64 protein-coding genes, 3 riboswitches and 2 other annotated features (1 of these 69 running past the window's edge) are annotated in these 57671 nt (G+C 36.1%); of the genes, 17 read left to right on the top strand and 47 right to left on the bottom strand.

The genetic code is table 11. The annotated features are described in order from the left end of the window. The 3 genes from LOK41_RS12670 to gltP all read right to left on the bottom strand — a co-directional run. On the bottom strand, nt 1-1140 hold the 5' portion of the coding sequence (locus LOK41_RS12670) for a Na+/H+ antiporter NhaC family protein (protein WP_241816820.1). It extends 177 nt beyond the left edge of the window; 1140 of the gene's 1317 nt are visible here — the first part of the coding sequence; its start codon is at nt 1138-1140; the stop codon falls past the left edge of the window. A gap of 95 nt (nt 1141-1235) precedes the next feature. After that, nucleotides 1236-1340: riboswitch (SAM riboswitch) on the bottom strand. A gap of 146 nt (nt 1341-1486) precedes the next feature. After that, on the bottom strand, nt 1487-2008 hold the full coding sequence (locus tag LOK41_RS12665; protein WP_241816819.1) for a ribonuclease FAU-1 family protein: 522 nt from the start codon (nt 2006-2008) through the stop codon (nt 1487-1489). A 67-nt stretch (nt 2009-2075) separates the two neighbouring features. Next, on the bottom strand, nt 2076-3347 hold the full coding sequence (gene gltP, locus LOK41_RS12660) for a glutamate/aspartate:proton symporter GltP (RefSeq protein WP_241816817.1): 1272 nt from the start codon (nt 3345-3347) through the stop codon (nt 2076-2078). Between the two features lie 418 nt (nt 3348-3765). On the opposite strand from gltP, the gene LOK41_RS12655 reads away from it, so the two are divergent. Continuing rightward, the gene (locus LOK41_RS12655; protein ID WP_241816815.1) at nt 3766-5058 is read left to right on the top strand and encodes a murein hydrolase activator EnvC family protein; all 1293 of its coding nucleotides are present in this window, start codon (nt 3766-3768) and stop codon (nt 5056-5058) included. Between the two features lie 193 nt (nt 5059-5251). On the opposite strand, the gene LOK41_RS12650 is transcribed toward LOK41_RS12655, so the two are convergent. The 12 genes from LOK41_RS12650 to LOK41_RS12595 all read right to left on the bottom strand — a co-directional run bounded on the left by LOK41_RS12650 (nt 5252) and on the right by LOK41_RS12595 (nt 16425). After that, nucleotides 5252-6610, bottom strand: coding sequence for a sodium-dependent transporter (locus tag LOK41_RS12650; RefSeq protein ID WP_241816813.1), 1359 nt, complete (start codon nt 6608-6610; stop codon nt 5252-5254). 111 nt (nt 6611-6721) lie between these two features. Continuing rightward, nucleotides 6722-6968 (bottom strand) — a binding site (T-box leader). Between the two features lie 66 nt (nt 6969-7034). Next, on the bottom strand, nt 7035-7646 hold the full coding sequence (locus tag LOK41_RS12645; protein ID WP_241816811.1) for an NAD(P)-binding protein: 612 nt from the start codon (nt 7644-7646) through the stop codon (nt 7035-7037). After that, on the bottom strand, nt 7621-8373 hold the full coding sequence (locus LOK41_RS12640; RefSeq protein ID WP_241816809.1) for a sirohydrochlorin chelatase: 753 nt from the start codon (nt 8371-8373) through the stop codon (nt 7621-7623). The genes LOK41_RS12645 and LOK41_RS12640 overlap by 26 nt, the downstream gene beginning before the upstream one ends. A gap of 1 nt (nt 8374) precedes the next feature. Then, nucleotides 8375-9151 (bottom strand): uroporphyrinogen-III C-methyltransferase, encoded by a 777-nt coding sequence (cobA, locus tag LOK41_RS12635; protein WP_241816808.1) that lies wholly within the window; start codon nt 9149-9151, stop codon nt 8375-8377. A gap of 232 nt (nt 9152-9383) precedes the next feature. Continuing rightward, complete coding sequence (locus tag LOK41_RS12630; RefSeq protein ID WP_174099554.1) at nt 9384-9596, bottom strand: DUF3906 family protein; 213 nt, start codon at nt 9594-9596, stop codon at nt 9384-9386. Nucleotides 9597-9607: 11 nt separating this feature from the next. Beyond that, on the bottom strand, nt 9608-11230 hold the full coding sequence (locus tag LOK41_RS12625) for a nitrite/sulfite reductase (RefSeq protein ID WP_241816806.1): 1623 nt from the start codon (nt 11228-11230) through the stop codon (nt 9608-9610). An 11-nt stretch (nt 11231-11241) separates the two neighbouring features. After that, the gene (cysC, locus tag LOK41_RS12620) at nt 11242-11835 is read right to left on the bottom strand and encodes an adenylyl-sulfate kinase (RefSeq protein WP_241816804.1); all 594 of its coding nucleotides are present in this window, start codon (nt 11833-11835) and stop codon (nt 11242-11244) included. Between the two features lie 12 nt (nt 11836-11847). Continuing rightward, on the bottom strand, nt 11848-12984 hold the full coding sequence (gene sat, locus LOK41_RS12615) for a sulfate adenylyltransferase (RefSeq protein WP_241816802.1): 1137 nt from the start codon (nt 12982-12984) through the stop codon (nt 11848-11850). A gap of 45 nt (nt 12985-13029) precedes the next feature. Next, complete coding sequence (locus LOK41_RS12610) at nt 13030-13734, bottom strand: phosphoadenylyl-sulfate reductase (RefSeq protein WP_241816800.1); 705 nt, start codon at nt 13732-13734, stop codon at nt 13030-13032. A gap of 85 nt (nt 13735-13819) precedes the next feature. Then, nucleotides 13820-13963 (bottom strand): YezD family protein, encoded by a 144-nt coding sequence (locus LOK41_RS12605; RefSeq protein WP_003196202.1) that lies wholly within the window; start codon nt 13961-13963, stop codon nt 13820-13822. 70 nt (nt 13964-14033) lie between these two features. Beyond that, nucleotides 14034-14141, bottom strand: a riboswitch (SAM riboswitch). A gap of 115 nt (nt 14142-14256) precedes the next feature. Next, nucleotides 14257-15573 (bottom strand): diaminopimelate decarboxylase, encoded by a 1317-nt coding sequence (gene lysA, locus LOK41_RS12600; RefSeq protein WP_241816799.1) that lies wholly within the window; start codon nt 15571-15573, stop codon nt 14257-14259. Nucleotides 15574-15755: 182 nt separating this feature from the next. Next, a riboswitch (Lysine riboswitch) is annotated at nt 15756-15938 on the bottom strand. An 88-nt stretch (nt 15939-16026) separates the two neighbouring features. Further along, entirely contained in the window at nt 16027-16425 is a 399-nt protein-coding gene (locus LOK41_RS12595; RefSeq protein ID WP_241816797.1) for a DUF3888 domain-containing protein, read from the bottom strand. Nucleotides 16426-16703: 278 nt separating this feature from the next. Between LOK41_RS12595 and LOK41_RS12590 the strand changes: the two genes are divergently transcribed. Both LOK41_RS12590 and pssA read left to right on the top strand, forming a co-directional pair. Further along, on the top strand, nt 16704-18590 hold the full coding sequence (locus tag LOK41_RS12590; RefSeq protein ID WP_241816796.1) for an LTA synthase family protein: 1887 nt from the start codon (nt 16704-16706) through the stop codon (nt 18588-18590). Between the two features lie 416 nt (nt 18591-19006). Continuing rightward, on the top strand, nt 19007-19714 hold the full coding sequence (gene pssA / locus LOK41_RS12585; protein ID WP_241816794.1) for a CDP-diacylglycerol--serine O-phosphatidyltransferase: 708 nt from the start codon (nt 19007-19009) through the stop codon (nt 19712-19714). A 31-nt stretch (nt 19715-19745) separates the two neighbouring features. Here the strand turns inward: pssA and LOK41_RS12580 are convergent, their stop codons facing one another. The 20 genes from LOK41_RS12580 to ilvE form a co-directional block, all read right to left on the bottom strand. Then, nucleotides 19746-20717 (bottom strand): 2-hydroxyacid dehydrogenase family protein, encoded by a 972-nt coding sequence (locus LOK41_RS12580; protein ID WP_241816793.1) that lies wholly within the window; start codon nt 20715-20717, stop codon nt 19746-19748. Nucleotides 20718-20868: 151 nt separating this feature from the next. Continuing rightward, nucleotides 20869-21033, bottom strand: a complete 165-nt coding sequence (locus LOK41_RS12575; RefSeq protein WP_241816791.1) for a DUF4025 domain-containing protein — start codon at nt 21031-21033, stop codon at nt 20869-20871. A 68-nt stretch (nt 21034-21101) separates the two neighbouring features. Then, the gene (locus LOK41_RS12570; protein WP_241816790.1) at nt 21102-22124 is read right to left on the bottom strand and encodes a histidinol phosphate phosphatase domain-containing protein; all 1023 of its coding nucleotides are present in this window, start codon (nt 22122-22124) and stop codon (nt 21102-21104) included. 12 nt (nt 22125-22136) lie between these two features. Then, entirely contained in the window at nt 22137-22460 is a 324-nt protein-coding gene (hisE, locus tag LOK41_RS12565; protein ID WP_241816789.1) for a phosphoribosyl-ATP diphosphatase, read from the bottom strand. 13 nt (nt 22461-22473) lie between these two features. After that, nucleotides 22474-22779, bottom strand: a complete 306-nt coding sequence (hisI, locus tag LOK41_RS12560; protein WP_241816787.1) for a phosphoribosyl-AMP cyclohydrolase — start codon at nt 22777-22779, stop codon at nt 22474-22476. Next, entirely contained in the window at nt 22776-23534 is a 759-nt protein-coding gene (gene hisF / locus LOK41_RS12555; RefSeq protein WP_241816786.1) for an imidazole glycerol phosphate synthase subunit HisF, read from the bottom strand. The genes hisI and hisF overlap by 4 nt, the downstream gene beginning before the upstream one ends. Continuing rightward, on the bottom strand, nt 23528-24247 hold the full coding sequence (gene hisA / locus LOK41_RS12550) for a 1-(5-phosphoribosyl)-5-[(5-phosphoribosylamino)methylideneamino]imidazole-4-carboxamide isomerase (RefSeq protein ID WP_241816785.1): 720 nt from the start codon (nt 24245-24247) through the stop codon (nt 23528-23530). Before hisA ends, hisF begins: the two co-directional genes overlap by 7 nt. Beyond that, the gene (gene hisH / locus LOK41_RS12545; RefSeq protein ID WP_241816784.1) at nt 24220-24849 is read right to left on the bottom strand and encodes an imidazole glycerol phosphate synthase subunit HisH; all 630 of its coding nucleotides are present in this window, start codon (nt 24847-24849) and stop codon (nt 24220-24222) included. Before hisH ends, hisA begins: the two co-directional genes overlap by 28 nt. After that, on the bottom strand, nt 24850-25434 hold the full coding sequence (hisB, locus tag LOK41_RS12540) for an imidazoleglycerol-phosphate dehydratase HisB (protein WP_241816783.1): 585 nt from the start codon (nt 25432-25434) through the stop codon (nt 24850-24852). Continuing rightward, nucleotides 25434-26723: a histidinol dehydrogenase gene (hisD, locus tag LOK41_RS12535; protein ID WP_241816782.1), complete on the bottom strand. Its 1290-nt coding sequence runs from the start codon at nt 26721-26723 to the stop codon at nt 25434-25436. The genes hisB and hisD overlap by 1 nt, the downstream gene beginning before the upstream one ends. Nucleotides 26724-26739: 16 nt before the next feature. Next, nucleotides 26740-27375, bottom strand: a complete 636-nt coding sequence (gene hisG / locus LOK41_RS12530) for an ATP phosphoribosyltransferase (protein WP_241816780.1) — start codon at nt 27373-27375, stop codon at nt 26740-26742. After that, nucleotides 27351-28613: an ATP phosphoribosyltransferase regulatory subunit gene (gene hisZ / locus LOK41_RS12525; RefSeq protein WP_241816779.1), complete on the bottom strand. Its 1263-nt coding sequence runs from the start codon at nt 28611-28613 to the stop codon at nt 27351-27353. The genes hisG and hisZ overlap by 25 nt, the downstream gene beginning before the upstream one ends. Before the next feature lie 351 nt (nt 28614-28964). After that, on the bottom strand, nt 28965-29543 hold the full coding sequence (gene leuD, locus LOK41_RS12520; protein WP_241816778.1) for a 3-isopropylmalate dehydratase small subunit: 579 nt from the start codon (nt 29541-29543) through the stop codon (nt 28965-28967). Then, complete coding sequence (leuC, locus tag LOK41_RS12515; RefSeq protein ID WP_241816777.1) at nt 29521-30915, bottom strand: 3-isopropylmalate dehydratase large subunit; 1395 nt, start codon at nt 30913-30915, stop codon at nt 29521-29523. The genes leuD and leuC overlap by 23 nt, the downstream gene beginning before the upstream one ends. Beyond that, nucleotides 30915-31979 (bottom strand): 3-isopropylmalate dehydrogenase, encoded by a 1065-nt coding sequence (leuB, locus tag LOK41_RS12510; protein ID WP_241816775.1) that lies wholly within the window; start codon nt 31977-31979, stop codon nt 30915-30917. Before leuB ends, leuC begins: the two co-directional genes overlap by 1 nt. An 81-nt stretch (nt 31980-32060) precedes the next feature. Then, entirely contained in the window at nt 32061-33581 is a 1521-nt protein-coding gene (locus LOK41_RS12505; RefSeq protein ID WP_241816774.1) for a 2-isopropylmalate synthase, read from the bottom strand. Between the two features lies 1 nt (nt 33582). Then, nucleotides 33583-34593 carry a ketol-acid reductoisomerase gene (gene ilvC, locus LOK41_RS12500; protein WP_174099530.1) on the bottom strand — a complete coding sequence of 337 codons (1011 nt, stop codon included), beginning with the start codon at nt 34591-34593 and terminating at the stop codon, nt 33583-33585. A gap of 27 nt (nt 34594-34620) precedes the next feature. Further along, nucleotides 34621-35133: an acetolactate synthase small subunit gene (gene ilvN, locus LOK41_RS12495; protein WP_241816773.1), complete on the bottom strand. Its 513-nt coding sequence runs from the start codon at nt 35131-35133 to the stop codon at nt 34621-34623. After that, nucleotides 35130-36830, bottom strand: coding sequence for an acetolactate synthase large subunit (gene ilvB, locus LOK41_RS12490; protein ID WP_241816772.1), 1701 nt, complete (start codon nt 36828-36830; stop codon nt 35130-35132). Before ilvB ends, ilvN begins: the two co-directional genes overlap by 4 nt. Before the next feature lie 71 nt (nt 36831-36901). Further along, nucleotides 36902-37129 (bottom strand) — a binding site (T-box leader). A gap of 24 nt (nt 37130-37153) precedes the next feature. Continuing rightward, nucleotides 37154-38050, bottom strand: a complete 897-nt coding sequence (gene ilvE, locus LOK41_RS12485; RefSeq protein ID WP_241816770.1) for a branched-chain-amino-acid transaminase — start codon at nt 38048-38050, stop codon at nt 37154-37156. Nucleotides 38051-38465: 415 nt separating this feature from the next. Here ilvE and LOK41_RS12480 point away from each other — a divergent pair, with 415 nt between their 5' ends. Both LOK41_RS12480 and LOK41_RS12475 read left to right on the top strand, forming a co-directional pair. After that, nucleotides 38466-38705 (top strand): DUF3911 family protein, encoded by a 240-nt coding sequence (locus LOK41_RS12480; RefSeq protein ID WP_174099526.1) that lies wholly within the window; start codon nt 38466-38468, stop codon nt 38703-38705. 382 nt (nt 38706-39087) lie between these two features. Next, on the top strand, nt 39088-39327 hold the full coding sequence (locus LOK41_RS12475) for a YkuS family protein (protein ID WP_241816768.1): 240 nt from the start codon (nt 39088-39090) through the stop codon (nt 39325-39327). 384 nt (nt 39328-39711) lie between these two features. Here the strand turns inward: LOK41_RS12475 and LOK41_RS12470 are convergent, their stop codons facing one another. Together LOK41_RS12470 and ytfJ are read right to left on the bottom strand one after the other, a co-directional pair. Continuing rightward, complete coding sequence (locus LOK41_RS12470; RefSeq protein ID WP_000608217.1) at nt 39712-39801, bottom strand: hypothetical protein; 90 nt, start codon at nt 39799-39801, stop codon at nt 39712-39714. A 115-nt stretch (nt 39802-39916) separates the two neighbouring features. Next, nucleotides 39917-40318: a GerW family sporulation protein gene (ytfJ, locus tag LOK41_RS12465; RefSeq protein ID WP_174099524.1), complete on the bottom strand. Its 402-nt coding sequence runs from the start codon at nt 40316-40318 to the stop codon at nt 39917-39919. 233 nt (nt 40319-40551) lie between these two features. On the opposite strand from ytfJ, the gene LOK41_RS12460 reads away from it, so the two are divergent. Continuing rightward, on the top strand, nt 40552-40914 hold the full coding sequence (locus LOK41_RS12460) for an imidazole glycerol phosphate synthase (protein WP_241816767.1): 363 nt from the start codon (nt 40552-40554) through the stop codon (nt 40912-40914). Between the two features lie 33 nt (nt 40915-40947). Here LOK41_RS12460 and LOK41_RS12455 read toward each other — a convergent pair whose 3' ends face one another. The 3 genes from LOK41_RS12455 to LOK41_RS12445 all read right to left on the bottom strand — a co-directional run bounded on the left by LOK41_RS12455 (nt 40948) and on the right by LOK41_RS12445 (nt 44126). Then, on the bottom strand, nt 40948-42288 hold the full coding sequence (locus LOK41_RS12455; protein ID WP_241816765.1) for a TrkH family potassium uptake protein: 1341 nt from the start codon (nt 42286-42288) through the stop codon (nt 40948-40950). Between the two features lie 946 nt (nt 42289-43234). Beyond that, entirely contained in the window at nt 43235-43390 is a 156-nt protein-coding gene (locus LOK41_RS12450) for a hypothetical protein (protein WP_000184937.1), read from the bottom strand. A gap of 316 nt (nt 43391-43706) precedes the next feature. After that, nucleotides 43707-44126, bottom strand: a complete 420-nt coding sequence (locus tag LOK41_RS12445) for a MarR family winged helix-turn-helix transcriptional regulator (protein WP_174099521.1) — start codon at nt 44124-44126, stop codon at nt 43707-43709. Nucleotides 44127-44492: 366 nt separating this feature from the next. Between LOK41_RS12445 and LOK41_RS12440 the strand changes: the two genes are divergently transcribed. Both LOK41_RS12440 and LOK41_RS12435 read left to right on the top strand, forming a co-directional pair. Beyond that, nucleotides 44493-44936 carry a YrvL family regulatory protein gene (locus LOK41_RS12440; protein WP_241816764.1) on the top strand — a complete coding sequence of 148 codons (444 nt, stop codon included), beginning with the start codon at nt 44493-44495 and terminating at the stop codon, nt 44934-44936. 66 nt (nt 44937-45002) lie between these two features. After that, nucleotides 45003-45557 (top strand): thioredoxin family protein, encoded by a 555-nt coding sequence (locus tag LOK41_RS12435; RefSeq protein ID WP_241816763.1) that lies wholly within the window; start codon nt 45003-45005, stop codon nt 45555-45557. 27 nt (nt 45558-45584) lie between these two features. Here LOK41_RS12435 and uppP read toward each other — a convergent pair whose 3' ends face one another. Beyond that, entirely contained in the window at nt 45585-46379 is a 795-nt protein-coding gene (uppP, locus tag LOK41_RS12430; protein ID WP_174099518.1) for a bacitracin resistance undecaprenyl-diphosphatase, read from the bottom strand. 193 nt (nt 46380-46572) lie between these two features. Between uppP and LOK41_RS12425 the strand changes: the two genes are divergently transcribed. The 3 genes from LOK41_RS12425 (at nt 46573) to LOK41_RS12415 (ending at nt 48352) form a co-directional block, all read left to right on the top strand. After that, nucleotides 46573-47931: an MATE family efflux transporter gene (locus LOK41_RS12425; RefSeq protein WP_241816761.1), complete on the top strand. Its 1359-nt coding sequence runs from the start codon at nt 46573-46575 to the stop codon at nt 47929-47931. Between the two features lie 74 nt (nt 47932-48005). Then, nucleotides 48006-48185: a 2-isopropylmalate synthase gene (locus tag LOK41_RS12420; protein ID WP_241816760.1), complete on the top strand. Its 180-nt coding sequence runs from the start codon at nt 48006-48008 to the stop codon at nt 48183-48185. Between the two features lie 17 nt (nt 48186-48202). After that, nucleotides 48203-48352: a hypothetical protein gene (locus LOK41_RS12415; protein WP_241816758.1), complete on the top strand. Its 150-nt coding sequence runs from the start codon at nt 48203-48205 to the stop codon at nt 48350-48352. A gap of 76 nt (nt 48353-48428) precedes the next feature. Here LOK41_RS12415 and LOK41_RS12410 read toward each other — a convergent pair whose 3' ends face one another. Further along, nucleotides 48429-48698, bottom strand: a complete 270-nt coding sequence (locus LOK41_RS12410; RefSeq protein WP_241816757.1) for a BlaI family transcriptional regulator — start codon at nt 48696-48698, stop codon at nt 48429-48431. 340 nt (nt 48699-49038) lie between these two features. Here LOK41_RS12410 and LOK41_RS12405 point away from each other — a divergent pair, with 340 nt between their 5' ends. Then, nucleotides 49039-49947 (top strand): aminoglycoside phosphotransferase family protein, encoded by a 909-nt coding sequence (locus tag LOK41_RS12405; RefSeq protein ID WP_241816755.1) that lies wholly within the window; start codon nt 49039-49041, stop codon nt 49945-49947. Here the strand turns inward: LOK41_RS12405 and LOK41_RS12400 are convergent. From LOK41_RS12400 to LOK41_RS12380, 5 genes are all read right to left on the bottom strand, one after another. Continuing rightward, nucleotides 49944-50105 carry a hypothetical protein gene (locus LOK41_RS12400; protein WP_241816752.1) on the bottom strand — a complete coding sequence of 54 codons (162 nt, stop codon included), beginning with the start codon at nt 50103-50105 and terminating at the stop codon, nt 49944-49946. The genes LOK41_RS12405 and LOK41_RS12400 overlap by 4 nt on opposite strands. Nucleotides 50106-50204: 99 nt before the next feature. Beyond that, nucleotides 50205-50978: a hypothetical protein gene (locus LOK41_RS12395; protein ID WP_241816751.1), complete on the bottom strand. Its 774-nt coding sequence runs from the start codon at nt 50976-50978 to the stop codon at nt 50205-50207. A 23-nt stretch (nt 50979-51001) separates the two neighbouring features. Next, the gene (locus LOK41_RS12390; RefSeq protein WP_241816750.1) at nt 51002-51448 is read right to left on the bottom strand and encodes a flavodoxin; all 447 of its coding nucleotides are present in this window, start codon (nt 51446-51448) and stop codon (nt 51002-51004) included. After that, nucleotides 51441-51599 carry a hypothetical protein gene (locus tag LOK41_RS12385; protein WP_241816748.1) on the bottom strand — a complete coding sequence of 53 codons (159 nt, stop codon included), beginning with the start codon at nt 51597-51599 and terminating at the stop codon, nt 51441-51443. The genes LOK41_RS12390 and LOK41_RS12385 overlap by 8 nt, the downstream gene beginning before the upstream one ends. Before the next feature lie 244 nt (nt 51600-51843). Further along, nucleotides 51844-53022 carry a M20 metallopeptidase family protein gene (locus LOK41_RS12380; protein ID WP_174099510.1) on the bottom strand — a complete coding sequence of 393 codons (1179 nt, stop codon included), beginning with the start codon at nt 53020-53022 and terminating at the stop codon, nt 51844-51846. A gap of 312 nt (nt 53023-53334) precedes the next feature. Here LOK41_RS12380 and LOK41_RS12375 point away from each other — a divergent pair, with 312 nt between their 5' ends. From LOK41_RS12375 to dltD, 5 genes are all read left to right on the top strand, one after another. Beyond that, nucleotides 53335-53481 carry a teichoic acid D-Ala incorporation-associated protein DltX gene (locus tag LOK41_RS12375; protein ID WP_003206349.1) on the top strand — a complete coding sequence of 49 codons (147 nt, stop codon included), beginning with the start codon at nt 53335-53337 and terminating at the stop codon, nt 53479-53481. Between the two features lie 12 nt (nt 53482-53493). Further along, nucleotides 53494-55008 carry a D-alanine--poly(phosphoribitol) ligase subunit DltA gene (gene dltA / locus LOK41_RS12370; RefSeq protein WP_241816747.1) on the top strand — a complete coding sequence of 505 codons (1515 nt, stop codon included), beginning with the start codon at nt 53494-53496 and terminating at the stop codon, nt 55006-55008. Further along, complete coding sequence (dltB, locus tag LOK41_RS12365) at nt 55005-56171, top strand: D-alanyl-lipoteichoic acid biosynthesis protein DltB (RefSeq protein WP_241816745.1); 1167 nt, start codon at nt 55005-55007, stop codon at nt 56169-56171. Before dltA ends, dltB begins: the two co-directional genes overlap by 4 nt. 70 nt (nt 56172-56241) lie before the next feature. Then, nucleotides 56242-56481, top strand: coding sequence for a D-alanine--poly(phosphoribitol) ligase subunit DltC (gene dltC / locus LOK41_RS12360; RefSeq protein WP_174099507.1), 240 nt, complete (start codon nt 56242-56244; stop codon nt 56479-56481). Then, nucleotides 56478-57653 carry a D-alanyl-lipoteichoic acid biosynthesis protein DltD gene (gene dltD, locus LOK41_RS12355; RefSeq protein WP_174099506.1) on the top strand — a complete coding sequence of 392 codons (1176 nt, stop codon included), beginning with the start codon at nt 56478-56480 and terminating at the stop codon, nt 57651-57653. Before dltC ends, dltD begins: the two co-directional genes overlap by 4 nt. Nucleotides 57654-57671 lie beyond the last annotated feature (18 nt).

Below are 57671 nucleotides of genomic sequence, written 5' to 3'. Positions count from 1 at the left end.
AACTAATCCTTGTATGCAACATGAAAAAAGATCTAACACACTTGCTGATTTTCGTGGATCAATTTCATATTGATCAGCAATATTTTTTGCAAGCGGACCAGTAAATATAATAGAAATTGTGTTATTCGCTGTACAAATATTCGTCAGACTAACTAAACTAGCGATTCCGAATTCTGCACCTTTTTTCGAACGAATATTACGTGTTAATGTATTCATTAAATATTGAATACCACCATTATATTGAATGATTTCAACCATTCCACCGATTAAAATTGCCAGTAATACAAGCTCCATCATTCCATTTATCCCTGTTGTAACACTTTTAAAGAAGCTAGCTAATGTATAGCTTCCATCAATAAGACCAATAAAACCGGCTAGAACTGTTCCGCCTGCTAACACAACGAGCACATTCCATCCAAGTAAAGCTGTGATAAGCACAACCGCATACGGCAATATTTTCACCCAATCAAATGTGTGAGCTTTGATTTCCGTATGATTTCCTAATGTAAGGAAAACCAATACTATAATTGTAATAATTGCGGCTGGTAAAACAATTAAAAAGTTTGTTTTAAACTTATCTTTCATTTCCGTACCTTGTGAACGAACAGCTGCAATTGTCGTGTCAGAAATAAACGATAGATTATCACCAAACATCGCTCCGCCAACAACAGTTGCCATCGTTAACGCAATAGAAATATCTGTTTGCTGGCTAATCCCGACTGCAATTGGTGCTATCGCTGCAATAGTCCCCATCGAAGTTCCCATTGCTAGTGAAATAAAAGCACCTATAACAAAAATTCCCGCAACAATGAACCCTTGCGGTAAAATAGATAGCGCTAAATTAACTGTAGAGTCAACTCCGCCCATTCCTTTTGCTGTTTCAGAAAACGCACCAGCAAGTACAAAAATCAACACCATAATCATAATATCCGGATTACCAGCCCCTTTGGCAAACCGTTCTACTTTTGATGTAAAGCTTTCTTTCCTGTTCATCACTAATGCAGTCCCTACAGCAATTAAAATAGCGACAAGTATCGGCAATTTATAAAAATCCCCTGTAATAATTCCAGAACCAATAAATAGCGCTAAGAATATTCCAAGCGGTAATAATGCTAAGCCATTCCCTTTCGTTTGTTTCAAAATAACATCTCTCCCTAGTTCTAAAACCTTTTCTATCTCATAACAAAAGACCTCTTCCGAAAAGAAGAGGTCTTATATACTTATAAGAAACACTCTCCTCATCTGTCAAGCACATGCTTGCTGGATTTGGCACAGCACTCTATTATGAGTCCGCTGCCGAGGCATCGTAGGGCCAGTCCCTCCGCCTCTCTTTATAAGAAGGTTTCATATTTTATTTTTAATAATAATTTCTTCCCTAACTTTACTCGCTTACAAATCAAAAGTCAATTATTATTTGTATGAAAATAATTGGTATTTTTTGATATTTATAAAAAATTACGAATAAATCCGCATAACGAAAAGAAAATCAACATTTTAACTTTCGAATTTCTTTTTCTAAAATTGTAATCCAAGGAAACTTGTCCTTTCCAATTACTTCGATAAGCCATTTTGCTGTATCCCACGCTTCATTATATTCCTCTTTAGAAATAGCTCCATCTATATAAGCCTCTTCTAATTCATCTTCATCCAACAAATATACATCACCATTCGGTAATAGCACTACATCTAAATATAAATCATCAAAATACGGCATACCTCGTTCATCTATTTTATATTTTTTCGCCACATCAATATAATACTGTACTAATTCCTTTTTTTCATTTAACATAGCTGTAATCGCAAAGTTCTTATCACTAATAAAATACTGCACCCATATATATCCATCATTTACAATACAAAGTTTTTGGTTGTTATATTGCTTGTAACTGGGCTCTTTCACTTTTTGCATACACAGCACACCTAACATCCCTTGCTCAATTGTCTTCACTTCATATGTTTTCTCTATCAACCGTTCCCAAGTAGAGCCATCGCCATATTTTCGTTTCATTATTCTTTAACTCCTTTTCTATACAAAAAAGCCCCCACATCTTATGCGAGGGCTCTGCCAATAGCTATTAAGCTGCCTGTTTTTCGGAAAGCTCTTTTAGATAAGCTTGTCCTTTTGCATCGTCATATTGACCTTCCCACTTAGACATAACAACAGCTGCTAAAGAGTTACCCACTACGTTAACTGCCGTACGTGCCATATCTAAAATGCGGTCAATACCTGCGATAAATGCTAATCCTTCTGCCGGAATACCTACTGTACCTAATGTTGCTAATAATACAACAAATGATACACCCGGTACACCTGCAATCCCTTTAGATGTAACCATTAATACAAGCAATAATGTAATTTGCTGCGTAAGAGATAAATCAATACCATACATTTGCGCTAAGAAAATCGCTGCAATAGCTTGATATAACGTAGATCCATCTAAGTTAAATGAATAACCTGTTGGAATAACGAAAGATGTAATTGCTTTCGGACAACCGAACTTCTCCATTTTCTCCATGATTTTCGGTAAAACCGTTTCTGAGCTTGCAGTAGAATACGCTAAAATAAGCTCGTCTTTTAAGATCTTAAAGAATTGGAAAATGTTAATACCAAATATTTTCGCTGTAAGTCCTAATACTACTACCACGAAGAAAATCATGGATCCGTAAACAACAATCACTAGTTTACCTAATGGAATTAATGAAGCAAGACCAAATTTAGAAACCGTTACACCAATTAAAGCGAATACACCAAACGGCGCGAATTTCATAACTTGGTTTGTTACATAAAACATTGAATCCGCTACACCTTGGAAAAATTGAAGAACCGGTCTTCCTCTTTCACCGATTGCTGCAATCCCTAAACCAAATAGTACAGAGAAGAAAATAATAGCAAGCATATCACCTTTTGCTAATGATTCTACAATATTTGTCGGAACAATGTTTACAAATGTATCCGCAAAAGAGTGACTCTGCACTTGCTCTGTCGTTTGCGTATATTTAGAAATATCTGTCTTCGTTAACTCATCCATATTTACGCCTTTTCCTGGTTGGAAAATATTCGCTACCAGTAGACCAACAACAATTGCAACTGTTGTAATAATTTCAAAATAAAGAATTGTCTTTCCGCCTAATCGTCCTAGCTTTTTCACATCACCAACGCCAGCAACACCAACAACGATGCTCGCTACGACAATCGGTACAACAATCATTTTAATTAATCGGATGAAAATATCACCAATTGGTTGTAAGTATCCTGCAACTGCTGCATTGCCATAAAAAATCGCCCCTACTGCAATACCAAGCGCAAGTCCTATTAAAATTTGCCATGCAAGTCCTATCCTTTTCATACTTGCTGCAACCCCCTTCTTAGATACTCTAACTCTGCATTTCTCTTTTTCTATAAAACTAAGAAATTAAGAGTATTACATATTATTCGACAATTCACTACATTTTTGTCCCTGTTAAAAATGATAAATCAAAAAATGAAATCTGACAACAAAATAAGTTTGCGTGAACACAAATAATTTTCTTGACAAAAACAAAACCCATGTCAGAAAACCTAACATGAGAACGATTCCTTAAAGTGTTTATCGGTGTTCTCTCTCCTTTATTTTCATTACATCCAACGAAATAATATACAAAAATTACCTTATTCCCGACAATTCATAGTACATTTATAAAACTTTCGTTACATTATGATTACAATAATAGACAGTATTCTTCCAATTATGATATATACATCATAGGGAAAGGAGCTAAACCACTATGAAAAAGAAATACGTCGCTTTCAGCGTATTAACAGCAAGTGCTATTTTTGTTTCTCCATTGCAGTCAGTTACATATGCAGAAACAAGTCAAGATAAATTATCTAATATTCAATCCGAATTAGAGGGTAACCAACAAGAATTACAGAACAAGTCAGCAGAAAAAGAACAGATGGAAAAGGAAATTCAAGACTTACAAAAAAAGATTGATGAGTTAACAGCTTCTATTAATAAAAATGAAGCTGATTTAAACGATATAAAAACAGAGATTAGTAAAGCACAACAAACAATTGAAGAACAGAAAAAACGTATTGCGCAATTGCAAACAAATATTGCCACTCGTCAGGACGTCATTAAACAACGACTTCAATCCATGCAAGAAAAACCTCGAACAAATATCGTAACTGAAGTATTAATGAGCTCAAACAATTTTGCAGATCTTATCGATAATATGTATTCTGTTAGCTTGATTTTAAATAACGATACAGAGATTGTAAAAAAACAAACAACTGATCAAGAAACTGTAAAAACAGAAAAAGAAGCTGTTGAAAAGAAAGAACAACAATTAAACGAATCAAAACAAAAATTAGAACAAAAGCAGCAAGAACTTCAAAAGAATCAGCAAGAACAACAAGCACTTATTAGCGATTTACACGCTAAAGTATCAAAGGTAGATTCTGAGATTGAAGGTTTAGAAGAATCTAAAAGCATTTTAGAAAATCAACGCCTGGCTGTTCAAAAAGCGATTGAAGAAGAAAAACGAGCAGAAGAAGCTCGTAAAGCTGAAGAAACACGAAAGGCAGAGGAAGCTCGTAAAGCTGAGGAAGCACAGAAACAGGCTTCACAAACCGCTTCTGCTAAGGAAGGTATACAAGTTGCTCCAACACCGCAAGATATAAATAAAAACGGCTTTATAAAACCAGCAACTGGAAGATTCAGTTCAGGATTTAACGATCCTTCACGAGGTCACCACGCTGGTTTAGATATCGCAGCTTCTGGTACAGTACCAATTGTAGCAGCCGCTGATGGTGTTGTAATTCGATCTGATATGTCATCTAGTTATGGAAATGTTGTCTATTTATCACATCGTATGAACGGCAAAACATATACAACAGTATACGCTCATATGAGCAGCCGCTCTGTATCTGTCGGACAAACTGTAAAACAAGGGCAACAATTAGGTTTCATGGGAAACACCGGGCAATCTACTGGTCAACATTTACATTTTGAAATTCATATTGGTGAATGGAATGTAGGTAAAACAAATGCAGTTGATCCAGCACCTTATATTTAACGGCAAAAAAACTCGGCGTATGCCGAGTTTTTTATATAAATAATACATAATATACATAACCTAAATGTAGTTATACTGTCCCGCCTATCATTATTTAACAATATATATTCTAAAACATACCTTTTACCTAGCGATTAAAATGAATAAAAGCAACAAAACTAAAATTAAATTAAAAGCAGGGAAAGATCCCCGCTCATTTTGTAAACATTTTAAATACACCAATTGCATTTAAAAACACAATCACTACCGTTACCGGAATAATGTAGCGTAGCAAGAAAAACCATACGTTAAATAATGTTTTTCCTTTCGTTTCTGTAACTTCTAATTCTTTCATTAATAAATCTTTACTCATTTTATTCGGTACAAACAGTGAAATTGCTAGTACTCCTAACGGGAGCAACACATTACTTACTGCAAAATCCACTAAGTCAAAAAATGTTTTTCCGAAGACTTTCACATCACTCATAACTCCAAATGATAAAGCTGATGGAATTCCAACCGCAAAAATGAGTAATCCAATAATAAATGATGCTGAAGGACGTTTTTTCTCATTATCTTTCGCTACAGATGCAACAACAATTTCAAGCATTGAGATTGCAGAAGTTAACGTTGCAAAGAAGAATAAAATTAAAAACATAATAAAGAAAAATTGTCCGAATGGTATTTTCGCAAATACAGCTGGAAGAATAATAAACAATAAACCCGGTCCCTCTGTTGGTTTAACCCCTAATGCAAATATCGCCGGAAAAATCGCTAATCCTGCAAGCACTGTAACAAAAACTGTTAAGCTTACAATCGAGGTTGCGGATTTCGCTAAATGCTCTTCTTTTTTTAAGTATGAGCTATATGTTACCATTACTGAAGCACCTACTGTTAATGAAAAAAAGGATTGTCCCATCGCATACAAAATCGTATCAGCTGTTAATTTTGAAAAATCTGGTTTTAAGAAAAACTCAACGCCAGCCCATGCCCCATCAAGTGTAAGAGCACGAATAATGATAGCAATAAATAAAATAAATAATAGCGGCATCATATATTTACTTGCCTTTTCGATCCCTTTTTCCACACCTTTACTCACTACATAAATAGTGCAAAGCATAAAGATTAACTGAGCACCTACTGCACTAGCAGGATTCGAAATTGTTTGCTCGAACAATTTTCCGTATTCCACTGCACCATTCCAAAAGTTACCAGTCACACTATAATATAAATATAATAAAATCCATCCACCTACAACACTATAGAAGGATAGTACACTAAAACAAGTAACAACTCCCATACGACCAATCCATGGATATAATTTACTATTTGGTACTAGCAATTTATATGCAGTAACCGCTTCTTTTTGTGTACTGCGGCCAATAACAAACTCCGCTAAAAGAAGAGGCATACCAATAAATAACGTTAATAATAGGAAGACTAGGAAAAACGCTCCTCCCCCTCCATTACCTGCAACGTATGGAAACTTCCATATCGCTCCAAGTCCTACTGCAGCTCCGGCTGCTGCGAGTATAAAACCAATTTTCGACGTCCATTGCTGTGTTTCTTTCATCGTAAATTCTCCTTTTCTGAATATTTATATTTTTCTTAATTATACACTTTCATTTCATACTCGCCCACCTCCTTTAGAAAATAAAAAAGTCCCCTACATGCTACTATGCATGTAGAGGACGATATATGTAATAGAATACCGTGGTACCACCTCAATTGGATCAACAATCCCACTTGTTCAGGTACAGGAAAAATTCCGATACCCTATCCTTGTAACGGCGGAACCCGGGTTGCCTACTAATCTGTTCAGCATACCTCTCGCAAGCCCATTCTGTATATTTTATCGTACCGGGCTCACACCTTCCCCCAGCTCTCTGAACGCATCAAATATACGTACTCTTCTTGCTCATCGATTTCATCTATTGAAGTTACTTGTGATTATAGAGTAGATTGCTATATTTGTAAAGAAGAATTTAATTTATTCTTTAATAGACCCTTTCATCTAACTCTTGTAAAAACCTTTCCCTTTTCTGCTCGTTTTGAATATACTCAAGCTTCAATACTTCTTGTAATAAAATATTCTGCCTTCTTTTTTCTAATGGCAATTGTTTCACTTTCATTCTCACTTCATATAAGAAATCAAGATATTTTTCATATGTCTCATCATATTTCGCAGCAATATCATCCCGAATCTTTTTCGCAAGTTTCGGACTTGCACCTCCAGTAGAAACAGCAACATTGAGCTTCCCTCGATGAATAGCTGCCGGAAAATGAACATTTCCACTTTCAGGATTAGTAATTACATTAACAAGCTGGTTTAATGATGCATCTTTTGCAATGGATTCATTTAATATTGAATCATTTGTAGCTGCCACTACTAAAAAAGCACCTTCTACATCACTTTTTTCATAATCTTTTTGAAACCAACGAATTTGCTTCGATTCTACAAACTTTACTAAATTCGCATCTAATTCACGACTCACTACAACTATATCCGCTCCTGCTTTTAATAAAGGGGTGATTTTAAATGATGCCACTTTCCCACCGCCAATGACAACAACACGTTTCTTTTCAATTCGTACTGTAAGTGGGTACATACTCATCTCCCCTTAATATTTCTTCCGTTTTCTGGATTAACATTTCTTGAAATACACAGTTTTTTCCTAAATAAGGACTTACATATATATTTGTAGAATGGTATCCGCGTACTTCCTTCTCAATGTGTCTCATTAATAAGCCTGTAAATAGCAAATAAGGTAGAATGACAACATTCTCCTCTTTTCGTTCTACAACTTCTTTTAATTTCTCCTCAAACCTAGGCTCTGCCGCAGCTAAATAACATACTTCTACCTTTTTTACTTTCTTCTCTTTTTCAAACAGAGAAGCAATACGTTTCATATCTTGTAACGTCTCAAGATCACTACTCCCCCTTGCAACAAGCAACAGGGTTACCCCACTTTCATACTCTTTAATACCGCTTCCCTCATACGTAGCGGACACGAGTGATTCCGAAACACCAAACGGATTTCCGTAAGTAATTGCAATGTGAGGATATTTATTTTGCATTTTTTGGAGTTCATTTGGGATATCTTCTTTCATATGCCCTGCCGCTAATAAAAAGACAGGAACAACGACAATTTCTGTTGCTCCTCTTCTTACGCAATTAGCAAATCCCTCTGGAATATCAGGCTGTGCTAATTCTAAAAAACATAGTTCTTGAATAGGAGCTGATACACGGTTCATACAAGCAGAAACAAAACCTACTGCTTCCTCTTTCGCCTCTTTCAGCCTACTTCCGTGGCATATATATAATACAGCTTTCATTTTATAACACTCCGCTTACAGGATACGTAATGTCCGCCTGTTGTTCAAACCAATGAATTTTTTCACGGAAACGAACAACTTCCCCGATTACAATCATACTCGGATTTTGGACCTGCTCTTTTTCAGCAATCGTTACAATTGTTCCTAACGTTCCTGTAATGGTTCGCTGAGATGATGTAGTTCCCCATTCTACAATAGCAACTGGCGTATTTTCTCCTTTTCCATGTTTCAGAAGTTGTTCACATATATAAGGAAGATTACTTACTCCCATATAAACAGCAAGCGTGTCAACACCTTTCGCTAAGTTTTCCCACTTTACTTCTTCTTCAGCACCTTCTTTTCGATGCCCTGTCACAACCGCAAAACTTGCACTCGCATCTCGATGCGTTACGGGAATCCCCGCATATGCAGAAGCAGCTATCCCTGCTGTAATACCAGGTACAATTTCAAACGGAATACCATGCTTCGCTAACGCTTCTGCTTCTTCACCACCTCTTCCAAATACAAACGGATCTCCACCTTTTAATCGCGTTACAATTTTTCCTTTTTTTGCATATTTAACAAGAAAGGCGTGAATAGTTTCTTGTTTCATTGTGTGATAGTTTGGGAGTTTTCCGCAATATATTAAGTCAGCATCTGGCTTCGCATAAGAAAGTAACTCTTTATTTACAAGACGATCGTATAAAATAACATCCGCCCGCTCGATACACTTTACTCCTTTTACAGAAATTAAATCCGGATCTCCCGGCCCTGCACCAACAATATATACCTTTCCCATCATCTCTCCTCATTTCTACTATAAAGTGAAACTTCCATCAGTGGGGAGTTTCATCCCCCACTGATGGTTAGTTGAACCAATCGGGCACTTACGGACAGTTATCCTCCACCTAACTTCTTCGATTTCCTAAAATCCTAAAGTGAGGGTATTACTGCCCGTTAGTGCGGGGTAAAGTGAAACTTCCATTCCTATTACGAATGGAAGTTACTATTCAAATCGGTGTCATTTTGTATTACAATGTCTCCTGCTCATGAATAACAAATGCTGCACCTTTGCGGATCTTCTTTTTTTCATGCAGAGAGATTTCCTTCACTTCTGGCAACGGTAAAAAATACTTCTCCAATTCTACCTCAACAAGTCTAAATGCCTGTTCCTCACTTTGTGCAACAACTACTACAGGAACAACACCATTTGCCAACACTGCTTCAAAACGATACAAATCCATATTGCTCCCCCCTAAGATGCAATCACTTCTTCTAAAATTGTATTTAACGCGGATTGTAAATTTTCTACTCCAACGCGTTCTGCAAACTCATAAAAAGTTTCAGCTGGCAGTTTATGTTCTTTAAAGTATGTTAAAAACGATACAAGAACATCCGGAAGGTCTTCCCCATCAATCTTCCCTTTTAATTTTTGGTTATAAACACCACCATCTAATAACGTACCACCTACATAAATTTCAAACGCTTCAACAATTCCTTTTTCTTTCGTCTTCAATTTCACGCCTTGTAATCCGATATCCGCAATCTGCCTTTGACCACATGAATTTGGACATCCCGTCATATGAATACGAACTGGTACATCAAGTACAAGTTGTGTATCTAAATAGTCTGCAATATTTCGTAAGCGCGCTTTTGTTTCTACCAATGCGAGATTACAATACTCAATTCCCGTACAAGAAACTGCATATCCAATAAATGATTTTGGTTTTGCTGAAATCGATTCAAACAATGGTTCTTGTAAAAGTGCCTCGACGTTTTCTTTAGGAACATTGGGAATAATAAAATTTTGCGAATTACATGTGCGAATCTCGCCATTTCCATACTGCTTCGCAATTCTAGCAAGTTCAAATAACTCCTCAGAATGTAAACGTCCAACAGGTACGTTAAAACCAACGTATGATAAATCACCTTGTTTTTGCTTATGAACACCGTAGAAATAACCTGCATTCCATCCTTTTAAAGCATCGTTTCCTTTATCGTGCAAAGGATCTGTATATTCTAATAATTTTTCTTTGAATTTTTCCGCACCCCAATCAGCAACTAAAAATTTCAAACGTGCTAAATGTCGCTTTTCACGATATCCGAAATCACGGAAAACCGTAGCAATTGCAATTGCTACCGACTTCACTTGTTCAGGAAGAATGAATAAATCTAACTCCTGCGCTAAATACGGACGAGCAGATAATCCCCCGCCTACTCGTAAATGAAAGCCTTCCACTATTTTCCCATCAATTTCTTTTGTAGCTGGAGTAAAGGCAGCACAGTTAATTTCAGCATTTGCTGCATTATATACATTTGTACTAATTGACATTTTAAACTTTCGAGGCAAATTCGAAAATTCTTCATTATGTTGGAAGAACTCATATACCTCTTTTACAATTGGTGCTGTATCAAATAATTCATCACCATCAATACCAGCAAGAGGATTCCCAATAATATTTCTTGTAATATCACCACAAGCTCCCGCCGTTGATAATCCCACTTTTTCTAGACGGTTAAAAATATCTGGCATTTGACCAATTTCAAGCCAATGAAATTGAATCGCCTGTCTTGTAGTAATATCAAGAACGTCACGACCATAATCTTCTGCAATAGAAGCCAATACTTCGACTTGTTCATTCGTTAAAATACCAGAAGGAATATTTACACGCATCATGAAATACCCTGCTTCTTTTGGACGTTGTAAATATAATCCTGCCCATTTAAAGGAATCCCACTCTTCTTTCGGAATAGAATCAAACCCATTTTCAGCATAATACGGGATAGCTTTAAAAATTTCCAAGCCATCTTTTTCTAATTTCTTTTTCTCTGTAGCATTTAACTTTTCATTGTTTGCCCACACTTTTTCATAACTCATTTTTATTCCCCCTATATAAAGCTACGCTCTTGTAAGTAACCGATAATTTGTTCTGCACATTGTTCGATTGAATAAAGATGTGTTTCTACTACCACTTCTGCCTCTACAGGTTCTTCATATGGCGAATCAATACCGGTAAATTGCTTAATATCACCTTGTCTCGCTTTTTTATACAGTCCTTTGGGATCACGTTTCTCACATTCTTCTATTGGACATTTTACAAATACTTCAATAAATTCATCTTTTTCGAGAATATCTCTTACTTGCTGACGATCTACTCGAAATGGAGAAATAAATGCTGTTAGTACAATTGTCCCTTGATCTACAAATAACTTCGCTACTTCACCAATTCGGCGAATATTTTCTGTCCGATCACTTTCGGAAAATCCTAAATCTTTATTCAAACCATGACGAATGTTATCGCCATCTAGTACATAATTCCCAATATTTTTTTCGAACAATTTCCTAGCAACCGCATTTGCTACTGTTGATTTTCCAGAAGCTGATAATCCGGTGAACCAAAGTACAAAACTGTGGTGGCCACTTTTCTTTCGTCTTTCTTCTTTTGAAACAGATGCTGTATGCCAAGTTATATTTGTTCCCATCCTACTCTCTCCTTATTTTGTAACGGCTTCTTTTTGTAAACCACGAATTAATATTTCTACAACTTCTTTACGGCTAAATGTACTTGGCGGGATTTCCCCATTTCGTAACATTTCTCGTACTTTTGTACCAGATAAAATAACGTGGTCCTCTTTACTATGCGGGCACGTTTTCGTAGAAGCCATCGCTTCACATTTTGTACAATAAAAACTATGTTCAAAAAAGAGCGGTGTAATCCCTAACTCTTCTACTGTAAAGTTGATAAAAATCTCCTGGGCTTCGTACGTTCCATAATAATTTCCTACTCCAGCATGATCACGTCCTACGATGAAGTGTGTACAACCAAAGTTTTTTCTAACCAGTGCGTGAAATATTGCCTCGCGTGGTCCTGCATAACGCATTGCAGCTGGAAAAACACTTAAAAAAACACGATCACTTGGATAATAATTTTTCAAAAGCGCTTCATAACTTTCCATGCGCACATCAGCTGGAATATCATCTGATTTCGTTTCACCAACGAGCGGATTTAAAAATAAGCCGTCTACAATTTCCAGCGCAGACTTTTGGATATATTCATGTGCACGATGAACAGGGTTTCTCGTTTGAAAGCCTACTACTGTTTTCCAGCCTCGCTTTTTAAATTCTGCACGCGTTTCACTTGGATCTAAATGATAAGAAGGAAACTTATCATTTTCCAAACGCTTTACAAGCGTAATTGTTCCTCCAACATAAACATTCGGTCTATCATATAATTTTTTCACACCTGGATGAGCAATATCCGTCGTTTTATAAACATACAATGCTTCCTTCTCTTTATCCGGTGTAAAAATATCTTCTATTTGAATAACGCCATACGTGATTCCTTCTTTAACAAGACGAACCTCTTCACCAATTTGAAATTGTTCTGCCTGCTCTTCTGTTATCGGTAGTGTAATAGGTATACTCCATACATCACCGTTTACTAAACGCATTTTTTCTACTACAGATTGATAATCCTCTTTCCCTAAAAATCCTGTAAGCGGACTATAACCACCTATCGCAAGAAGCTCTAAATCACTTAAAGCAATTTTGTCTAATTCAATTTCTTTTGCAATATTTTTTGTGTCATATGTTTCATCAACACGATTTACTAATATGTTTGTTTTACTCATTTTTCTGTCCGCCTCTTTCACATATATTTAAAATCAACCATGACCTTATTGATAATGAAGACCACATTCCGTTTTCATCTTTCCAGCCCATCGTCCGTCCCTTGAATCTCCACCTTCTCCCACAGACAACGTGCATTTTTCACACCCTATACTTGGGTAACCAATGTCGTGTAATGGATTGTAAGGTAAATCATGCTTATATACGTAACGCCATACTTCCTTCCACGTCCAATGAATGAGCGGACAAATTTTAATAGACTGAAAGCGATGATCTTGATTGATAAACCTTGTATGTTTACGCGTTTCAGATTGTTCCCTTCTCAGCCCTGATATCCACGCTTTTCCATTCGTTAAAGATTCTTCAAGCGGTAAAATTTTTCTTAATTTACAACAAAGATTGGGATTATGTTCCCACAGCTTATCTCCATGTTTTTTTGCTTGCTCTTCAAGCGTAAGCGAAGGTTGCTTTTCAATAATTTCGAGATCCGGAAACCTTTCCCGTACTCGTTTAATTAAATCGTATGTTTCTTGAAAATGAACGTTTGTATCTAAAAAAACAACTTTCGCAGATGGATTTACTTGGTTTATAAGATGTAACAAAACCATCCCCTCTACACCAAAGCTACATGCGTATACAATTTCACCTTCATACTGTTTATAAGCCCACTCTAGTACTTGCAGTGCTCCTTTTGTTTCATCTTCTTCAGAAAAAGAAATGAAGTCCTCTTTCCATGTTCCATACGTCAGCATGTTTTTCCCCCCTGTAACGCAAAAAGACGGTTTTAACCTAATACAATAGGTTAAAACCGCCTCTAGTTTTTCTAGTCAGCGCTTTTTACTTTAAGCGTACTTTTTCACTTTTTTCAAGCTGAATCACTTTTCCATCTTGCACAACAATTGTAATAGAACCATATTTCATATCCGCAAGCATCGTTTGAATCTTTTCAGCTACTTCGTCAAAATGTCCACGCACTCCCACGAACAGCCCCCCTTTTTATTCATAAAAAAAATCTTTCCCATTTCGAAAAGACTGTTCGGTAATATATTTTACCTTATCTTTCAAAATGGATGCCATTTTGCTGGACTTAGCACCTTGCTCCTATAAGCAGGTTGCTGAGCTTCGTAGGGCCAGTTCCCTCCGCTTCTCTTGATAAGCTTTGTATTTGTATTTTATCATAATTCTGATTTTTTTCAATCCTAGTTTTCCGATATATTTTATATTTTTTATTTTTTTAAAGGAGTTGCCCAGTTCGAACAACTCCTTTTTATTGATTATACAAGCTCTTTTATGCGTATGCGATCGTTCCTAATTATATTTTCATATGTTTCGCGTTCGACAACGACTTGTGATGCCCCGCCTTTTGCAAATACTACAGCCGGTCTGCGTATGCGATTGTAATTATTCGCCATAGAATATCCATATGCTCCCGTACAAGAGATTGCTAACAAATCTCCTGAAGTAACTTGTGGCAGTTCTATATCCCAAATTAGCATATCTCCACTCTCACAACACTTTCCAGCAATTGATACAATCTCTTCGGCATTTTCTCTTCCTCTATTAGCAAGCATTGCCTCATAACGTGCTCCATATAAAGCTGGTCTTAAGTTATCCGTCATTCCTCCATCAACTGACACATATTTACGAATACCTGGAATATCTTTTACAGCTCCTACTGTATAAATTGTTGTTCCTGCATCTCCGACAATACTACGCCCTGGTTCAATCCAAATTTCAGGGAGTGGATAATTCTTTCTTGTAAATTGTTCCCTCACTGCATTCGTTACAGCATGCACATATGTGTCAAGCGTAAGCGGTGTATCAGACTCTGTGTAGCGGATTCCAAATCCTCCACCAACATTTAATACAGTTACTACATAGCCAGTTTCTTCTCTTATTTCTTCTAAAAAGTTCCGTAATACTTCAATCGCCCGAACAAATCCTGCTGTTTCAAAAATTTGCGATCCAATATGCGAATGAATACCTAACACATTATAATTTGATTTCTTTAGTGCTATTTGAATCGCCTGCATTGCCTGGCCAGTAGAAACTCCAAAACCGAATTTCGAATCATCTTGCCCTGTTGTAATATATTCATGTGTATGCGCCTCTACTCCAGGTGTAACTCGAATTAATATATTTACAATTTTTCCATACCGCTCTGCTAAGTCATGTAATATTTCCATTTCCAAGAAATTATCTACTACAAAACAGCCAATACCTGCTCGCAGCGCCATTATGATTTCTTCTTCCGTCTTATTATTACCATGAAAATGAATGCGTGATGCTGGAAAACCAGCTTGTAAAGCAGTATATAATTCGCCACCAGAAACAACATCTAAAGACATATTTTCTTCACGAGCTACTCGGCACATCTCCATGCACAAGAACGCCTTACTTGCATATGCTACTTGGTAAGAGAACCCACTTTCCTGGAATGCACGATGAAATGCGCGACATTTTTCACGAATAGTAGCCTCATCGTATACATAAAGTGGTGTCCCATATTGTTTTGCTAGCTGCGTTGTATCGCATCCTCCAATTTCTAAGTGTCCTTGGTCATTGATTCGGCTTGTGCCGTGTAAATACATTTGAATTCCTCCCTTATTTCCTCTAAAACTCATACCCTCAACCATCTTCTATTCATTGCAGCACGCTTTTAGGTAAACAAAAAACGCGCGGAACAATGTTCACACGCGTTTCTTATTAGGAATAATGTATCATGAAAAAATAAACGAGTTGTTATCTTCTCAAATAAGAAACCGCATCAACATCTCCAAATAGCTCTCCATAAAATAAAATTTTATGACAGTACTACATTTATTCAATGTAGTCCCAATATATGAATGCGGTGGTCATTCTTATATTTCGGCAATAGTCCCTTTCAAACTATGATCAAAGATTCCACTAAATCTCCCATAGCTTACTCTTTCCTATCGCGGCCTCTACCTTTGAGAGTAGATGAGGTAAGTCTATTTAATTTTCAAACATCTTATATTGATATTAACAATACCAAATGAATAAATTATTTGTCAAACAATTTTTTATATTGGTTTTTTACAATTCAATTTCGTATCATTTGGTAAGCGCTTTATATCTATTTTTTTCACAATCCATTCTCCTTCATCATTATCAAATGTAATTCTTATTTTTTCAAATGGAGGAAGTACTTTCCCACCTATACCAGCTTCATATTTTGTCACTTCAATTACTGTTTGAAATAAGTATGTACCACTATAAACTTTTTTTAGACTCACAATTTTCGGACAATCATATGGCTTTAGTTTTCCATAATGCTTTTCAATTGCAACATTTATTTTCGGAAATAATACAGAATAGAGTGCATCTTCTACCAAAAGTACATCATATTGTGCCGCCATCGCTGCTGGAGAAACAAATAATATAAAAACACTACATAATGCTAAACAAAATAACTTTCTCATTACAACCTCCATATCCTTACGAAACGTTTTTATGGTGCGATTTAAATCAACGGATTATACACCATCCATTTATTAAAGTTTCACTTTATTGTCTCCCACTTCTCTTTTTCTAATCGATTGTTACAAAAAGCATCCACAATTTCGTTTTGTTCTCGTATAATAGTACACGTAGTATAATAATCATAAACATATAGGGCTGTTCGTATATATAAAGTGAAACTTCTATTCATTAAAGTACAATCACTAGAACTGTCATACGTATAAGAGAGGAGTATATTATGTTACAACATTTGTTTCCAAAATTACGATTTGCACTTGTTGCAGTCGTTTTATTATGGATCAAAACATATATTGTGTACAAGCTAGCCTTCGATATTAAAATTGATAGCTTCTTCGAAGAAATGATGCTTTTGTTTAATCCAATTGCTTCATTGCTTTTATTTTTTGGCCTAGCTTTATTCGCAACAAAATATCGAAATCGCCTTATTATTGGCATCAGCTTTTTGCTATCATTTATTTTATTTGGAAACGCGATGTTTTATGGATTTTATAATGACTTTGTCACATTTCCTGTACTATTCCAAACAAATAACATGGCGGATTTAGGAACAAGCATTAAAGAACTATTTACGTACAAAACATTACTTCTATTTGCAGATGCAATTATTCTAATGTTCCTTTCGCGTAAATTTCCAAGCTTTTGTGATAGCACACCGCTATCACGATCTGAAAAACGAAGCTTCTTTAGTGGTGTAACAGCTTTATTCGTATTGCAAATTATCGTGGCTGTTGTTCATAAACCTCAGTTATTTTCACATTCTTTTGACCGTCAAACTGTTGTGAAAAATCTAGGTTTATACACATATCATCTATTTGATATTACACTTCAGTCTAAATCTTCTACAGAGCGTGTATTCGCAAGCGGAGATGGTCTTTCTGAGATTAAAAACTACATGAATTCAAAAGATAAACAAACTGATAAAAATTCATTTGGAGCTGCAAAAGGAAAAAATGTCATTTTAATTTCAATGGAATCAACACAAAATTTTGTAATCAACAAGAAAATTAATGGAAAAGAAATTACTCCATTTTTAAATCAGTTTATAAAAGAGAGTTATTACTTCGATAACTTTTATCATCAAACTGGACAAGGAAAAACATCTGATGCCGAATTTATTGTGGAAAATTCACTCTATCCATTAGATCGTGGCTCTGTATTCTTTACTCATGCAAATAATGAGTACACAGCAACTCCTGAGCAGTTAAAGAAACATGGATACTATTCTGCTGTCTTCCATTCGAATGATAAAACATTTTGGAATCGAGATGTAATGTATCCAGCACTTGGATATGATCGTTACTTTAACCTAAATGATTATATCGGAACAGAACAAATGTCTGTTGGTTGGGGATTAAAAGATAAAGAATTTTTCGAACAATCAATTTCAAAACTTAAATCTTTACCACAGCCGTTTTATACAAAATTTATTACATTAACAAATCATTTTCCATTTCTTTTAAATCCAGAAGATCAATATATTAATGAGTATAATTCTGAGAGCGATGTATTAAATCGTTATTTCCCAACAGTTCGCTATACAGATGAAGCTCTTAAACTATTTATCCATCAATTAAAAGAAGAAGGATTATACGATAATTCCGTTATTGTTATTTATGGAGATCATTATGGAATTTCTGAAAATCATAATGCTGCTATGGCACAATTCCTCGGTAAGGAATCTATAACGCCATTTGATTCGATGCAGCTGCAACGTGTACCACTTATTATTCATGTTCCTGGTCAAGCAGGGAAAACTATTTCCAAAGTATCTGGACAAATTGATCTAAAGCCAACATTACTTCATTTACTTGGTATTAAAACAAACCAATCCATTGAATTTGGTACGGATTTATTTACAAAAAGCGAAGACCCACTTATGATTATGCGTGATGGTAATTTCGTAACAAACGATTATGTTTATACAAAAAATATGTGCTATAAAAAGAGCACAGGTGAACCAATTGATTCAGCTATTTGCCAGCCGTATATTGAAAAAACGAAAACAGAATTAAATTATTCTGATAAACTTATCTATGGCGATTTATTGCGATTTGATCCTAATAATAAATATAAAACGGGAACAATGATAACGAAATTTGAATAATCTTAGAAGCAACCTCAAATGATAACAAATTGAGGTTGCTTCTTTCTTTACTAAAGCGTTCCCCTTTCATGCACATGATGGCTTTATTATATAAATACAAATTTAAAAACCGACATAAACCCTAATCTTTATGTGGGAGAGAGCAGTAACTTATATGTCGAAAAATCAAAATGGATTTATATAGAATCTTCGTACTTCGTCTCAGATCTCAGTAGAATTAAAAAAGGTAGTTGAGGGATACACTACTCGTGAAAGCTTACCGTAATGAACCAAACCACTGAATGCGGTTTCACTTTATGAAATCTTTCACAAAATGGTAATTTTTTCGTCCGTGGTAAGAAATTTATGGTATGATAAAATAAGTAACTTTTCATACACTAATTAAGAATTTATTACAGAAAGCAAGGGATCAGATTTTGTATAGAGCAGCAATTCCAAACTTATTTACGCTCGGAAATTTATACAGTGGATTTTTATCAATCGGCTACGCATCTTTAGGGTATTATAAATCAGCTGCTATTTTAGTACTAATCGGGATGATGTTAGATAGTCTTGATGGTCGGGTTGCTCGTTTATTGCGCGTGGATTCACAAATGGGGAAAGAACTTGATTCACTAGCAGATGTTGTTACGTTCGGAGCTGCACCAGCAGTTTTAATGTACTACACTTCTTTTTCCAACTATGGAATTATCGGACTATACATAGCAGGACTATTCCCTCTGTTCGGAGCATATCGTTTAGCACGATTCAATGTAACGCCTTCCTCTACTTCTATGAAGTATTTCACCGGCGTTCCTATTACTGCAGCAGGAGGCCTCGTTGCCTTCTTGACACTATTTTCACATACCATTCCAAAAATTGTCCTCATTACAGTATTTGTAACGTTTGCATTTTTAATGGTAAGTCGTATTCGTATCCCAAGTTTAAAAGATGTGCCAATTCCACGATACAGTATTATTGTCACACTCTTTTTAATCGGAATTATTTATACAATGTATAAAACAAGCTTTGGCAACATTTCGGTATTTTTATTCATTGCCGTCCCACTTTATATTTTGTATATGTTATCTCAATTTATTAGGCAAAGACCTTCTCATAAAAAACGAGCAAATAAAGATAAATAAAGAAAAACCTTCCATATTGGAAGGTTTTTCTTTATTTTGTCACTAACTCCTTTTGATTTACAGGCGTTAATGCTTCTTCTCCTGCTAATACAGCTAAAATGTTGCGGACTGCCATTTCAGCCATGGCATCACGCGTTTCAAACGTTGCATTTCCAACATGTGGAGTTAGAACAACATTTTTCAATCCCTTTAATTTCTCTGTAATTTTCGGTTCAAACTCAAATACATCAAGGGCTGCTCCCTCAATTTCATTTGTTTCTAACGCATGAGCAAGCGCTAATTCGTTCATAATCGGACCACGTGCTGCGTTTACAATATACGCCGTTTTCTTCATTATTTTAAATTGTTCTTCATCAATCATATGATGGAGACTCGGATTATACGCGCAATTAATCGTAATAAAATCTGTTGTTTGTAACAGTTCTTCTAACGTTACATACGTTGCTTGCAATTCGTTCTCATCCTCTGGCTTACGATTTGGACCTGTGTAAATAATATTCATTCCAAATGCTTTTGCACGTTTCGCAACAGCTTTTCCAATTTCTCCAAGACCGATAACCCCAATTGTCTTTCCATATACTTCTCGTCCGAGGAAAAAGAGTGGTGCCCAGCCATTAAATCCCACTGTACGACATAATGTATCTCCTTCTGGAATTCGTCTTGCAGCCGCTAAAAGAAGGGCAAATGTTAACTCTGCTGTTGCTTCTGTTGAAACTTTCGGTGTATTTGTAACCGCAATTCCTTTTTCTGCTGCGTACGTGTAATCAATGTTATCGTAACCTGCACCATAGTTAGCAATAATTTTCAAATCAGGTGCTGCATCAATGACTTCTTTTGTTACTTTTGTAGAAAGTAAGCTTAACAGTGCATCTTTATCCTGAACCTGCTTTACTAATTCTTCGGCACTAATTAATTCTTCTTTATCATACATTTCTACATCATAATTTTGTAATAGTCTAAGTCCGATTTCTGGAATTTTTCCTGCTACTAATATTTTTGCCATCACTAAGCACCTCTTCTATTAAAAAATAGGAATTTCCCTATATTATATTGTAAGAAATCTAAGTTAAAAAAGCCAAGGAATTTGATTATAGTTCTGAAAACTGACACTTTTTCTCATAAGAAAAGAGGAGATATTTATCTCCTCTTTTTACTTATTGTTCTTCACTCGATTGCTTTCCAAGTTTTGCATCAATTGTCCCTTCTGCAACCGTATCACTAATTTGTTCTTGGGTTACAGAATTGACTTCCTCGTTCGTTTGGGAAGTATAGCTTTGATTCGTCACTTGTAAGTTCTGTTTATTTTGCTGTTTTTGCATTTCAAACCCTCCTTTATCATTCCTTCTTATTTTGAACAAAAAGAAAGGTTTTCATCACAAAATCATTTTTACGTTGAAACAGTTGTCGGTTCATTTTCTATCCTTTGCATCTTCCTCATCCGTTTTTCAAATGTAGCTACATGAGAAATACCATGATTACGTAATGTTTTCACATTTTCCCGAACATAATTTCCTAAATCATTTGGATAATGAGCATCTGATGAAAGAGTAATAGGTACTTTATGCTTTGCCAATACTTGCAAATAAAGTGGACTTGGACACATTTCTCGAACAGGATAACGATAATATAACCCTGCATTTACTTCCGTTGCTGTATTTGTCTCTACTAATGCCTGAGCAATTCTTTCGTAATATGGAATCTGTACATTTTCATCTAATCGATAATTAAATACTTTTATATTATCAAGATGAGCTACAATATCAAATAACTTGGAATGAATTGCTTTTTCCACTGTTTCAAAAAACACATCATATAATTCATTCAACTCATGGTTTTCAAAATATTCTTTCGTATCTGGGTTATCAAATCCCCACCCTTCAATAAAATGTACCGATCCAATGACGTAATCCCAATCACCTAATGTTAATAAATCTTCTAGTTCTTGCTCGCCACCAATAAAATAATCAGCTTCAATCCCGAGGCGCAGCACGACTCCCCGTTTTTCCCACCGCTCTTTTGCTTCTTGGATTGCCTTTGTAAAATCGTGAATCGATGTTACTCGCACTTGATCTAACCATTCTTTCTGCAAATAACCCAGCTTTGAATCACTAATATCCACATATTTTTCGTAGTACTCCTTTGCCTCATAAAAACGATATAAGTGATCAACAATCCCCACTTCTTTTATTCCTTTTCGCAACGCTTCTTCTAAATAAAAATCAATCCATTCTGCTGTAAATGGACCTTCTTCCACACGTTTTTTTAAACGTTCTTGTGTTTTCATAAGCCACTTCACAGAATGTTTTTCTTCTTTGAGTGGTTGAAAATATTCTATCGATTCATTTATTCTCGCCAGCCAGCCTAGCGAATACGGTCCCTCTTCTAAATGAAGGTGATAATCTACTTTCATACGCTCTCCCCCTTATAACGTATCAATTTCTTTTCGTCCCCCTATTTTTGAGAGCTTCCCTTGTCTCTCCTTCACTTCTTCTAACACATCTTCTAACAAAACATTTTTTTCAACTAATAAAACAAAACAGTGATAGATGACATCGACCATTTCTTTTACAAGCTCTTCTTTATTATCATTTTTTGCAGCTATTATAACTTCTGTACATTCTTCTCCTATTTTTTTCAAAATTTTATCTTCACCTTTTATAAATAAATAATTTGTATATGATTCCGAAATTGGATTTTCTTTCCGTATTTGAATTGTTTCATATAACGACTTCAGTACGTCTTCCACCTTCAGTTCCCCCTTATATGATCTTATAATGAAAGCATGTTTTCTCTCCTGTGTGACAAGCTGGTCCTACTTGCTTAACAATAATTACAATCGAATCTTGATCACAATCTAAATAGAGTGATTGAACATACTGCACGTGCCCTGACGTTTCCCCTTTATTCCATAATGCTTGCCGGGAACGTGAATAAAACCATGTTTTCTTCGTTTCTAACGTTTTTTTATACGCTTCTTCATTCATATATGCTAACATCAAAACTTCTTTTGTTTCTTCTTCTACCACAATAGCCGGCAACAATCCCTTTGAGAAATCAGGTATCATAATCTCACCTCAATCTTCGCTCCTTGTAATTTTCGCTTCACCTCTTGAATGGTTGCCTCACCATAGTGAAAAATAGAGGCTGCTAATGCAGCATTTACTGACGTTTTTTGAAACACATTTACAATATGCTCAGCGCTGCCACACCCCCCTGACGCAATAACTGGAATTGAAACAGCTTGTGAAATTGTTTCTGTTAAACGAAGATCATAGCCATCCTTCGTCCCATCTGCATCCATACTCGTAAGTAAAATTTCGCCAGCACCTAATTGTTCTACCTGTTTTGCCCATTGCACAGCATCGACTCCTGTATCAATCCGTCCACCGTTTACATATACATTCCACTTATTTTCTTTTACTTCTCTTGCATCAATTGCGACCACAATACATTGCGAACCGAAATGTTCGGCCCCCTCCTGAATTAACTTTGGATTTCGCACTGCAGCCGAGTTAATTGAAATTTTGTCCGCACCTGCTCTTAGTAACGTATACATATCTTGAACCGATGAAATTCCACCTCCAACTGTAAGTGGAATAAACACTTTTGCCGCTGCTCTCTCTACAACATCCACAATCGTTTTTCTTCCTTCATACGTAGCAGTGATATCTAAAAAAACAATTTCATCTGCACCTGCTTGATTGTACAAATCGGCTATTTCAACAGGATCCCCCACATCTTGTAGTCCTACAAAATTCACACCCTTTACAACACGCCCAGCTTTTACATCTAAACATGGAATGATTCGCTTCGTTAACATATCTTTGTCACCTGCAATGCCTCTTCTAAATCAATTGTTTTTTCATATAACGCTTTTCCGATAATAACGCCATATACATTCATATCTTTTAATTTCTGTACATCTTGCAATGAGCAAACTCCGCCCGATGCAACAATGCGAATGTCCACCGCCTTCTGTAGTAATTGTAATTGCTCAAAGTTTGGTCCCTCTAACGTACCGTCTTTTGCAATATCGGTAAAAATGATTGTTTGTACACCGGTACTCTCCATTTTCTTTGCAAGTTCAATGTAAGAAATTTCAGACACATCTAACCAACCTCTCGTTGCAACGTAACCATTTTTCGCATCAATACCAACAACAATGTTTTCTCCATATAAACGAACTGCTTCTTCTAAAAAAGGACGATCATACAATGCTGCCGTTCCTAAAATAACCTTTTCTACTCCTACTGACAGTAACATTTCAATTGTTTCAATAGAACGTATTCCTCCGCCTACTTGAACCGGAATCCGAACCGCTTTACATATATCTTCAATTACGGAAAGATTCATTGATTGACCAGCAACCGCTCCATCAAGGTCAACAATGTGCAACGTTCTTGCTCCTAACTGTTCAAACAATAACGCTTGAGCAACTGGATTTTCATTCATAACCGTTTCCTTTTGAAATTCTCCTTGATACAGCCTAACACATCGTCCTTGTTTTAAATCGATAGCTGGGAAGATTTCCATGATTCTACCACTCCTTTAAAATTTCTTAATATTTGTATCCCGATATCACCACTTTTTTCAGGGTGAAACTGCGCTCCGAATATATTCCCTTTCGCAACAAATCCTGGAATATCAATCTCATAGTCGCTACTGCCGCATACAACCTCAGCTGGACAATCTGCATAATAAGAATGAACATAATACACAAATGAACCATCTTCAACTCCATTCCACAACTCAATTTCCCGCTTCTTCTTTAATTGATTCCAGCCCATGTGCGGTATTTTATAAGGAACTTCCAGCTTTCTGATCATTCCAGGTAACAAACCTAAACCTTTTGTTCTCTCTATCTCTTCACTCTCTTCAAATAAAAGTTGCATCCCTAAACAAATTCCAAGGAGCGGTTTCTCTTGCCTCCCAATTTCTTGCATCACTGAAACAAGATCTTTTTCCTGCAGGGCAATCATTGCTTTTGGAAAAGATCCAACTCCTGGTAAGATCACACCGTCACTTTGTAATATTCTTTCTTTATCATCTGTTACAATATGCTCAGCCCCAATACGTGTTAACGCTTGTTCAACACTACGAATATTCCCCATCCCATAATCTACAATGGCAATCAATTACAACAGTCCTTTCGTAGAATTTACACCAACAATTTTGTCATTTTTGTCTACTGCTTCGCGCAATGCACGTCCAAATGCTTTAAATAACGCTTCAATTTTGTGGTGCGTATTACTTCCATATAAAATGCGGACATGTAGCGTTATATTCGCCGCATGCGCAACCGCTCTGAAAAATTCCTCTGTCAGCTCTGTATCGAAATCTCCTAACTTAGGATTCTTCAGCTCACCTTGAAACACAAGATAAGATCTACCGCTTATATCAATCGCAGCAAAACCTAACGCTTCATCCATTGGTACATATGCCGATCCATAGCGGTTAATACCTTCCTTATTTTGCAATGCTTCTTTCAAACAGTTTCCAAGCACAATCCCAACGTCTTCAACAGTATGATGAGCGTCAACAAATACATCACCCTCTGCTTCAATTTGCAAACCAAATCGGCCGTGCTTCGCAAACAAAGTTAACATATGATCAAAGAAACCAACACCCGTTTGAATTGAAACGTTTGTACTTTCATCTAGTTGTAAATTCAGTTTAATTTTTGTTTCTGTCGTTCCTCGTATTTGACTTGCTTCGCGCATTATTTCTCCTCCTCAAACCGAATTTGAATTGCTCTTGCATGTGCATGTAACCCCTCTTTATCCGCGAGTGTTGTAATATGATGTTGAACGTTTTGTAACGCTTCTTTCGTGTATGATACAAAGCTTGATTTCTTCACAAAATCATCTACTGATAAGGGCGAAAAGAAACGTGCCGTTCCACTTGTTGGCAGTACATGATTTGGGCCTGCAAAATAATCTCCAAGCGGTTCTGGGGCATATGGACCAATAAAAATCGAACCAGCATGTTTAATATAGCCCAAGGCATTCATCGGTTCATTGATGTGTAACTCTAAATGCTCTGGTGCTATCTCATTCGACAATTGAAACGCATCCTCTAGTGAAGGAACGACGAGAACTGCTCCATTTCTTTCTATTGATTCACGAGCTATTTCCCTTCTTGGTAATTCCTGAAGTTGTACTTTTATTTCGCTTTCTATCTCTTTAGCCAATTCGACACAAGTTGTAATACAAATCGTTGTTGCTCTCACATCATGTTCGGCTTGAGATAACAAATCTGCTACGATAAAAGATGCATTCCCCGTTTTATCAGCAATTACGACAATTTCAGATGGACCTGCAATCATATCGATATGAACCGATCCAAACACCTCACGTTTTGCAAAAGCCACATATATATTCCCCGGACCGACAATTTTATCAACTTTCGGAATCGATTCCGTTCCATATGCTAATGCTGCAATAGCTTGCGCTCCACCTACTGTATAGATTTCGTCTACACCGGCAATTTCAGCAGCTGCTAAAATATGAGGATCTATCCCCTCTTTTCCCGGTGGTGTAACCATGATAACTTTCTGAACACCTGCAATTTTGGCAGGTAATACATTCATGAGTACAGATGAAGGATAAGATGCCGTTCCTCCTGGTACATATACACCAACTGTTTGCAATGGTCTAATTAACTGACCACGAATCACACCTTCGTTCTCACAATCTATAAAGGATTGTCTTTTTTGTTTTTCATGGTATGAAATGATGTTTTTCTTCGCTTCTTGCAATGCTTCTAGAAATGAAATATCTACATATTTATTCGCTTTTTCAACTTCTTCTTTTGGAACACGTAACTTTTGTAATTCAATTCCATCAAAATTTTTTGTATAAAAAAATAGTGCCTCATCTTTCCTTTTTCTTACTCGCTCTACAATTTCTCTTACGCCTATCTGTACAGTTTCTTCTATTATATTAGTCTGTTCTCTTAACTGTTTTATTCTCTTCAATACTTCTGTATACTCTCCATAAATAATCTCCATTACAATCCCCCCTTTTTCATGTACCTGAAGTAATTGCACACTCCATCTTATTGATAATATCGAATATTTCGTCTTTTTTCGTTTTTAAAGCAGCTTTATTCACAATCATTCGAGCAGATATTGGATACATTTCTTCAAATACAATCAACCCATTTTCTTGTAATGTTTTTCCTGTCTCTACAATATCAACGATTGCATCTGCTAACCCTAGCAATGGAGCTATTTCCACAGAACCTTCTATTTTTATAATCTCTACATCTTCTCCTTTTTCTCGAAAATAGTTAGAAGTAATATGTGGATACTTTGTAGCAATTCTCTTTTTTCGATAGCCTTTCGGATTATATGTTGGAATAGAGGCAACACAGAACTTACAACACCCTACACCTAAATCCATCATTTCATATATATCTTTCTCATATTCCATTAAAATATCTTTTCCGACAATCCCAATGTCTGCAACGCCATGTTCTACATACGTTGCAACATCAACTGCTTTCACTAGAATAAAGGAAACGTTCGAACTAGCGCTTTGGAATACAAGCTTCCTTCCTTTATCCATCAATTCTGAACAATCGATCCTAATTTTTTCAAATAGCGGAATGACATGTTTCTCCAGTCTCCCCTTCGTTAACGCAATTTGAATGTTACGCATGAAGTTTCTCCTTCTTTCTGTATGACCCATTTTTCTTTCCACACATATTCCACTAATGCTTTTCCAGTCGCTTCAATTACTTTTATAATTCCATTCTTCTTTGCAAACTGAAATGTATCTTGTAAATTCTCAAACATAGATAGTTCTACTTTCCATCCATCTTTCTGCAGTAATCCACGTAACCTTTCTGCTTCAGCTATCATGTCCAAAGAATAATGAATAATCATATCTAAATTTTTTCGCTGGAACGGTTTTTGCTGTTCTTGTAATGTCCGTACAATTTGATTTACTTGTACAGCTAACCCAACCGCTGGCATTGGTTCTCCAAAATTACCAAGCAATTCATCATATCTTCCGCCACTAACGATTTCTCCTCCAACATCATATATATACCCTCTAAAAATAACTCCTGTATAATAATGCAAATGTTGAATCATCCCGAGATCAATTGATATATATGAACCATATCCTAATTTTTCAATCGTTTTATAGATTTCTTTTACCCGCATAATTGCTTGCTTCATCTCATGATTTGAAGCGAGCTTTTCCGCTTCTTTAATCACTTCAAGTTTTCCGAATAACCTTGGTAACCTTTCAAGTAACTGTACCGTTTCATCACTTCGATCTAAATTCTTTTTTTGTAAAAAACGGGATAGCTCTGCATAGTTTTTACTTTCAATATACGTACGTAAGAGCGACTCCTCTTCTTCTCCAAATGATAATTTTTTAACAATACACTTATATAACTGAACTTGCCCTAATTCTATTGTAAAAGATTGAATTCCTACAGCTTGGAGAGCATGGATTGCACTGACGATACATTCAATTTCAGCACGTATATTATTAATTCCAATGATTTCAATCCCTGTTTGAATGATTTCATTGTATTTTCCAGATAACGATTCGTTTGCTCGAAATACATTCCCGCTATATGTTAGCTTCAGAGCCAAATCCTCTCTGAGCGTTCCCATTACCCTTGCTAGAGGAATTGTCATATCAGGTCTCAACACGATAATCCGCCCTTGCTGATCAAAAAACTTATACATTTTCTCTTCATCTATCGGCCTATTGCGAAAAGCAAAAACATCATAAAATTCAATCGTTGGTGTCCGAATTTCTTCATAACCCCTTTCTAAAAAAGTACGTCGTAATTTTTGTTCAACTTCTTCTATTAACGTACACTCTTCAAATACATAATCTCTTGTTCCATCTGGATTTGCTCGCTTCCATTTTGTCATACCGATTCACACTCCTTTAAACTCTCATCAGTACACTTCCCCTTTTAGTGTATGGCCTACCATAGCAATCACGAACAAAATAAAAAGGGCCTTGTAGAAAAAATACCTACAAGGCCCTTTTTTAGGGTGTAGGTACAACGGGAATAACCCTTGTACCTACACGTTGTTCACGCTAGGTTCAAGGGTTTATGTATGATGATGTAGTTGTGTAAGCATATTAATAGATTGTACTGTGAACATAATCCTTACTCCCTTTCTCCTCTTGTTTTCACATAGTATATAACACAAAATTCAGAATGTAAATACAATTAGAACCTTATATGTATTTTTTTATGACAGCTCGCTAAAAAATTAGCGAGCTATTTTTTGTTCATATTCTTGAATTTTTCGTTCATATTGAAGCGTGATTCCAATTTCATCTAAGCCACTTAATAGCTTTTCTTTCCACACCGTTTCAATTGTAAAATGAAAACGATGTAGCGAAGTTGTAATCACCTCATTCTCTAAATCTACTTCGATGACATCTCTTGGATCAACAGCTGCTAATTTTTCACGCATTTCTTTTTCCATAACGATTGGCAGCATGCCATTTTTCGTACAATTCATATAAAAAATGTCTGCAAATCCTCCCGCAATAATAACACGAAATCCATAGTCAGCAAGTGCCCATGGCGCATGCTCTCTTGATGAACCACAGCCAAAATTTTCACCTGTAATAAGTATACTTGCTCCTTTTCGCTCAGGTGCATTTAATGGAAAATCCGGATTTTCTTGCCTGTCATCCTCATAACGCCACTCATCGAATAAAAATTTCCCAAAACCCGTTCTTTCAACCCTCTTTAAATATTGTTTTGGAATGATTTGATCTGTATCAATGTTATCGTTCATTAGTACAGCAACAGTCCCTCTATGAATACGAAATGGCTCCATCATAACTCTCCTTTCTCACATCAACGAAATGACCATAAAGCGCTGCGGCCGCTGCCATCGCAGGACTAACTAAATGTGTTCTCGCACCCTTCCCTTGTCGTCCTTCAAAATTCCGATTGGAAGTAGAGGCACAATGTTCCCCCTCCGGTACTTGATCTGGATTCATCCCGAGACACATAGAACACCCAGGCTCTCTCCACTCGAATCCTGCTTCTTCAAATATACGATGCAGTCCTTTTTCCATCGCGGCTTTTCGTACTCTTTTAGATCCTGGTACTACAAGTGCCCGCACCCCTTCTTTTACCTTTTTTCCTTTTACAACGGCTGCGGCAATTTCTAAATCTGATAAACGAGAATTTGTACAAGAGCCAATAAATACATGCTGGACCGGAATTCCAAATGCACTTTGTCCTGGCTGGAGCCCCATATATGCAAAAGCTCGTTCATCATTTTTATCACGTGTTTCTGGCAACTGTTCATCGATACGCATGCCCATACTTGGATTTGTTCCCCATGTTACATATGGAGCTAGTTTAGCAACATCTACTAAAATACAAGTATCATATATTGCATCTGGCTCAGTATAGAGCCCCCGCCAATTCGCTACTGCTGATTCGAACTCTTTCGGCGCATACTCACGCCCTTTTACATAAGCAAATGTTTTTTCATCCGGTGCAATAATTCCTGCCTTTGCTCCACCTTCAATCGCCATATTACAAAGTGTCATGCGCTCTTCCATTTCCAGATTTGCAATTGCTTCTCCGTAAAACTCCATCACATATCCAGTTCCAAATGCCACTCCATATGTAGCTAGGAGGTGTAAAATTATATCTTTTGCATATACCCCTTTAGGTAATTTCCCTTTTAATTCAATCCCCATTGCTTTTGGCTTTCGCTGCCACAATGTTTGGGTCGCTAATACATGCTCTACTTCACTTGTACCAATTCCAAATGCTAACGCTCCAAAGGCTCCATGTGTTGCCGTATGACTATCGCCACATACAATGGTCTTCCCCGGCTGCGTTAGTCCAAGTTCTGGTCCAATAACATGGACAATCCCTTGATTTTCATCATCAATATCCGCTAATGGAATATTAAATTGCTTACAATTTTCACGAAGCGTATCTAATTGTTGCTTCGAAATACGATCTGTAATATTCCAAACATCCTTTGTTGGAATATTATGATCCATCGTTGCAAATGTTAAATCTGGTCTCCGAACATTTCGATTTGCAAGCCGCAAGCCTTCAAAGGCTTGCGGGGATGTCACTTCATGTATGAGATGAAGATCGATATATAGTAAATCTAATCCATTTTCATTTGTCGCAACAACATGTCTTTCCCACAATTTATCTAGTAACCTTTTCGCCATTATCTCCCTCTCCCTACTAACGCTTGTTCTTCCATTTCTTGCAGTACACACTTCGTAAAGGAAGATGTTGTTTCATTTCCACCTATATCAGCTGTACATTTACCAGATCGAAGGACTGCGGAAATTGCTTCTTCAATTGCTTCTCCTTCTCTTTTCAAATCAAAAGATTGTCCTAGCATCATCGCAACTGAACGCATCATTGCAATTGGATTCACCTTATTTTTCCCGGCAATATCTGGTGCTGATCCATGGATTGGTTCATACAGCGAAGGACCATTCTCCGCATGACTTGCCGATGGAAGCATCCCAAGTGATCCAGCTAATACAGATGCTTCATCACTTAAAATATCACCAAATAAATTTTCTGTTACAATTACATCAAATCGAGCTGGATTACGAATCAATTCCATCGCGGCTGCATCTACTAAAATATGTTCAAGTTCAACATTCGGATAGCGAAGCGCCACTTCTTCTGTTTTTTCCCTCCAAAGTTTGCTTGACTCTAAAACATTTGCTTTATCAATAGAAGTAACTTTTTTACGACGTTTACTTGCCAGTTGAAAAGCGTAAGAAACAATGCGCTCAATTTCATGACGGTGATAAGTGAGTGTGTCTGTTGCTACTTCTTCTGTTTTTTCTTTTGGAAAGGAGAAATAAATCCCGCCCGTTAATTCACGAACGACAACAAAATCCACCTCATCAGCCGCCTTCAATGGCGATAAATGGGCAGTTGCTGCATCTACAGTGACAGGACGAACATTAGCAAATACACCAAGCCCTTTTCGAAGCGCCAGCAATCCTTTTTCCGGCCTTTCTTTTACTTCGTCCCAGCGCGGTCCACCAACCGAACCTAGCAATACAGCATCACTTGCTAAACATGAAGCTAAGGTTCTTGACGGCAATGGTTTCCCGCACGAATCAATTGCAGCTCCCCCAAATTGTTCATCTTGTAAATAAAAATGATGACCATATAATCTTTCTACCATGTTTAATACTTTCTTTGCACTCTCCATAATCTCTGGCCCAACACCGTCACCTGCTAAGCAAACAATACGTTTTTCCAATGATCAGCACCCCTTTTATTATTTAACTGATTATTCTGAATTTAATCAAGAGAAGCAGGGAGATTCCCCACTTCTCAAACATTATTTTGCAAGCAATAACAAAGCCTTTAATTTCCCTACTGCATGCACATAGGCCCTTGCCGATGCTTCTAATACATCTTGTGCAACACCAAAGCCTGCAACTTGATGAGTCCCTTCTTTCAATTCAACATGAACATGAGCTAGTGCATCCTGTCCTTGTGTAATGGATTGAATGCGATAATCTGCTAATTCACATTCCATTCCTAAAATTCTTTGAATTGCATTATAAATTGCCTCAATACTTCCTGCCCCTGTTGCTGCATCTTCGTACACATTTCCTTCCTCATCTTCCAGTGCAACTGTTGCACATTGCGTACTGTTGGAGACAAAATGTACTTGCAGTTGTTTAATGTTATACTGCTGTGCTAGAAATGCGGTTTCTCCTAGCACTAACGCACGTAAATCTTCTTCTGTAATCTCTTTTTTACGATCTGCTAATCTCTTAAATGCACTGAATGCTATATCTCGCTCTTCCTCCGTAAAATCATAACCAAGCTCCTTCATTTTTTCAGTAAAAGCGTGGCGACCAGAATGCTTTCCTAGTACAAATAAATTTTGCGATTCACCAATTAGTTCTGGTTCAATGATTTCATATGTTGTTACTTCTTTTAATACACCATCTTGATGAATACCTGATTCATGTGCAAATGCATTCGCTCCAACAATCGCCTTATTTTTTGGAACAATCATACCTGTTAAACGACTTACTAATGTACTTGATTCTTTAATCTCTTTTAATGTTATAGAAGATCCTGCTTCATAATAGTCTTTTCTAATATGCAAGGCAACTGCTACTTCTTCCAAGGCAGCATTACCTGCACGTTCTCCAATCCCATTGATTGTTCCCTCTACTTGTAGTGCCCCTCCTTCAATAGCCGCCAATGAATTCGCTACTGCCATACCAAGATCATCGTGACAATGGCAAGAGAAAATGGTTTTTTCATAAGAAGGAACATATTCTTGTAAGTATTTAAAGAGAGAATAGTATTCTTCAGGATTCGTATAGCCAACTGTATCAGGAATATTAACAACATCCGCTCCAGCACGAATCGCAACTTCCACAGCTTCTGCTAAAAAAGGACGAGCCGTTCTCGTTGCATCTTCTGCCGAAAATTGCACTGTTGGGAATAAAGATTTCCCTAAAGTTACAGAGCGATGAATACTATCTAGTACATCTTCTTTTGACATACAAAGCTTATATTTCATATGAATATCACTCGTTGCCAAAAAAACATGTAACCTCGGTGATACTGCACCTTTTACCGCTTCATACGCTCTTTGAATATCACTTTCCTTCGCCCTTGCAAGACTCATAACGGAAGCATTTTGAATCGTTTCCGCAATACGCTTTACTGAACGAAAATCCCCTTCAGAAGCTGCTGCAAATCCCGCTTCCATCACATTAATCCCGAGTTTTTCTAACTGCCTTGCAATCTGCAATTTTTCTTGTTCATTTAAATTGACTCCGGGTGATTGTTCGCCATCACGAAGCGTCGTATCCATGAACAAAATCTGTTTCATATTATTTAACCTCCGCCTTTACTTTCGGTTGTACAAATGGCATCATTTCACGTAATTTACGTCCAACAACTTCAATTTGATGTTCATTCTCCTTAGCATTTGTTGCATGGAAATGCGGTCTTCCTGCTTTATGCTCTGCAATCCACCCTCTTGCAAATGTACCATCTTGGATTTCTTTTAACACTTCACCCATCGCTTTCTTCGTATGTTCTGTTACAACGCGTGGTCCTGATACAAAATCGCCCCACTGCGCTGTATCGGAAACAGAATATCTCATATTTTCAAGTCCACCTTCATACATTAGGTCAACAATAAGCTTCAGTTCATGTAAGCATTCAAAGTAAGCAAGCTCTGGCTGGTAACCAGCATCTACTAATGTTTCAAACCCTGCCTTTACAAGCGCAGTAACTCCTCCGCAAAGTACAGCTTGTTCTCCAAATAGATCCGTTTCTGTTTCTTCTTTAAATGTAGTTTCTAGCACCCCGGCTCTCGTTGCTCCAATTCCATCTGCATAGGATAATGCTTTTTCAGTTGCTTTTCCTGTTGCGTCTTGATATACAGCAAATAATGCTGGAACCGCTCCACCTTCAGTAAATGTACGACGTACTAAATGCCCCGGTCCTTTCGGCGCTACTAGAAATACATCTACATCTTCTGGTGGCGTAACCTGATTAAAGTGAACGTTGAATCCATGTGCAAACACGAGTGAATTCCCAGCTTGTAAATTCGGTTCAATTTCTGATTCGTATACTTCTGGTTGCAACTCATCTGGAAGAAGAATCATGACTACATCAGCAAATTTTGTAGCCTCCGCGACTGGATATACAGAAAAACCATCCTCTTTCGCCTTTTCCCATGACTTCCCTGGCCTTAATCCAACTACTACATCAAAACCATTATCACGTAAGTTTTGTGCATGAGCATGACCTTGGGAACCATATCCAACAATCGCCACTTTTTTCCCCTTTAATACATTTACCTCTACATCTTTCTCATAATAAACTTTTGCCATTTTCTTTCTCCCCCTATATTTAAATGATTAATGAATTAACATAATTTGTTTATCTTGCTTTTTCATACTACGCGTAAATGCAGTAACGCCTGTTCTTGCAATTTCTTTTAAACCATACGGGCGCAAAAGCTCAATTAACGCCTCTACCTTTTCTTGCGTACCCGTTACTTGCACAACGATGGAATCCTTCCCAACATCTATTACAGCGGCTCGAAACGGTTCAATTAAACTATATAATTCTGATCTTGACACACTTGTTGTTGCTACTTTAATGAGAGCAAGTTCCCTCGCAATCATTGCTTCTCCTGTTATGTCAGACACTTTTAATACATCAATTTGTTTATGAAGTTGTTTAATGAGCTGTTCTACTTGTTGTTCATTTGCAACATGAACAACAAATGTCATTCGTGAAATATCGGACGATTCTGTATGCCCAACAGAAATACTTTCAATGTTAAAATGCCTTCTTGTCATAACACCTGTGATTCGATTTAATACGCCACTTTGATTTCGAACAGTTGCCGTGACAATCCTTTTCATCGTTTTTCCACCCCCTCCATTTGATGAACCCCTTTTCCTGGAGCAACCATCGGCATAACTTTTTCAGACTGTAATACTCTGCAATCAATGACGACAGGTTCTTGCAAATCAATCGCCGCTTGCAATTGCTCCTTCGCAAGTAACGGATTTTCAATTCGCACCCCTTTTATGCCATATGCATGGGCCAGTGCTACAAAATCAGGCTGACAAGAGAGTAACGAATGAGAATATCTTTGGTTATAAAATTCATCTTGCCACTGCCTTACCATTCCTAAAGCTTCATTATTTAAAATCAAAACTTTAACCGGTAAGGAATGTTCTTTCAATACGCTCAGTTCTTGTAATGTCATTTGAAAACCAGCATCACCAACAATCGCTACAACCAATTCTTTCGGTCTTGCAATTTGTGCACCAATAGCAGCAGGAAAGCCAAATCCCATTGTGCCAAGTCCCCCTGATGTCACCCACTTATTCGGGTCCTTTAGTGGATAATATTGAGCAGCCCACATTTGATGCTGACCAACGTCAGTTGTGACAATTGCTTTTCCTTTTGTAATTTCATATAACATATCAATTGCCGCTTGCGGTTTAATCTCTTCAGAATCTTGATCATAGAAAAATGGATATTGTTCTTTTCTGCTTTTTAAAAGCGATAACCATGCACTATGATTTTCTTTTCTGCCTTTACACTCTAGCAATGCCTGCAAAGCTTGCTTCGCACTAGCTACAATCGGAATTTCTGTAGGAACATTTTTCCCAATCTCTGCTGGGTCAATATCAATATGCGCAACTGTAGCATCCTTAGCAAAATGCTGTAAATTCCCTGTTAGACGATCGTCAAATCTTGCACCGATATTTATGAGTAAATCACACTCATATAATGCCATGTTTGCTGTATATGAACCATGCATACCTCCCATTCCTAGAAATAATTCATCTTCTGGTGGAAATCCCCCTAGTCCAAGAAGTGTATGAACAACAGGTATACAGTGCATTCTTGCAAAATTTGTTAATTCTTGCGAGGCTTTCGCGTGCAATACACCTGCTCCAGCTAAAATCAAAGGTTTTTCGGCCACATCAATCGCTTGTAATAACTTGTTAATTTGCAATGAATTCGGCTCATAATTTGGTTGATATCCCGGTAAATCCATTTGCACGTCACTACATCGTTCTCCTTTTTCTACTACCATGTTTTTAGGAAGATCGATAACGACTGGTCCTGGTCGACCCGTTTTCGCAATATGAAACGCTTCTTTAATAATTCTTGGTAAATCTGAAGCCTTGCGCACTTGATAATTATGTTTCGTTACCGGCATCGTAAGCCCCATAATATCCGCCTCTTGGAAAGCATCACTTCCAATTAACGTTGTAGCTACTTGACCTGTGAAAACAACAAGTGGCAGTGAATCAATCATTGCATCTGCAAGACCCGTAATCACATTTGTTGCACCCGGTCCACTTGTTGCAATCACAACACCTGGTTTCCCGGTAACCCTTGCATAGCCTTCTGCTGCATGGATTGCCCCTTGTTCATGCCTCGTTAAAATATGAGGAATTTCACAATCATAAATTGCATCATATAATGGCAGAACAGCTCCTCCAGGATACCCAAAAATAACTTCTACCTCTTCCTTTCCTAGCGCTTCTAACAACAGCTGTGCACCAGTTGCCATTTTCTCTTCCGTTTTCGAAGACATCTCTCTTTTAACCTCCTTTAAAATTTTCTTATACAATAAAAAAATCCTACGTCCACACTCCAGCTATGTGCTGAAGGGACGAAAGATTTCGCGGTACCACCCTTCTTCGCAAGAATATCTCTTGCCTCAGTGACTCGGGATGAGTCTAGCTAATAACGGAGCTACCGTCTAAGCCTAGACAAACGCTTCAGCTTAGCACTCAAGGGCGATGTTCGTCGACGTGAACCATCGGTTTCCAGCAACCACCGACTCTCTGTGAGGCTTCACAATCAACTACTCCTCCCTATCAACGCTTTACAAATTTATATTTCATTACATTTCTATCATCCAACTTTATTTTCTTCGTAAATTTTCTCTCCATCTTCTACAACTAATTTACGAAACTCTTCCAATAAGCGATTTGTATGTGGCCCCGTTTTCCCAGACCCAATTGTTCTTCCATCAACTGTCGTAACTGCAATCACTTCAGCTGCAGTTCCTGTTAAAAATACTTCATCAGCTACATATACATCGTGTCTTGTAAATAGTTCTTCTCTTACGTCATACCCAAGCTTTTCTCCAATTTCCAAAATAGCGTTTCGTGTAATACCTTCTAATGCTCCCGCAGAACTTGGTGGTGTAATTAATTTATTTCCTTTTACAATGAACACATTATCACCAGATCCTTCTGCGACATACCCTTGCTCATTTAACATAAGTGCTTCTTGCACACCAGCCAGTTTTGCTTCAATTCGAACTAAAATATTATTTAAATAGTTCAAAGACTTTACTTGAGGCGTTAATACATCCGGGCGATTACGACGCGTCGCAACCGTCACAACAGGTATCCCTTTTTCGTAATATTCAGCCGGAAATAAAGATAACTGTTCCGCAATTACAACAACATTTGGTTTCAAACAAGAATCAGGGTCTAATCCAAGATTCCCAGCTCCCCGTGATACTACTAAACGGATATATCCATTCAATAGCTTATTTTGACGAATTGTTTCAACAACAATATTTGTTACTTCGTCTAACGTATATGGAATTTCCAACATAATGGATTTTGCTGACTCATATAAGCGAATAAGATGTTCTTTCAGCCTGAAGACATTGCCACCATAGACACGAATTCCTTCAAACACCCCATCGCCATATAAATAACCATGATCATATACTGAAACTTTTGCTTCGTCTTTTGGAACAAATTCTCCATTTAAGAAAATCCATTGCTCATTCACTGAAAAGCGCCTCCTATGTCCTGTGAATTTTTTATTGTTTCCTAGTTTACTCTCCTTTTTAAATAAATCAAGTTAATTTTTAGAAAATTTATAATTTTTAATTTTATATATATCCTCGTTTATATTGATTTATCAACATTGTTAACGTTTACAAAATATAAAAAAATATTTTCCGTCACTTTTCCTCAAAAAAATATTTGTTTAAAAGAAGGATTTTTGTCAGATAGTGCGAATCTATTGTATTCAATAAACGGACGTCCGATTTTGTATATTCAGGAATAAAAACGACTTTTGATTGAAAAGGAGGAAAATAAAAACATAATAACATTGTATAAAAATAACAATCATATTTTTCATGTAGCTTTCATAATCCTATTTAAAAAAAACAATTTGTCAAACAAAGGAGGAAAATAATATGGCATGTGTACAAATTAAAGGAACGAGACAAGAGGTAGTAGAAATGTTACAACTATTTGATTTAATGGATACGAAAGGTCTATGTAAATTTAACAATTACGTAGAGGTGTATCCAAATGAAGAACAGAATAACAACTTCATCGCCTCAATTGATATTCAGTCAAATGATAATTCTTCCCAAGATCAATTAAACGACCAATTTGTAAGTCAAATGCTAACTGGTGTGTATAACGACTAATAAAGTGAAACTTTAATCAGTGGGGGTTCTTCATCCCCCACTGATTATTAGCCCTCACCAATCGGGCTTTTACGGGCAGTTTATCTCCCACCTAACTTCTTTAGAAAAACGGAAGCAGCTCGCTCAGAATTGCAGGACGTTGGAGCCCTAGGCAGAGAAGCGCTTTTTGCCTCGTCCGAGGGGGCGAAACGACCGGAGATTCTAGCCGCTAGAGCTGGACATTGCTCCGCCGAATTTTGAGGTGGGAGTATTACTGCCCTAAAATAGCGGGATAAATTAGCACTCCTACTTTATATTTACACTTTCCTATCATCTTTTTCTCAAATATATAAATATCTGCTAAAAATTTGAGAATATTACTAGATGGTAGGAGGTGAAAATCATGGCGAAAATTGGTGTTGAAAATTCTTTAACAGATGTCCAACAAGCACTACAACAAAAAGGGCATGAAGTAGTTTCACTACGCTCTGAAAATGATGCGCAAGGATGCGATTGTTGCGTCGTAACTGGGCTGGATTCTAATGTAATGGGAATCAGCAATGTATCTACAAAAGGTTCTGTGATTGAGGCGAGTGGTTTAACAACAGATGAAATTTGTCAACAAGTTGAAAGCAGACTGTAAAAAATATCTTATCTATTACATGTAGCTTACAAAAAAGAGAAGCCTCCTTATGAAAAGGAGACTTCTCTTTTTTATATTCACCTAACGGGAAAGTAACATATACTGGATGAAAGCCCTACCTCTCTCTCATCAACACGGTTCCTCTGACCGCTCCTTGATACACTAGTATGTGTATAAGCTTACAAATACAATTTTTTGGGTTTATTCACAAAAGTTGTTGGTAAAATTACCCGATCTTTCGCAAACTTTTCATGTTGCATTTATAAGAAATATCCAATATATACTAGCTGTAACCGAGACACGAAATAAAATTATAACACCATGAAACAAATTCGTCAATATTCATTTTAACAAAATAAAAACAGACATCGCGATCTGCCTGTTTTAGAATGGAGCTTTTTCTTTTACTACATATACAACAAATCCGCTTACTAACATACATAAGCCGACAGTAAAATTCTTGATGTTAATCACAACTACCTCTCCCTTATTTCATAAATCATATATATTTACACTTCAATTATATTTATTAGCCATAAGCACACTTTTTCTAATATATCATAATTCCTAAAAAATGCAAGTTTACTCTTTAACGACCGTTTACAAACTTATCTACAGTGCTTGGAACTGTATTCAATGCCTTCTCAATCAAGTGTGTACCACTATGTAAATGTAACACTTGCACACCACCAGATCCTACCACTAAAAACGCAACCGGGTCGATTGAAACCCCTGCACCACTTCCGCCTCCAAATGGATGTACTTGCTTCACCTCTTTTGGTTGTCCTTGTCCTGCCGAACTTTTTCCTAACGATGTTTCCCCTTTAAAATCACTTCCCCCTGCGCCAAAACCAAAGGCAACTTTTGAGACAGTTAAAACAACATTTCCGTCCGCTGTTGAAACAGGACTTCCGACAATTGTATTCACATCAACCATCTCTTTTAAATTTGTCATTGCAGTTTTCATTAAGTTTTCAATTGGATGTTCCATCATTTAAACCACCTTTTTCCTCTTAATTCTTTTTTATACTTTCCAAAATAGAGGAACTCATACCAAGTTTTACAATTCATAAAAAAATAATGATCCATTATCATCTTTTTCAGTCTACAATCTAAAATCAATATAAGACCCTTCACCTCATCCTGATAAAGTGATGAGGTGAAGGGTCTACTTCTTGCCGGATAAAAAAGAAAAATATATACATACTACTAATGAACCTTGTTATGAAAGGAGACATTACTGTGACTGATAAATTCGATGAACGAGATAGAACGAAAGAAGGGGATTATAAAGAAGAGTACGCAGCAGAGGTTGCTCCTCAGCGCATCAACTATAACGATAACGATGACATGAAATCAAAAACAGCGGGCTCAACTGCTGGTTTTATCGCACTTGCTCTTGCTGTATTATCTCTCTTTACATTCCCTACGCTTTTCGGGCTTGTTTCTGTTTTACTTGGCATTTACGCTTATAATCGCGGAGCTACTGTAACTGGTGGTATCGCAGCTATTGTAGGTGGTATTGCTGCACTTGTCGCTCTCTTATTCCGCGTGGCGATTATTGGTTTCTTGTTCGCACTCTTTTAAAGAAAAAAGGTATCTCGCTCTTTGCGAGATACCTTATCCTGTGAAAACATCTTCTGATGGATATCGAATCTTTTGTTTCGCTGGTCGCGCTAGAGAAAATACAAGTGTTAACGGACCAATTAATCCACAAAACATAACAAACATAATAATACATTTTCCCATAGCTGATAACTTTGCTGTAATCCCCATCGATAATCCAACTGTACCAAATGCAGAAATCGTTTCAAATAACAATTGAACAAAACTAAAATCATCTGTTAGCATCAGCAAAAATACCGCTACGAAAATAAGGATTTGGCTAGCAATAACAATCGCCAATGCTCTCGTTACCGTCGACATTTTAATTGTACGACGAAATAAAACAAAGTCCTCTTTCTTTCTAAAAAAGGCTACAACCGATATAATTAAAATAACAAATGTTGTTAACTTAATGCCCCCACCTGTTGAAACACTTCCTGCACCTATAAACATTAAAATCATCGTAAACAATATTGACGATTCTTCCATTCTACCATAATCAATCGTATTAAATCCTGCAGTCCTCGGTGTAATTCCTTGGAAAAATGAGGCCCAGAATTTTTCACTTAAAGACAAAGGGCCTAATGTTTTTACATTGTTATACTCCAATATAAAAATCACAATAATCGCAATAACATTAAGGACTACTGTGCCAACAATCATGATTTTCGAATGGAGTGATAGTTTCTGAAAACTACGGCTATACCATATATCAATTAGCACTGTAAAACCTAAACCACCTATAACAATTAAAGAACAAATTCCAATATTAATAATAGGATCTCCTACATAACGTGTTAAATTATCAGGCCAAAGGGCAAATCCGGCATTATTATAAGCTGCAATAACATGAAAGATACTATAATATAACCCTTTCCCGAAACCAAATTCCGGAATAAATCGAATAGATAAAAAAGCAACACCTATTAATTCAATGCAAATAGAAAAAATAAAGACACGCTTTACTAATTTTACAAGACCACCTATATTCGTTTGATTAAACGCTTCTCCAATTAATAATCGGTGGCGCAATCCAATTTTCTTTCCTAATATCCATACAATTAAAATCGCAATTGTCATTAATCCTAGACCACCCGTTTGAATTAACAACATAATGATGATTTGACCAAACATTGTAAAAGTACTAGCAGTATCTACAACTCCTAAACCTGTTACCGTTGCTGCCGATGTTGCTGTGAAAAAAGCGTCTACCCAACTAATTGATTCTTTTGTCGCAAATGGTAGTTTTAATAACATTCCTCCGACCACAATTAAACAAAAAAAGCCCATTGCTAAAATTTGAGGCGGGCTTAGTCGGATTAAACGATTGTAAAACCCTTTTTTTGTTGCTCCCATATCACTAACTCCCTTAATAAAGTAACACCTATATCTATATCCGTATGTCCATGGTCCGGTGTACTTAAAACATATCTTACAGATAATCATTTTATAACGAGATTTTTTATTTCTTGTACTTTTAAATCAAACTCTCTTGAGCGAATAAATTTTTTATACTCCCATGATATAGTTGAGCATAATCCTTTTTTTCATAGATTTCAACTCTTATTTTCATACAAATTGAACCCACTATTATTAAGGCGTTTCCTTCTTATTTCACTGATAGAAATGCCTTACTAAAAAATCTAATTAACCCTTTTCACACTATTTTTATCTTCATAAAAGTGACCGTTCCACTTGAATAAAGTAAAACTTTTAAAATCCCCATACCTTTCACTTCGAATTCACATTAAGGTCACATCTATCTTTTATATTATAACTATCAAAGCTGTTCCTCCCTAATAATGAGGCATTCCCCAGTGTCTCGAACAGCTTTCCATCCCTAATTAAAATTGACATAAATTGTCCCCTTCCATGACCTTCTTGCACTCGCAAGATGGTCTATTTTTTTATTCACCATACTATCTCCTTTACCGATTCACGAGCTATTCATTTGACTATAAAGCCTCTAACTTTTTTATCTTTCATCTATGATCAAAATAGAGAAAAACTTTTAAAATCCCTATACCTTTCACTTCAAGTTCACATTGAATTCACACCTATCTTTTATATTATAACTATCGAAGCTGTTCCTCCCTAATAATGAGGCATTCCCCAGTGTCTCGAACAGCTTTCCATCCCTAATTAAAATTGACATAAATTGTCCCCTTCCATGACCATCTTGCACTCGCAAGATGGTCTATTTTTTATCTTAAAATATAATTTTATTTTTAAATTCTTCCATATAGAATAATGAATATAATGCGGATAGCTCCGCAGTTTCATAAGAAAGGAGTGAATATATTCACTCCTTTCTTGATTTACTTCCTTTTTTCGAACGATATTCTTTCCCCTTATTATCATTACCCGTCACAAATTCCGAACTAAACTCTTGTTGAAATTGCCCTGTTTTGGGCGATCCTTGATTTCCACTCCCTTGACTACCATTACGATTTGTCATTTTCCTTCCTCCTTTCATACTGGTAGTATGTCTTTCCGATCTCAATCATACACATTATATTCTTCAATTTCATGACATACACTTTTTCATATTGATTCTTCTATGAATACCCTTCCCTACCACATGGACTATGTCCTACACGCGCTTGAGGAAGGAGACTTCTGCTGGAGTACTGTTAGAAAACCATGGAATTCATCTCATTTTATATACAGTGAAACAGCATTGGCTTTCTTTGGCTCACAAATAGCGAATAAATAAAAAACTTCCCAAAGACAGGGAAGTTTTTTCAACTAATCACAGTTCATTCTATTTCTTTCTATATTAGTTTTTTTGAAATAGATATCATTACGTGCATCTCTTCTTCAGATAAAGCTGAAAATCTTTCTTTTAAATACTGCTTTTTAGCTAATTCCATTTTCGCAACTAATTCTTTTCCTTGATCCGTAATTTCCAAATATACCACGCGGCGATCAGATGTAGAACGGGAACGTGTCACAAAACCTTTGTTAATTAGCTTTTCTGTAACAGCTGTAATATGACTATTTGATACATGCAGTTCATTCGCTACGCGAGAAACCATCTCTTTTTCATTACGATTTAATATACGGAGTACGAGAAACTCATTCCATGGTATGTAATCTCCAAAAATCTTCCCAATATCATTACGCAATGAACGAAACATAGCAAAAACATTTGCAGATAAATCCTCCATTAATTGTTCACGATTATGAGACACTGTTTACATCTCCCTTTTATTTCATATAGTTAAATAAAAACTTTATTAATCATATTACCGTATATCTTACATTTTGTCATCTTTTTCTCCACAAAGTTTCTCATATCATATTCACTTATTTGACTGATGCGTTTCCAAAACGAAACACATTTAGAAAAAATCCTCGTCCTTCACTAGAGCACGTATCATTTATTACCTATTTGGAAATAAATGATACAGGTTGCTTTTCTCACATGCTGAAACTCACATCAGCCACAAAAAGGGTGCGATTTGTCGCGCCCTTTTTGTGTGTATTTCCAATTATATATACATGTTATAATAGATAATGAAATATTTTCCATACTGCAAATACATTGGAGGTATATGATGAATTCAGATGAAGAAAACTTTTCCGATTTTAGTAGAAAAGATAAAATAATTGCTATCAGCACGATTGCCATTCTTATATTTCTTGCTTGCGCATTTATTTTCTTCGTTTATGTCGGTATTTTCCGTCTTATCGGTGTGGAATATACATCGCGAACTGCACTACTTCTCTTTTTTGTATTAATTCTTATACTAGATTGGATTAGTAATTTTTTAACGTTATTTTTCAAAGTACTGTTAACCCCCTTACTTACACACACAGCAAAATGGATAACCTTTTCCGTTTTATCTCTTATAGAAATTTCAATTAGTTGGATTGCAATTCATACTGCAGATGATTGGATGGAAAGTGTTACAATTTCAAATAAAGGAGAGCTACTTATTATCCTTGTCTTTTTCATTTTGGATAAAATATGGCCTGATGATAATAAAAAGAACAAGTAAGATTACAAGCTTTTCTTAATAAAAATTGATACAATAAAAGCAAAATATACAAAAGAGGTGTTATATATGGCATTACAACAATGGGCCGATAAAGGTATGTCTTTTGATACATACGTAAATAACATGACTGTAAACCAATACGAATTACTACATATTTATAATAACTTTTTAATTTCGAATGAATTATTGCCTGTTTTAGAGGAGCGTCAACATGATGGATGGCGCGTTATCGTATTAACAGCTGACTGGTGCGGTGATGCCCTTCTATGCGTACCAGTTATGAAGCGAATTTGCGAGGTTGCAAATATTGATATGAAATTATTGATCCGTGATGACAACCTAGAATTAATGGATCAATACTTAACAAACGGAACAGCTCGTGCTATTCCAATCTTTATTTTCATTGATAAAGATGGAAAAGAACAAGCAGTATGGGGGCCACGCGCTCCAAAAGTACAAGAATTAGTCACTTCTATGCGTGCTACATTACCTGAAAAAGATGACCCACAATTCGAAGAAAAACAGAAAGAAATGTATGCGAATTTCCGCGCTACATTAGCTGATGACACTTCACTTTGGGAACATGTCATGGAAGATATGATTAAAAAAATCGTAAAATAAAAAAAAACTGCCAAATGGCAGTTTTTTTTATCGCATAATGAAGAAATAGAACACCGCTGCTAAAATAAAGCGATAATAAGCAAATGGTGTTAACTTTACACGAGCTAATAATTTTAAGAATGAAACAATCGCAAGCATTGCTACAAGGAAAGCTGTAATAAAGCCAGTTGCAAACAATGTGATATCCGCTGAACTTAATACGTCCCAGCTCTTAATTAAATCTAACCCTGACGCTGCAACCATCATCGGTACCGCTAAAATAAATGTATATTCAGCTGCTGCTGTATGAGATACACGAGCTAATAATCCACCACTAATTGTAGATCCAGAACGTGAAAATCCTGGCCATAACGCTAAACATTGGAACATACCAATTGTAAACGCTTGTTTATACGTAATTTCATCTAATGTTTTTGCTGTACTTGGTCTTGAAAACTTCTCAGCAACAATCATTAAAATACCACCAACGATTAAACTAATAACAACAGGTCCTGGTCCAAATAAAACTTTTTTAATTGTACTATGGAATAACACACCAAGTACCCCTGCTGGAATCATACCAATAATGATATGTAATAAGTTTAAAGATGGTCCTTCTGTTACTTTTCCAATTCCAACTAATGACCATAAACGTTTCCAAAATACAACAACAACTGCTAAAATCGATCCTAATTGGATGACAACTTCAAATACTTTTGCTCTATCATCTTCAAATCCAATTAAATGTCCTGTTAAAATCATATGTCCTGTTGATGAAACCGGTAAAAACTCCGTTAATCCTTCAACAGCTCCCATGATTAAACCAATTAACCAATCAGCCACAAATAGTGCCTCCTTAATACCTTATATGTACTTTTTTCACACCTTATCATAATACCTTATCCTTTTCCAAAGTGCATCTTTTTTTTCATTCTTTCAAAATATAACAATGCACTCACGTATGTGTATTTCTTTTCTATTTTCTTGTTAAATTGTATGATAGAAAGAGTTTGGTCCTACATAGAAAGGAGCTTTTATGAAAGAAACAAATACATTCTTACAAAAAATAAAACAATTTGTATTACTATTTTTTCCGATTTTTGTGACGCAAATGTCTTTATTTGCAATGAGTTTTTTTGATACCACAATGTCAGGGCATGCAAGTCCTACTGATTTAGCAGGCGTCGCAATTGGAACAAGTGTATGGATTCCAGTTAGTACTGGATTAACAGGAATCTTAATGGCTACTACTCCTATTATTGCTCAGCTTGTTGGCTCAAAACAAAAAAAGGCTGTTCCTCATATCGTAATACAGGCCGTATATTTAGCAATTGGGGTTAGTTTACTTGTTATTCTCATCGGTACCTTTGCCGTTTCACCAATTTTAAAAGGTATGCATTTAGAAGAACCTGTTGAACATATCGCTTCTCAATTTTTAAGTATTATTTCAATTGGTATCATTCCTTTATTTGTCTATACTGTATTACGTGGTTTTATTGATGCATTAGGAAAAACGCGTACAACAATGATTATTACACTGCTTTCCTTACCTATTAATGTCATTTTAAACTATGTATTTATTTTTGGTCATTTCGGTTTTCCAAAACTAGGAGGCGTTGGTGCGGCAATTGCTTCTACTGCAACATATTGGTGCATTTTATTTATTACCATTATTATTATCTGTACGAAAGAACCATTTGCATCTTTTGGTATCTTCAGGCACTTATACAAACTTTCTATTTCATCCTGGAAAGAATTATTAAAACTTGGAGTGCCTATCGGGTTTGCCATCTTTTTTGAAACGAGTATTTTCGCTGCCGTTACACTTATGATGAGTAATTTTAATACAACAACAATTGCTGCGCATCAAACAGCTATGAACTTTGCTTCACTTTTATATATGACACCTTTAAGTTTAGCAATGGCTATGACAATTGCAGTTGGTTTTGAAGTTGGAGCAAATCGCTATACAAATGCAAAACAATATAGTTTTATTGGAATTGGTTTGGCGCTTGCTTTTGCCTTATTATATTCTATCCTACTTTTTTTCTTTGACGATCAAATTGCTTCTATTTATACAACAGATATTGCTGTTCATGATTTGGCAAAAGAATTTCTCATTTTCGCCATTTTATTTCAAATTTCAGATGCAATTGCTACTCCCGTACAAGGGGCACTCCGCGGTTATAAAGATGTGAATATGGCTCTCATTATGACACTTATTGCCTACTGGATTATCGGTCTACCGCTCGGGTATATATTGGCAACCTATACTTCTTGGGCAGCGAAAGGCTATTGGATTGGTCTTATTATCGGACTTGCATTTGGAGCTACCTTCTTACTTATTCGTCTCTTTCAAGTACAACGTAAATATACATCGCAAGAAAATCACTAATCATAGTGGCTTTTTTCTTCATGCATAGTTCCTCATTAAACGTGTAACATAAAGAAAAAGAAAGGTGTAAATCTATGGATGAAAAGAAACAAAAGCAGCACTATGACGAGGAGTTTGCTCCTGAAATCTCACCTGGATACAGGCAAGATGTTCATAAGCCACCTCAATATAAAAATACTTCAACTTCATTCTTAATTGGAATTGGTATTTTCGGAGTAATATTACTTGTACTCATTATTTTTGTCTACTTTTAATGAAAGGGGAATTATATATGACAAAACAATCCTCACTCTTTTCTAAAAGAGTTGTTAAAACACAAAAAGGATATGCAGGTGATTCTGTAAATGTGCATAAACAAGTAGAACAAGGAAATTTAGAAATCGCAAAAAAAGAAATTGGACAACAAAACGAAAACCTATGAATGTCCCTTCCTTATAAATGTTTGCTTCTGTTGGCATACTGAAAAAACGAAAACGCCCCCAGCCTTTGGGGACGTTTTATTCTACATATTGCCGCTGCTCTGCGACCTTGAATATATGATTTTCTTTTACAATCCTCATTTTATAATTTAAACTCATTTCCTCTCTCTTGCCATTCTCAATACCTGAAACATAAGCTATGGCACAATAAGTAAAGGTTTCATCTGATTCTTCACATATTTCTTCATTAGAAAATTTATACTCTAAAGTATGAAAACGATTCGGATAATAATTTCTCATTAATTGTTCATAACCGCTCTCTTCACTATCTTCCTCAAATATTTCCATTCCTATCTTTTTTATCTCCTCTTTATCCTGAATAGCAAAGACAGATAATTGCGCTGTAATAAGATACTCGCCTATTCTCTTCTTTTCACCAAAGGTTAACTGTTGTACTTCTTTTCTCTTTAATCTCTCAGATATTTGATACTGACTTTTCGGCTTGAATTTTATACATTCCTAAAAACAAAACACAAACGAACAATATCAGCATTGCCATCTTTTTGTTTTTCTTTCGTATCATGCACCCTCTCTATTCAATCATTAATATTATTTTATTACAAAGAAAGAAAATTCTGTTATTATGACATTAACCTAACTGATTTAAAGGAGAAATGAGGAAAATCATATGTACTCTTACAGGCAATATATACAACAAGCACTACCGAATACCACCATACACTCTTATGAACAAAATGAGAATGGATGGGATAATGTAGCGATTATTATTAATAATGAATGGCTCTTCCGTTTCCCACGTAAATCCGAATATGCAGAGCGAATACCTCTCGAAAAACAACTATGCGAATTCCTTTCTCATTCATTACAAGAGATAGAAGTCCCCCAGTACCGTGTTTTATATAGGAGCGAATCAGATTTCATTCCACTTTGTAGTTATTATAAACTCATTCATGGAGAGCCCTTAACAGCACAAACAATAGAAAGATTAACTGCAACAGAACGAGAAACAGTTATCACGCAGCTTGCTACCTTTCTCACTTCTTTACATACCATCCCGATAGAAGATGCTGTAAAATGGGAGTTTGCTGCTGAGAAGCCTATCTCATATTGGCGACAAATTCAAATGAAATTACACGATTATCTCGCACACACACTTACATCGTTAGAAAGAAAAATTTTTGATTGTTTATTCGAGGGGTTTTTTGAACATATACATGCACCTGATTTCAAAAGAACCATGATCCACGCTGACTTTACACATCATCACATTTTATTTGATGATGAGAAGAGAAGCATTGCTGGTATTATCGATTTTGGTGATGCCCGAATTGGAGATCCTGCCTTTGACTTTGCTGGATTATATAACGATTTTGGTAGTCGGTTTACAAGTGACATATACAAACAATACTGCAACCTCACTCCCCATCATGATTCATCTTTCTTTAAGCGGATCATTCAATTTTACCAATACAGTCCATTGCTTCATGGTCTTATTAATAGCTTTGAAACAAATAATGAACAGGAAATAAAAAAGAATCTAAAGCATTTACAAACCATACTTCAGGGAACGAATTAACTTCTTTCCCAATTCTCTTTTTCCTCATACATCATTAACTTCTTATCCATTTCTACAATTAATTTATACATTTGAAATGCCTGCAAAATTTGCAATTGAATAGAGAAAGGAGCCTGTTGTTCCTTTAACCATTGAAACACCTTCACTTCATTTGTCATGAATTGACCCTCCCATTACGAAGTTTTCCCTACATATATACCGTAAATGATGAAAAGCTTTTCATGTCAATCATAAAAAGGATGCAATTTTGCATCCTTTTAATGTAATATAGAATCTCTATAATTAGGTGTCTCTTGCTCTTCATCTACTTTACATTCATTCCGAAAAGCACAGCCATTACATTCAGAGCGAACTGTACGTTCTGTGTAATGTTCTGGTTGCTGTAACATCTCTTTCATCCTATATAAATCGTCCATTCCGTCTATCATATCTTTCTCTTTTGGAACATAGCTATGCCTAGTTCCTTCTATTAAATTAACAATTTCAATTTTTTCAGGGAGAACTCCGAAAGCTTTATAACTAAAAACAGCCATTAGCTTCTGACAAAGAGCCCGCATCTCTTCATTTGCATCAACAACATACTTTTTAATTACAAACGATTGCGCAGACCATTCACCAACTTCAAATGTTAATGAGATGTGCACACCTAACTCTTCCATATATGTTTGTAATTTTTCATATAAAAATAAAGGAGGTGTTTTACTTGCATCATTTTTTACAAACTGTAATAGATGGTCCGTTAGCTTTGCAAGAACAATATAATATTCGGCTTTAGAAGAGAACATTCCAATACGCACTTTACTCCAATGTCTTTCTAATAGTTCTAACAGGCGCACTGTCGTTTGTTTTTCTGCTGGTGATGTGTAATAGTCACAAATAATTTGATTTACAACCGCTTGCACCATTTGTTGCCATTCAAATGAAGAAGGTTCTCTTCTTTTAATATGGCGAAAATAAAACTTATGTGGACAACGCATAAAATCATATAAATGATAGTCTGTCATCGTTTTAATCGATATTTTCCCCTGCACCCATCTTCATCTCCCTCTCGCCATTAAGAAAGGTGTTTTACAAATTCAGCACCAAATTGAAGGCATTTCTCTACATCTTCATCTTCCGGCGTTAATTCTACTTTTAGCCCTTCCAGTACAACTTCAGCACCGCGCTCTCGTAACTTTTCTTCTAAAATATCAACAGCTGCTCCGTATTTTGGATAAGCAGAATCACAAGAGCCAAATACTGCCGCTTTTTTACCTGCTAATTGAATTTCTTCCATTTCATCATAAAAATCTAAAAAATCATCAGGAAGGTCACCATCTCCCCATGTATATGCTCCTAAAATAATTCCATCATATTCTTCTAGCATAGAAGCTTCTGGTGTATCCATGATATCAATTACCTCAATCTCATTTCCTGTCTCACGAATCGCTCCAGCAATATGATCAGCCATCTCTTCTGTATTTCCACTCATACTTGCAAAAATCATTACTAACTTATTCAACTGACTCTCTCCCTTGATTATGTATATCTTTTTCTGTTTTATTTGTTTTCTTCTCATCTACATATTCAGCACGAATTACATTTCGTTGCCATTCTATATGTTTATCTTCATTTTTAAATTCTTTCTGTCCAAGGCGAAATGCTTTCCTCATCTCTCCCTCACTCATTCTTTTATCTGTCCATATCGATGATAATAATTATCAATTCCAACTATACAACTAGATTAATTGAAAATGATTATCAAAGTCAATAACTATTTTTAAAAAAATAATGAAAAGGTACAAGCTTGTCCGCCAACTATTCATATACTATAAATGAGCATAGTTCTTTCTCAGCCCTCTCTAACGGAAAGAAATAAAAGCAACTGCGTTAATCGCAGTTGCTTTTTTTTTCTTGTTAAGCTTTTAGTAAATTCATTGTCGCTTGTAAAAATAACTTTGCACCGTCAATTAAAGCTGATTCATCCACATCAAATTTTGGATGATGATGGGGATAACAAGTCTTAATTTTCGTATTTCCAGTTCCTAATTTAATAAAACAACCTGGAGCTTTTCTTAAATATGCAGAAAAATCTTCCCCTCCCATTGAAGGAGCAAGTTTTACAATTCTATCTTTTCCAAACAACTCTATCGCACTTTCTTCTACTATTTTTGTAATAAATGTATCATTGATTACTGGGTCATATCCATAACGATATGTATACGTATACGTTGCACCATGTGCCTCTATAATCCCTCTAACAATTTTCTCAATCTTCTCCTCCGCTTCTTTCCTCAAAGTTTGATCGAAAGAGCGGACTGTTCCCATCAAATATGCTGTACTTGGAATAATATTATCCGCTGTTCCTCCATGAAATTGTGTTACAGAAACAACTCTTTGCATAAAAGCGCTTGTATTTCTAGATACAATATGTTGTAAGTTTGTAATGATTTGTGCACCAACTGCTATCGGATCTATCGTTTCTTCCGGCCTAGCAGCATGTCCCCCTCTTCCTTTTACTTCTATTGTAAATACATCAGGGGCAGCCATCATCGGCCCATATACAATCCCAATCTTGCCTGTTTCTAATCCAGACATAACATGCAAGCCAATAATATAATCCACACCGTCCATGACACCGGCTTTCACCATTTCCTGTCCACCGCCAGGATATACTTCTTCAGCATGTTGAAATAAAAGGCGAATTTCCCCATCCCAATTCTCATTCATATTCCCTATGGCTTCTGCTGCACCTAATAAAATAGCTGTATGTGCATCATGTCCACATGCATGCATAACTCCTGGCATAACCGAGGCATATGTTTTAGATGTCTCTTCTTGAATTGGCAAGGCATCCATATCTGCACGAATTGCTACTACTTTTCCATCCTTATTCCCTTTTTTCTTTGCCATCACACTGTACGGTGTCGGTCTTGTCACCTCAAAAGCTGCAAATGAACACAATGTATCATATATAAATTGTGAAGTTTTTTCTTCTTGGAATGATAGTTCAGGAAATTGGTGAAGATGCCTCCGCCACTTTATAATATTTTCCTCTGACACATGTTTCTGCCATCCTTTGCTTACATACTCCATTCCTGCCAACCTCCTTTTCACTCTTCACATTTCTTATTTCACTGTGATAATTCCATTTCCTTGTGAGATTTTCATTTATAAAAAAGACTTATACATTCCCTACTTATTAAAAAAAGACAAACCCATTACAAATTCATACAGAATGTAATATAATTGCTAAGTTAGGGATTTTCTTTTTTAGTATTTAGTGCTACTATCAAAAAAGAGCCTTTTTGTCTTATATTTACCTAAAATGTGGAATTTTGTTTTTTTCACAAAGATGTAGGATATGATACCTACATACAGTTATTATTTCATAAGAGAGGGAAAGACATGGAAAGATTAAAAGAGATATGGTCTCGACCACTCACACAATGGTTTGCAAAAACTTTTTATTATCTTGCAATTTTATTTGCTTTGCTTTGGTTGTATGGTTTCCATGATACAAACACAAGCACATTTATTTACAATGAATTTTAGGGTGGGAACGTTATGAAGTTATTAGAACAAATCGAAAAGTGGGCAGTTGAAACTCCTGACCAAACCGCTTTCGTTTGGCGAGATGCGAAAATTACGTACAGACAATTAAAGGAAGACTCTGATGCGTTAGCACATTGGATTTCTTCTGAGTATCCAGATGATTGCTCACCAATTATGGTATATGGCCATATGCAGCCTGAGATGATCATTAGCTTTTTAGGGTGTGTCAAAGCTGGACATGCTTACATTCCAGTAGATTTATCTATTCCAACTGATCGTGTACAGCGTATTGCTGAAAGTTCTGGTGCGAAATTACTTCTATCACCAGTAGAAGTGTCAGTAACCGATTTACCAGTTCGCATCATATCTGAAAACAACTTAAAAGATATTCTCTTTACTCATAAAGGAGAAACACCCCACCCTGCACATGCTGTAAAAGATGATGAAAACTTTTACATTATTTATACGTCAGGGAGCACAGGTAATCCGAAAGGTGTACAAATCACGTACAATTGTCTTGTAAGCTTTACAAAATGGGCTGCCCAAGATTTCAACTTACAAACGGGACAAGTATTCTTAAATCAAGCACCTTTCTCATTTGATCTATCTGTGATGGATGTTTACCCATCATTAGTAACAGGTGGTACGCTTTGGGCAATTGATAAAGATATGATTGCACGTCCAAAAGACTTATTTGCTTCTTTAGAACAATCTGATGTACAAGTATGGACATCCACACCATCTTTTGCAGAAATGTGTTTAATGGAGCCATCTTTCTCTGAAAGTATGCTGCCGAACATGAAAACATTCTTATTCTGTGGTGAAGTATTATCAAATGACGTAGCAAGAAAACTAATTGAACGCTTCCCAAAAGCAGCAATTATGAATACGTATGGTCCAACAGAAGCAACTGTAGCTGTAACCGGCATTCATGTTACACAAGAAGTCGTTGATACATATCAATCACTTCCAGTTGGTTACTGTAAATCTGATTGCCGTATTCTTATTATGAAAGAAGATGGTACGATTGCACCAGAGGGTGAGAAAGGTGAAATCGTAATTGTTGGTCCAAGCGTAAGTGTTGGCTATTTAGGAAGCCCTGAATTAACAGAAAAAGCATTCACAGTTATTGATGGCGAACGTGCCTATAAAACAGGTGATGCTGGCTATGTAGAAAATGGTCTCCTTTTCTATAATGGTCGTCTTGATTTCCAAATTAAATTACATGGTTATCGAATGGAATTAGAAGAAATTGAACATCACCTTCGTGGTTGCTCTTACGTAGAAGGCGCCGTTGTAATTCCAATTAAAAAAGGTGAGAAATACGATTACTTATTAGCGGTTGTTGTTCCAGGAGAGCATTCGTTTGAAAAAGAATTCAAATTAACATCTGCAATCAAAAAAGAACTCAATGAGCGATTACCAAACTACATGATTCCAAGAAAATTCATGTATCAACCTTCTATTCCAATGACACCAAATGGAAAGGTAGATCGCAAAAAATTATTGAGTGAGGTTACAGCATGACCGCATATGGATCATTTTATTTTTTCGCCATAGTGGGCATTTTATTAATACCTACTATTATAGCCGGATTAAAAGGTAAAATGTTGCGCAAATATAATGCCGTTCTAACGCTAGTCATGCTTGCAATTATCTTCTCTGATAAACCAAAGCAAGCAATGATGTTAGCAGCCTTTATTATTTGGCAATACATCCTGATTAAAGGCTATTTACTATTACGAAAACAAAATAATAATACGTTCATGTTTTGCATGGCTGTTATTTTATCGATTTTGCCACTATTCTTAGCAAAAATCGCACCGTTTGTACCTGAATTAAAATTTGTTGTTTTTCTTGGTATGTCCTACGTAACATTCAGGGCAGTACAAATGGTATTTGAAGTTCGTGATAACTTAATTAAGGAGTTCACATTCTTTAATTTCTGGGAGTTCGTTTTATTCTTCCCTGCTATCTCGACTGGACCTATCGATCGCTATCGAAGATTCCAAAAAGATATTCAAAAACCGCCAAGTGCTGAAGAATATCAAAAATTACTATACACAGGGATGAACCGTATTTTCCAAGGGTTTCTGTATAAATTTATAATTGCTTATTTACTACAGAAGTATTTTGTTGATGCAGTATTTGCAAATCAAGATACGTTTTTATCTAATGTTATTTATATGTATAGTTACAGTTTATACCTATTCTTCGATTTTGCTGGTTATAGTGCATTTGTAATCGGTGTCAGTTATATGATGGGTATTAAAACACCAGAAAACTTTAATAAACCGTTTATCAGCCGTAATATAAAAGACTTCTGGAACCGTTGGCACATGAGCTTATCTTTCTGGTTCCGTGACTTTATTTATATGCGCTTTGTCTTTTTCGCAACAAAGAAAAAGTTAATTAAGAATCGATATACGATTTCATATATCGGCGCATTTTTAAACTTTTTCATTATGGGAATTTGGCATATTTTAGGTGAACATGTATATCAATACATTATTTACGGCCTATATCATGCAGCTCTGTTTATTTTGTTTGATATTTTCGAACGAAAAAACAAAAAGCATAAGTTTTGGCCAAATAATAAATTCATGCATGTTCTTGCAATTGTAATTACATTCCATTTTGTATGTTTCGGTTTCCTAATCTTCTCTGGTCACCTTAACAGATACTTTTAATGAATAACTTCTTTTCTTACAGTTAAGAAGTTACACATAACATATTTCGGATATAAAGGAGATTTTAAAAATGGCAGAATTCAAAGATCAAGTATTAGATATTTTAGAAGAAGTTTGTGAAAATGATATTGTAAAAGAAAATCTAGATGTACAATTATTTGAAGAAGGTATCCTTGATTCTTTCGCTACAGTATCTTTATTAGTAGAATTCCAAGAACGTCTAGATATCGAAGTATCTATTTCTGATTTTGATCGTGATGAGTGGGCAACACCAAACATGATTATTAAAAAGTTGGAAGAAATCCGATGAAAAAAGCAACTTTTGGACCGATGCTCTTAGCATTGGCCCTTTTTGCTGTATTCCTACTTATTCCAACACGCTTCCTACTTCCACTTGTAAGTGATAAGAAAGTAGAACAAGCAGCAACTTCTTTAAAACAAGAAAAAATACAAAGTATGGTTTTACAGCAAAAAATGTTAGAAGATCCGAAATACCTTCCGATGTATGGTTCATCGGAATTTGCAAGAATGGATGCTTTTCATCCATCCAATTACTTTAAAGTAAAACCTGAAGGATTCACACCATTCCTTCTTGGACGTGGTGGAACACAAGACTTGATCCATGTGCTAAACTTCGCATCTACAATGGATCAATTAAAAGATAAGAAAATGGTCTTTATCCTTTCACCACAATGGTTTGTACCACAAGGAATTGATGAAACACACTTTGCACCTAACTTTTCTAAACAACAAGGCTATCATTTCCTTTTCAATAATGATCTAAAGCCTGAAATGAAAAAACAAATTGCAAAACGCTTATTAAACTTTGAGATTGTAAAGAAAGAGACGTTATTAAAAATATCTTTAGAAGGTATTGTCTATGATGATCCAAAGCACAATATTAAAGCACTTGCGGCAAAGCCTTTCGCTTATCTTTACCGCAATATTTTAGATCGTAAAGACATCTTTACAGCAATGTTTAATATTAAACCGCATAAAGAAAATCTCGATCCGTCATTAAAACAAATGAACTGGAATGAAACGCGTAAACACGCAGATCAAACTGGTAAATTAGAATCTCAATCAAATGAATATGGTATCGAAGATGATTACTTCAATAGCAAAATTAAAAAGAAATTGAAGCAACGACAAGGTTACTTAAAAAATGATGCTTATGACCAATCTCCAGAATATGAAGATTTACAAATTGTACTTGATTTATTAAAACAATCAGGTGCAAAACCACTCTTCATCTCTGTTCCTGTAAAAGGCCCTTGGTATGATTATGCTGGATTCCCAAAAGAACGACGCGAATTATACTACAAGAAAGTTCATGAGCAAATTAAGCAAGCTGGCTATCCAATTGCTGACTTCTCAAATCACGAGTATGATAAATATTTCTTAAAAGATCATATGCACTTAGGTTGGAAAGGCTGGGTATACATCGACGAAGCCATTCAACAATTTCATAAGGCAAACTAAAAAAAGACCGCTTGAATT

The organism is Bacillus sp. TL12, from assembly GCF_022625245.1.
GTDB lineage: Bacteria > Bacillota > Bacilli > Bacillales > Bacillaceae_G > Bacillus_A.
Note: the sequence above shows the minus strand (reverse complement) of the source record. Positions and strands in the feature narration are given on the sequence as shown.

What these genes read in the sequence shown, in the direction of transcription:
- LOK41_RS12665 (WP_241816819.1), bottom strand. Translation starts at nt 2,008, where the DNA reads ATGAAACGAAAATATGGCGATGGCTCTACTTGGGAACGGTTGATAGAG.
- gltP (WP_241816817.1), bottom strand. Translation starts at nt 3,347, where the DNA reads ATGAAAAGGATAGGACTTGCATGGCAAATTTTAATAGGACTTGCGCTT.
- LOK41_RS12655 (WP_241816815.1), top strand. Translation starts at nt 3,766, where the DNA reads ATGAAAAAGAAATACGTCGCTTTCAGCGTATTAACAGCAAGTGCTATT.
- LOK41_RS12650 (WP_241816813.1), bottom strand. Translation starts at nt 6,610, where the DNA reads ATGAAAGAAACACAGCAATGGACGTCGAAAATTGGTTTTATACTCGCA.
- LOK41_RS12645 (WP_241816811.1), bottom strand. Translation starts at nt 7,646, where the DNA reads ATGTACCCACTTACAGTACGAATTGAAAAGAAACGTGTTGTTGTCATT.
- LOK41_RS12640 (WP_241816809.1), bottom strand. Translation starts at nt 8,373, where the DNA reads ATGAAAGCTGTATTATATATATGCCACGGAAGTAGGCTGAAAGAGGCG.
- cobA (WP_241816808.1), bottom strand. Translation starts at nt 9,151, where the DNA reads ATGGGAAAGGTATATATTGTTGGTGCAGGGCCGGGAGATCCGGATTTA.
- LOK41_RS12630 (WP_174099554.1), bottom strand. Translation starts at nt 9,596, where the DNA reads ATGGATTTGTATCGTTTTGAAGCAGTGTTGGCAAATGGTGTTGTTCCT.
- LOK41_RS12625 (WP_241816806.1), bottom strand. Translation starts at nt 11,230, where the DNA reads ATGAGTTATGAAAAAGTGTGGGCAAACAATGAAAAGTTAAATGCTACA.
- cysC (WP_241816804.1), bottom strand. Translation starts at nt 11,835, where the DNA reads ATGGGAACAAATATAACTTGGCATACAGCATCTGTTTCAAAAGAAGAA.
- sat (WP_241816802.1), bottom strand. Translation starts at nt 12,984, where the DNA reads ATGAGTAAAACAAACATATTAGTAAATCGTGTTGATGAAACATATGAC.
- LOK41_RS12610 (WP_241816800.1), bottom strand. Translation starts at nt 13,734, where the DNA reads ATGCTGACGTATGGAACATGGAAAGAGGACTTCATTTCTTTTTCTGAA.
- lysA (WP_241816799.1), bottom strand. Translation starts at nt 15,573, where the DNA reads ATGTATTTACACGGCACAAGCCGAATCAATGACCAAGGACACTTAGAA.
- LOK41_RS12595 (WP_241816797.1), bottom strand. Translation starts at nt 16,425, where the DNA reads ATGAGAAAGTTATTTTGTTTAGCATTATGTAGTGTTTTTATATTATTT.
- LOK41_RS12590 (WP_241816796.1), top strand. Translation starts at nt 16,704, where the DNA reads ATGTTACAACATTTGTTTCCAAAATTACGATTTGCACTTGTTGCAGTC.
- LOK41_RS12580 (WP_241816793.1), bottom strand. Translation starts at nt 20,717, where the DNA reads ATGGCAAAAATATTAGTAGCAGGAAAAATTCCAGAAATCGGACTTAGA.
- LOK41_RS12575 (WP_241816791.1), bottom strand. Translation starts at nt 21,033, where the DNA reads ATGCAAAAACAGCAAAATAAACAGAACTTACAAGTGACGAATCAAAGC.
- LOK41_RS12570 (WP_241816790.1), bottom strand. Translation starts at nt 22,124, where the DNA reads ATGAAAGTAGATTATCACCTTCATTTAGAAGAGGGACCGTATTCGCTA.
- hisI (WP_241816787.1), bottom strand. Translation starts at nt 22,779, where the DNA reads ATGATACCTGATTTCTCAAAGGGATTGTTGCCGGCTATTGTGGTAGAA.
- hisF (WP_241816786.1), bottom strand. Translation starts at nt 23,534, where the DNA reads ATGTTAACGAAGCGAATCATTCCATGTTTAGATGTAAAAGCTGGGCGT.
- hisA (WP_241816785.1), bottom strand. Translation starts at nt 24,247, where the DNA reads ATGGAAATCTTCCCAGCTATCGATTTAAAACAAGGACGATGTGTTAGG.
- hisB (WP_241816783.1), bottom strand. Translation starts at nt 25,434, where the DNA reads ATGCGCGAAGCAAGTCAAATACGAGGAACGACAGAAACAAAAATTAAA.
- hisD (WP_241816782.1), bottom strand. Translation starts at nt 26,723, where the DNA reads ATGGAGATTATTTATGGAGAGTATACAGAAGTATTGAAGAGAATAAAA.
- hisG (WP_241816780.1), bottom strand. Translation starts at nt 27,375, where the DNA reads ATGCGTAACATTCAAATTGCGTTAACGAAGGGGAGACTGGAGAAACAT.
- hisZ (WP_241816779.1), bottom strand. Translation starts at nt 28,613, where the DNA reads ATGACAAAATGGAAGCGAGCAAATCCAGATGGAACAAGAGATTATGTA.
- leuD (WP_241816778.1), bottom strand. Translation starts at nt 29,543, where the DNA reads ATGGAGCCATTTCGTATTCATAGAGGGACTGTTGCTGTACTAATGAAC.
- leuC (WP_241816777.1), bottom strand. Translation starts at nt 30,915, where the DNA reads ATGGCGAAAAGGTTACTAGATAAATTGTGGGAAAGACATGTTGTTGCG.
- LOK41_RS12505 (WP_241816774.1), bottom strand. Translation starts at nt 33,581, where the DNA reads ATGAAACAGATTTTGTTCATGGATACGACGCTTCGTGATGGCGAACAA.
- ilvC (WP_174099530.1), bottom strand. Translation starts at nt 34,593, where the DNA reads ATGGCAAAAGTTTATTATGAGAAAGATGTAGAGGTAAATGTATTAAAG.
- ilvN (WP_241816773.1), bottom strand. Translation starts at nt 35,133, where the DNA reads ATGAAAAGGATTGTCACGGCAACTGTTCGAAATCAAAGTGGCGTATTA.
- ilvB (WP_241816772.1), bottom strand. Translation starts at nt 36,830, where the DNA reads ATGTCTTCGAAAACGGAAGAGAAAATGGCAACTGGTGCACAGCTGTTG.
- LOK41_RS12480 (WP_174099526.1), top strand. Translation starts at nt 38,466, where the DNA reads ATGGCATGTGTACAAATTAAAGGAACGAGACAAGAGGTAGTAGAAATG.
- LOK41_RS12475 (WP_241816768.1), top strand. Translation starts at nt 39,088, where the DNA reads ATGGCGAAAATTGGTGTTGAAAATTCTTTAACAGATGTCCAACAAGCA.
- ytfJ (WP_174099524.1), bottom strand. Translation starts at nt 40,318, where the DNA reads ATGGAACATCCAATTGAAAACTTAATGAAAACTGCAATGACAAATTTA.
- LOK41_RS12460 (WP_241816767.1), top strand. Translation starts at nt 40,552, where the DNA reads ATGAAAGGAGACATTACTGTGACTGATAAATTCGATGAACGAGATAGA.
- LOK41_RS12455 (WP_241816765.1), bottom strand. Translation starts at nt 42,288, where the DNA reads ATGGGAGCAACAAAAAAAGGGTTTTACAATCGTTTAATCCGACTAAGC.
- LOK41_RS12450 (WP_000184937.1), bottom strand. Translation starts at nt 43,390, where the DNA reads ATGACAAATCGTAATGGTAGTCAAGGGAGTGGAAATCAAGGATCGCCC.
- LOK41_RS12440 (WP_241816764.1), top strand. Translation starts at nt 44,493, where the DNA reads ATGAATTCAGATGAAGAAAACTTTTCCGATTTTAGTAGAAAAGATAAA.
- LOK41_RS12435 (WP_241816763.1), top strand. Translation starts at nt 45,003, where the DNA reads ATGGCATTACAACAATGGGCCGATAAAGGTATGTCTTTTGATACATAC.
- LOK41_RS12425 (WP_241816761.1), top strand. Translation starts at nt 46,573, where the DNA reads ATGAAAGAAACAAATACATTCTTACAAAAAATAAAACAATTTGTATTA.
- LOK41_RS12420 (WP_241816760.1), top strand. Translation starts at nt 48,006, where the DNA reads ATGGATGAAAAGAAACAAAAGCAGCACTATGACGAGGAGTTTGCTCCT.
- LOK41_RS12415 (WP_241816758.1), top strand. Translation starts at nt 48,203, where the DNA reads ATGACAAAACAATCCTCACTCTTTTCTAAAAGAGTTGTTAAAACACAA.
- LOK41_RS12410 (WP_241816757.1), bottom strand. Translation starts at nt 48,698, where the DNA reads ATGGAAATATTTGAGGAAGATAGTGAAGAGAGCGGTTATGAACAATTA.
- LOK41_RS12405 (WP_241816755.1), top strand. Translation starts at nt 49,039, where the DNA reads ATGTACTCTTACAGGCAATATATACAACAAGCACTACCGAATACCACC.
- LOK41_RS12400 (WP_241816752.1), bottom strand. Translation starts at nt 50,105, where the DNA reads ATGACAAATGAAGTGAAGGTGTTTCAATGGTTAAAGGAACAACAGGCT.
- LOK41_RS12385 (WP_241816748.1), bottom strand. Translation starts at nt 51,599, where the DNA reads ATGAGGAAAGCATTTCGCCTTGGACAGAAAGAATTTAAAAATGAAGAT.
- LOK41_RS12380 (WP_174099510.1), bottom strand. Translation starts at nt 53,022, where the DNA reads ATGGAGTATGTAAGCAAAGGATGGCAGAAACATGTGTCAGAGGAAAAT.
- LOK41_RS12375 (WP_003206349.1), top strand. Translation starts at nt 53,335, where the DNA reads ATGGAAAGATTAAAAGAGATATGGTCTCGACCACTCACACAATGGTTT.
- dltA (WP_241816747.1), top strand. Translation starts at nt 53,494, where the DNA reads ATGAAGTTATTAGAACAAATCGAAAAGTGGGCAGTTGAAACTCCTGAC.
- dltB (WP_241816745.1), top strand. Translation starts at nt 55,005, where the DNA reads ATGACCGCATATGGATCATTTTATTTTTTCGCCATAGTGGGCATTTTA.
- dltC (WP_174099507.1), top strand. Translation starts at nt 56,242, where the DNA reads ATGGCAGAATTCAAAGATCAAGTATTAGATATTTTAGAAGAAGTTTGT.
- dltD (WP_174099506.1), top strand. Translation starts at nt 56,478, where the DNA reads ATGAAAAAAGCAACTTTTGGACCGATGCTCTTAGCATTGGCCCTTTTT.